General features: G+C 71.0%; 35 protein-coding genes (1 of these 35 running past the window's edge). 19 read left to right on the forward strand and 16 right to left on the reverse strand.

What is annotated here, in order from left to right; genetic code table 11:
* The 4 genes in view from ABIC53_RS14920 to ABIC53_RS14935 are tightly spaced (at most 57 nt apart) and all read right to left on the reverse strand, a layout consistent with a single transcriptional unit that may run on beyond the window.
* Positions 1-1,751, reverse strand: partial view of a glycoside hydrolase family 127 protein gene (locus ABIC53_RS14920; RefSeq protein WP_354452227.1) — the 5' portion only. Its footprint begins 214 nt before the window's first position; only the first 1,751 of its 1,965 coding nucleotides appear in the window; it begins with the start codon at positions 1,749-1,751; its stop codon lies off the left edge, out of view.
* A 2-nt stretch (positions 1,752-1,753) separates the two neighbouring features.
* Entirely contained in the window at positions 1,754-2,677 is a 924-nt protein-coding gene (locus ABIC53_RS14925; RefSeq protein WP_274179402.1) for a carbohydrate ABC transporter permease, read from the reverse strand.
* Between the two features lies 1 nt (position 2,678).
* The gene (locus ABIC53_RS14930; RefSeq protein ID WP_282501508.1) at positions 2,679-3,584 is read right to left on the reverse strand and encodes a carbohydrate ABC transporter permease; all 906 of its coding nucleotides are present in this window, start codon (positions 3,582-3,584) and stop codon (positions 2,679-2,681) included.
* Between the two features lie 57 nt (positions 3,585-3,641).
* Positions 3,642-4,943, reverse strand: coding sequence for an extracellular solute-binding protein (locus tag ABIC53_RS14935; protein ID WP_274179400.1), 1,302 nt, complete (start codon positions 4,941-4,943; stop codon positions 3,642-3,644).
* Between the two features lie 158 nt (positions 4,944-5,101).
* Here ABIC53_RS14935 and ABIC53_RS14940 point away from each other — a divergent pair, with 158 nt between their 5' ends.
* The 9 genes from ABIC53_RS14940 (at position 5,102) to ABIC53_RS14980 (ending at position 27,036) form a co-directional block, all read left to right on the forward strand.
* Positions 5,102-6,124, forward strand: coding sequence for a LacI family DNA-binding transcriptional regulator (locus ABIC53_RS14940; protein ID WP_269268067.1), 1,023 nt, complete (start codon positions 5,102-5,104; stop codon positions 6,122-6,124).
* 134 nt (positions 6,125-6,258) lie between these two features.
* Entirely contained in the window at positions 6,259-12,492 is a 6,234-nt protein-coding gene (locus ABIC53_RS14945; RefSeq protein WP_354452090.1) for an OmpL47-type beta-barrel domain-containing protein, read from the forward strand.
* Between the two features lie 118 nt (positions 12,493-12,610).
* On the forward strand, positions 12,611-13,624 hold the full coding sequence (locus ABIC53_RS14950; RefSeq protein WP_269268064.1) for a LacI family DNA-binding transcriptional regulator: 1,014 nt from the start codon (positions 12,611-12,613) through the stop codon (positions 13,622-13,624).
* Between the two features lie 65 nt (positions 13,625-13,689).
* Positions 13,690-17,811 (forward strand): LamG-like jellyroll fold domain-containing protein, encoded by a 4,122-nt coding sequence (locus tag ABIC53_RS14955; protein ID WP_354452093.1) that lies wholly within the window; start codon positions 13,690-13,692, stop codon positions 17,809-17,811.
* A gap of 254 nt (positions 17,812-18,065) precedes the next feature.
* Positions 18,066-21,695 (forward strand): OmpL47-type beta-barrel domain-containing protein, encoded by a 3,630-nt coding sequence (locus tag ABIC53_RS14960; protein ID WP_354452095.1) that lies wholly within the window; start codon positions 18,066-18,068, stop codon positions 21,693-21,695.
* Positions 21,692-23,656: a discoidin domain-containing protein gene (locus ABIC53_RS14965; protein WP_354452097.1), complete on the forward strand. Its 1,965-nt coding sequence runs from the start codon at positions 21,692-21,694 to the stop codon at positions 23,654-23,656. Before ABIC53_RS14960 ends, ABIC53_RS14965 begins: the two co-directional genes overlap by 4 nt.
* Before the next feature lie 21 nt (positions 23,657-23,677).
* On the forward strand, positions 23,678-25,390 hold the full coding sequence (locus ABIC53_RS14970) for a LuxR C-terminal-related transcriptional regulator (RefSeq protein ID WP_354452099.1): 1,713 nt from the start codon (positions 23,678-23,680) through the stop codon (positions 25,388-25,390).
* A gap of 171 nt (positions 25,391-25,561) precedes the next feature.
* Positions 25,562-25,915, forward strand: coding sequence for a PadR family transcriptional regulator (locus ABIC53_RS14975; protein WP_354452101.1), 354 nt, complete (start codon positions 25,562-25,564; stop codon positions 25,913-25,915).
* A complete protein-coding gene (locus tag ABIC53_RS14980) occupies positions 25,912-27,036 on the forward strand; it encodes a hypothetical protein (RefSeq protein WP_354452103.1) in 1,125 nt (374 codons plus the stop codon). Before ABIC53_RS14975 ends, ABIC53_RS14980 begins: the two co-directional genes overlap by 4 nt.
* 145 nt (positions 27,037-27,181) lie before the next feature.
* Here ABIC53_RS14980 and ABIC53_RS14985 read toward each other — a convergent pair whose 3' ends face one another.
* Positions 27,182-27,637, reverse strand: a complete 456-nt coding sequence (locus ABIC53_RS14985) for a MarR family winged helix-turn-helix transcriptional regulator (RefSeq protein ID WP_274179391.1) — start codon at positions 27,635-27,637, stop codon at positions 27,182-27,184.
* A 111-nt stretch (positions 27,638-27,748) separates the two neighbouring features.
* Positions 27,749-28,504 (reverse strand): SDR family NAD(P)-dependent oxidoreductase, encoded by a 756-nt coding sequence (locus ABIC53_RS14990; protein ID WP_354452105.1) that lies wholly within the window; start codon positions 28,502-28,504, stop codon positions 27,749-27,751.
* Between the two features lie 78 nt (positions 28,505-28,582).
* Between ABIC53_RS14990 and ABIC53_RS14995 the strand changes: the two genes are divergently transcribed.
* The gene (locus tag ABIC53_RS14995; protein WP_323986564.1) at positions 28,583-28,849 is read left to right on the forward strand and encodes a hypothetical protein; all 267 of its coding nucleotides are present in this window, start codon (positions 28,583-28,585) and stop codon (positions 28,847-28,849) included.
* A gap of 31 nt (positions 28,850-28,880) precedes the next feature.
* Here ABIC53_RS14995 and ABIC53_RS15000 read toward each other — a convergent pair whose 3' ends face one another.
* Positions 28,881-29,258 carry a MerR family transcriptional regulator gene (locus tag ABIC53_RS15000; RefSeq protein WP_269268053.1) on the reverse strand — a complete coding sequence of 126 codons (378 nt, stop codon included), beginning with the start codon at positions 29,256-29,258 and terminating at the stop codon, positions 28,881-28,883.
* 155 nt (positions 29,259-29,413) lie between these two features.
* Here ABIC53_RS15000 and ABIC53_RS15005 point away from each other — a divergent pair, with 155 nt between their 5' ends.
* Positions 29,414-30,943, forward strand: a complete 1,530-nt coding sequence (locus ABIC53_RS15005; RefSeq protein ID WP_354452108.1) for a SulP family inorganic anion transporter — start codon at positions 29,414-29,416, stop codon at positions 30,941-30,943.
* A gap of 30 nt (positions 30,944-30,973) precedes the next feature.
* On the opposite strand, the gene ABIC53_RS15010 is transcribed toward ABIC53_RS15005, so the two are convergent.
* On the reverse strand, positions 30,974-31,258 hold the full coding sequence (locus ABIC53_RS15010; protein WP_354452110.1) for a hypothetical protein: 285 nt from the start codon (positions 31,256-31,258) through the stop codon (positions 30,974-30,976).
* A 700-nt stretch (positions 31,259-31,958) separates the two neighbouring features.
* Between ABIC53_RS15010 and ABIC53_RS15015 the strand changes: the two genes are divergently transcribed.
* The 4 genes from ABIC53_RS15015 (at position 31,959) to ABIC53_RS15030 (ending at position 36,018) form a co-directional block, all read left to right on the forward strand.
* Positions 31,959-33,302 (forward strand): HNH endonuclease signature motif containing protein, encoded by a 1,344-nt coding sequence (locus tag ABIC53_RS15015; protein ID WP_354452112.1) that lies wholly within the window; start codon positions 31,959-31,961, stop codon positions 33,300-33,302.
* A 245-nt stretch (positions 33,303-33,547) separates the two neighbouring features.
* Positions 33,548-34,000 (forward strand): helix-turn-helix transcriptional regulator, encoded by a 453-nt coding sequence (locus ABIC53_RS15020; protein ID WP_274179384.1) that lies wholly within the window; start codon positions 33,548-33,550, stop codon positions 33,998-34,000.
* A gap of 52 nt (positions 34,001-34,052) precedes the next feature.
* A complete protein-coding gene (locus ABIC53_RS15025; protein ID WP_112617853.1) occupies positions 34,053-34,349 on the forward strand; it encodes a DUF7882 family protein in 297 nt (98 codons plus the stop codon).
* Between the two features lie 118 nt (positions 34,350-34,467).
* Positions 34,468-36,018 carry a UDP-N-acetylmuramoyl-L-alanyl-D-glutamate--2,6-diaminopimelate ligase gene (locus ABIC53_RS15030; RefSeq protein ID WP_323986558.1) on the forward strand — a complete coding sequence of 517 codons (1,551 nt, stop codon included), beginning with the start codon at positions 34,468-34,470 and terminating at the stop codon, positions 36,016-36,018.
* Here the strand turns inward: ABIC53_RS15030 and ABIC53_RS15035 are convergent.
* A complete protein-coding gene (locus tag ABIC53_RS15035; RefSeq protein ID WP_114587647.1) occupies positions 35,952-36,338 on the reverse strand; it encodes a hypothetical protein in 387 nt (128 codons plus the stop codon). The two genes, ABIC53_RS15030 and ABIC53_RS15035, sit on opposite strands and share 67 nt — an antisense overlap.
* Positions 36,339-36,501: 163 nt before the next feature.
* Between ABIC53_RS15035 and ABIC53_RS15040 the strand changes: the two genes are divergently transcribed.
* The 4 genes from ABIC53_RS15040 (at position 36,502) to ABIC53_RS15055 (ending at position 40,024) form a co-directional block, all read left to right on the forward strand.
* Positions 36,502-36,870, forward strand: coding sequence for a hypothetical protein (locus ABIC53_RS15040; protein WP_112617855.1), 369 nt, complete (start codon positions 36,502-36,504; stop codon positions 36,868-36,870).
* A 133-nt stretch (positions 36,871-37,003) separates the two neighbouring features.
* Complete coding sequence (locus ABIC53_RS15045; protein WP_354452116.1) at positions 37,004-38,026, forward strand: SDR family oxidoreductase; 1,023 nt, start codon at positions 37,004-37,006, stop codon at positions 38,024-38,026.
* Between the two features lie 25 nt (positions 38,027-38,051).
* The gene (locus ABIC53_RS15050) at positions 38,052-38,567 is read left to right on the forward strand and encodes an ASCH domain-containing protein (RefSeq protein ID WP_354452118.1); all 516 of its coding nucleotides are present in this window, start codon (positions 38,052-38,054) and stop codon (positions 38,565-38,567) included.
* Positions 38,568-38,719: 152 nt separating this feature from the next.
* Positions 38,720-40,024 (forward strand): alpha/beta hydrolase, encoded by a 1,305-nt coding sequence (locus tag ABIC53_RS15055; RefSeq protein ID WP_354452120.1) that lies wholly within the window; start codon positions 38,720-38,722, stop codon positions 40,022-40,024.
* A gap of 15 nt (positions 40,025-40,039) precedes the next feature.
* Here ABIC53_RS15055 and ABIC53_RS15060 read toward each other — a convergent pair whose 3' ends face one another.
* The 7 genes from ABIC53_RS15060 to ABIC53_RS15090 form a co-directional block, all read right to left on the reverse strand.
* Positions 40,040-42,550 (reverse strand): phosphatidylglycerol lysyltransferase domain-containing protein, encoded by a 2,511-nt coding sequence (locus tag ABIC53_RS15060; protein WP_354452122.1) that lies wholly within the window; start codon positions 42,548-42,550, stop codon positions 40,040-40,042.
* Positions 42,551-42,639: 89 nt separating this feature from the next.
* Complete coding sequence (locus tag ABIC53_RS15065; RefSeq protein ID WP_354452124.1) at positions 42,640-43,530, reverse strand: hypothetical protein; 891 nt, start codon at positions 43,528-43,530, stop codon at positions 42,640-42,642.
* Positions 43,531-43,577: 47 nt separating this feature from the next.
* Positions 43,578-44,591: a LacI family DNA-binding transcriptional regulator gene (locus ABIC53_RS15070; protein WP_274179377.1), complete on the reverse strand. Its 1,014-nt coding sequence runs from the start codon at positions 44,589-44,591 to the stop codon at positions 43,578-43,580.
* Entirely contained in the window at positions 44,584-46,128 is a 1,545-nt protein-coding gene (locus ABIC53_RS15075) for a sugar ABC transporter ATP-binding protein (RefSeq protein ID WP_502915550.1), read from the reverse strand. Before ABIC53_RS15075 ends, ABIC53_RS15070 begins: the two co-directional genes overlap by 8 nt.
* A 46-nt stretch (positions 46,129-46,174) precedes the next feature.
* Positions 46,175-47,194: an ABC transporter permease subunit gene (locus ABIC53_RS15080; RefSeq protein ID WP_274179375.1), complete on the reverse strand. Its 1,020-nt coding sequence runs from the start codon at positions 47,192-47,194 to the stop codon at positions 46,175-46,177.
* Positions 47,191-48,234 carry an ABC transporter permease gene (locus tag ABIC53_RS15085; protein ID WP_112617864.1) on the reverse strand — a complete coding sequence of 348 codons (1,044 nt, stop codon included), beginning with the start codon at positions 48,232-48,234 and terminating at the stop codon, positions 47,191-47,193. The genes ABIC53_RS15080 and ABIC53_RS15085 overlap by 4 nt, the downstream gene beginning before the upstream one ends.
* Positions 48,231-49,748, reverse strand: coding sequence for a sugar ABC transporter ATP-binding protein (locus ABIC53_RS15090; RefSeq protein WP_354452129.1), 1,518 nt, complete (start codon positions 49,746-49,748; stop codon positions 48,231-48,233). Before ABIC53_RS15090 ends, ABIC53_RS15085 begins: the two co-directional genes overlap by 4 nt.
* Between the last annotated feature and the right edge of the window lie 186 nt (positions 49,749-49,934).

The following is a 49,934-nucleotide window of genomic DNA, read 5'->3' on the forward strand; positions in this document are numbered from 1 at the left end:
GCCGCGCGCCCGACGTCGGCACCGCCGGGCAGATCGGTCGACTCGAGCGCGAGCACCTCGGGGCCGCGCTCGACCGCGACGCAACCGCGCACGGCGTCGATACGCGCATCGGGAGCGACAAGCCGCGGCGCCATCGGCAGCTCGAGCTCGACGACCTCGCCGGCGCGGAAGTCGCGGCGCACCTCGACGCGGCCCGGAGCCGTGGCGTCATCGTCGATGACCGCGCACGCGGCATCCCGAACGCGCAGGCGCGCGCCCTCGGCCCACTCGGGCACGCGCAGCGACAGAGTCCACGCGCCGCCGGCATCCTCACCGACCACCACCCGCACGACACCGTCGGCGGGGTAGGCCGTCTGCACGTCGAGCGACACAACCCGGCCGTCGGGGAGGGCCGTGCGGATCTCCGAGGGCGCGTACTGGTGCAGCTGCACGCCCTCGTCGTCGGCGGTCGCCACGTAGGCGTCGAGGCTCGCGAGCGTGCGCGCCACGTTGGGCGGGCAGCATGACACCTCGAACCACGGCGCTCGCAGCGAGGACGACGCGCGCGGCGACGTGCCCTCGGGGTCCGCCTCGACGCCGGGCACGCGCTGGTGCAGCGTGTTGGCGTAGAAGAAGCTGCGACCGTCGGCCGCGGGCGAGGTGGCTACAACGTTGTAAAGCGTGCGTTCGATGAGGTCGGCATACGCGGCATCCCCCTCGGCGAGCAGCAGCCGCCACGAGAACATGATCGACGCGATACCGGCGCACGTCTCGGAGTAGGCGCGGTCCGGCGGCAGCTCCCAGTCGTCGCCGAACGCCTCGTCCTGGTGGTGCGACCCCTGACCGCCGGTGATGTAGGTGCGGCGGCCGCGGGTGCGCTCCCACTGGCGGCGCAGGGCTGCGAGCAGCTCGTCGTCACCCGCGTCGACGGCGACGTCGACCGCCCCGGCGGCGAGATAGTTTGCGCGCACGGCGTGGCCGGCGAGGGCGTCGGCATCGCGCAGGGGCACGTCGTCCTGGAAGTACGTGCGCCCGAACTCGATGTCGTCGAGCGTCTCGTGGCCGCGGCGCTCGACGAACAGCTCCGCCTGGGCGCGATAGCGCTCGTCACCGGTCACGCGGGCGAGCTCGGCCAGCGCGGTCTCGACCTCGGGATGCCCGCAGAAGGCCGGGATGCCGGTCGGCCCGAAGACCTCGCACACGAGGTCGGCGGCACGTCGGGCGACGCCGAGCAGGCCGTCATCCGCTCCGGGGCGCGTGCGCTCGCGGGCGACGGCCGCCTGGAACAGGTGACCGAGGCAGTACAGCTCGTGCCCCCACTCGAGGTCGGACCAGCGCGGCTCCTGGCCGGGACGGCCGAACTTCGTGTTGAGGTAGCCGTCGGGCTCCTGCGCTGCGGCGACCCGGGCGACGACCGAGCGCAGCGTCGCCTCGAGCTCGGCGTCGTCGCTGCGACCGATCTCCCAGGCCACGGCCTCGAGGTACTTGTAGACCTCCGAGTCGGAGAACTCGCGCCCGCGGCGTCCGGCGGGAAGCGTGCCCGCGGCGGCGCGATCGAAGTTGGGCAGCCAGCCCTCGGACTCGAGGCGGCCGAGCACATGGCCGAGGGTGTGCGCCGCGTTGATGCGCTGGCGCTCACCCCAGAAGCCTCCGGTGATCCGCACCTCGTGCAGACCGAGCGGACGCAGCCGCGAACGCGCGGGCACGACGGGAGCGGCAGCGGCGGCGGATGCCGCAGAGCCGAGGGGGCGGGTGGGGAAGGTAGTCGACATGGTCATCCCTTGAATGCGCCCGACATGAAGCCGCGCACGTAGTGACGTTGAAGGATCAGGAACAGAACGATGCAGGGCAGCGCGAGCACGACGACACCGGCTTCGGTGACCCCGTAGTCGATGACGCCCATCGTTTGGCCGCGCAGGTTCGCCACCGCGAGGGGCAGCGTGATGCGCGAGGTGTCGTTGATGAGGATGAGCGGTGCGATGAAGTCGTTCCACGCGGTGAGGAACGCGAACAGACCCACCGTGATGAGGCCCGGCTTGACCGCGGGGAGCAGCACGCGCCACAGGGCGGTGAGGCTCGTGCATCCGTCGACCAGCGCCGCCTCGTCGAGCTCGCGCGGCACCGATTCGAACGAGATGCGCATCATGAACATCGAGAACGGCAGCTGGAACATCGTGAGCACGAGCGCGACCCCGACGAGCGAGTTCTGCAGGCCGACGGCATTGAGGATGACGTACAGCGGGATGAGCAGCGTCGCGTACGGGACCATGAGGATCGCCAGCACGAGCAGGAACAGCGCGTTCTTGCCGGGGAAGTTGAACCGCGCGAACGCGTACCCGCCGAGGAACGAGGTCAGCAGCGTCAGCGCCACCGTCAGCAGCGACACGAAGAGCGAGTTGCCGAGGTAGACCCAGATGCCCGACTGGAAGTTGGCGAGGGTGACGTAGTTGCCGAACCCCCACCCGTCCGACTGGCTCGTGCCGGCCTGCGGGCTCACCGAGGCGACACCGGTCCAGACGAGCGGGTACAGGAAGATGATCGCCAGCGCCCCCGTGAACACGGTCGAGGGGATGCCCCACAGCAGGCGACCGGTCGGCCGGCGCCGCGTGCGCGGCCGGGACTTCGGGATGACGATCGTGCGCGTGGTGTCGGGGGCGGCGGGCGGGACGGAGCCCGCCGGGGCGTCGGTCAGAGCCATGTCAGGCCTCCTCGGGGCGACGGAACGCGCGCAGCTGCACGACGTTGATGACGACCAGGGCGAGCAGGATGATGACCGACAGCGCCGCGGCGACGCCGAGGTTGTTCTGCCCCTGGAACGCGATGTTGTAGATGAGCTGCACGACGGTCATCGTGCTGTTGTCGGGTCCGCCCTTGGTCAGGATGTAGAACTGGTCGAACGCCAGCAGCGACCCGGTCACGCACATGACGGTCGTCAGTGCGAAGGTCGGACGCAGGAGCGGCACCGTGATGTCGCGGAAGATCTGCCAGCGCGAGGCGCCGTCGATGCGTGCGGCCTCGTAGACGTCTTCGGGGATGCCCTGCAGGCCCACGAGCAGCAGCAGCATGTAGAAGCCCGCGTATCGCCAGACGATGAGGAACACCGTCGACCACAGGGCGCCTTCGGGCGTTCCCAGGAAGGTGATGCCCCACGATTCCATCAACCCCGCGAACGGGCCGGCGATGGGGGAGTAGAGCACGTAGAAGAGGAGGGATGCCGACGCCAGGCCCAGAGCGCTCGGCAGCAGGAACGCCGTGCGGAGGAAGCCCTTCCAGGCGGTCGACTCCTGCACGAGCAGGGCGAGTCCGAGACCCAGGCCGATCAGCAGCACGGTCGTGATCGCGGTGTAGACCAGGGTGAATCGCACCGAGTCCCAGAACAGCCGGTGGTCGAGCGCCTCGGCGAAGTTCGTCGGGAAGTTCGGCCCCATGTTGCCGCGCAGCAGCGGCCAGTCCGAGCCCGACATCTGCAGCACCAGCACGAGCGGGATGAGGAACAGGGCGATGACGAAGAGGGCGGTCGGGGCGGCGTACAGCCAGCCCTGGACCGGTCCGCCGAGGGCGGTGCGCCGATATCGGGTGCGGCGCGGTGATGTGGTGAGTGCCACGTCATTCCTTTCGGAGGGTGGGGGCGCCGCCGCGCGGCGGCGACGCCCCCGGGTGTGTCACTGACCGAGGATCGCGGTGATCTCGTCGTTGTCGGCGTCGACCGTCGAGGTGCCTTCGAGCACGGCGTTGCGCACGAGGGTCAGCCAGGGGCTGCCCGGGGCGTTGAACGCCTGCTGGAAGTTCAGCGCGACGGGCGTCTGACCTTCGGCGGCGACCTGGTTGATCGTCACCTGGCGCGGGTCGGCCGAGGCGTAGGTGTTCTCAGCGAGGTCGCCGCGCGAGACGGCGTTGCCGTCCTTGGCGAGCACCTCGACCTGAGCGTCCTCCGACATCATCCACGAGAGGAAGTTCCACGCCTGCGCGGACTGCTTCGAGTCCTTCGAGATGCCGATGCCGTCGCCACCGACGAACGTCGAGGCGCCGCCGTCGACACCGGGGATGCCGGCGACCCCGGCCTCGAAGTCGAGGCCGGACAGCAGGGTGGCCGGGAACGGCATGACGCCGACCTTGCCTTCCTGGAAGCCCGCGACCCAGGTTGCACCGGTCTCGTCGGCCGAGCCGGGAGCGACAGCGCCGGCAGCCTCGAGGTCCTTCCAGGTGTTGTAGACCTCCTGCGCGGCGTCGCCGGCGAGAAGCGACTCGGTGCCGTCGTCGCTGAGAACCTGCTCACCGGATGCCCAGACCGAGGGGAACCACGTGAAGACGAGGCAGCCACCGCAGTTCAGGCCGGTCGAGGTGCCCGAGACGCCCGGCTTGCCGAGGTCCTGAACCGCCTTGGCCGCGTCGGCGAACTCCGACAGCGTCGCGGGAGCCTTCTCGGGGTCGAGGCCGGCTTCGGCGAAGAGCTCCTTGTTCCACATCAGCATCGACAGGTCGAGGACGAAGGGCAGTACGTGCTCCTTGCCGTCGACCGTGCCGGCCGACAGGTGGCCCTGGTTAATGTCGTCCTTGTAGTCGAGGCCGTCGACCTGCGCCGTGATGTCCTGGAACAGGCCCTGCTCGACCCAGTTCGGCACGTAGACGATGTCGGCGGCGAACAGGTCGGGGAGTCCTCCCGAACCGGCGGCGGCGCCGACCTTGGCGACGTAGTCGTCGTTGGGGACGACGGTCAGCTCGACCTGGTTCTCGTGGCTGGCGTTGTACGCCTCGACGAGCAGCTTCGCCTGACGCTCGAGCGGTGCGCGCGTCCACAGCGTCAGCGTCGTGCCGTCGTCGGTTCCTGCGGCGGGAATGTCGGCCGGGGCAGCGGTGTCGCCACCGCCGCTGGTCGAACACGCGGCGAGGCCGCCGACGAGGACGCCGGCGACGAGCGCGGCGGTCGCGGCCCGGAATGCCGGGCGGCGCCGGAATGGGGTCATTGCAGTCTCCTCTTGCTCTTCATTGAGCGGCTGCGCCGTTCGGGCGGGCACCGCGTGAGTCCGGGAATCCGAAAAAACCGAAATCCCTTTCGGGAAGGTAACCTAGGTTAGGACGGGCGTCAAGACGGCCGGATGTAACGATGAGGAAACGGATCAACATGGCACCGACCGATGGGCAACGCGCCACGACTCTCAGCGATGTGGCACGTCGCGCCGGTGTCTCGATCGCGACAGCATCCAAGGCTCTGAACGGTCGCGGCGACGTCGCCCCGGCCACCCGCAAGCGCGTGCTCGCCGCCGCCGACGAGCTGACCTTCACCCCGAACGCGGCGGCGCGCAGCCTCCTGGCGGGGCGCACCGGAACCGTGGGACTGCTCACGAGCGACCTCGAAGGCCGCTTCATGATTCCGATCCTCTCCGGCGCCGAAGACGCCTTCGGGGCCGGGCAGGTCAACGTCTTTTTGTGCGATGCGCGCGGTGACGCCATCCGTGAGCAGCACCATCTGCGGGCGCTCCTCAGCCGCCGCGTCGACGGGATCATCGTCGTGGGGCGGCAGACCGACCCGCGCCCCTCGCTCGGGCAGGAGATCCCGGTGCCCGTCGTCTACGCCTACTCGCCCTCGGACGACTCCCGCGATCTCTCGCTCACGCCCGACAACTATTCCGGCGGGCGCCTGGCGATCGAACACCTGCTCTCGTGCGGCCGCACCCGGATCGCCCACATCACCGGCGATCCGACCTACGCCGCCGCGCAGGACCGCCTCGCCGGTGCGCGCGCCGCGCTCGGCGCCGCCGGCCTCGACTTCGTCGCCGAGCCGATGTTCGCCGCGTGGACCGAGCATTGGGGTCGCGACGCCGCCGCGATGCTGCTCGAGCGGCATCCCGACGTCGACGCGGTCTTCTGCGGCTCGGACCAGATCGCGCGCGGGGTGCTCGACACGGCGCGCGACCTCGGGCGCGACGTGCCGGGAGACCTCGCGGTCATCGGCTACGACAACTGGGAGCTGCTCGCGGGCAATGCGCGACCGCCGCTGACCACCATCGACGCGAACCTGCAGCAGCTCGGCCGGCAGGCGGCGCAGCGCATCTTCGACGCGATCGACGGTGCCGACATCGGATCGGGCACCCACCAGCTTCCTGTCAAGCTCGTCATCCGCGGCTCGACGATCGCCCACCGCTGACGCTACCGGGGTCACAGTTTTTCGGGCCGTTTCGAAATTCCCGAAAAGCGTTGCGGAACCCGGCATCCTCTCTGTAGCGTCCGAGCACGCACGCGTCGCTCATGGACGAACGGCGCCGAGAGGAATCAATCACCGTGGACTGCACTCCGACGACCTCCGGTCGGCTCGGGCGAACCGCGATCGCTACCGCAGCGGTCACGGCCGTGCTGGCGACGACCTTCGCGGTCGCGCCCGCCTACGCCGCCAACACAGACATCGGCTATCCGACCTTCACGGGCAGCCCCAACCCCGTGCCGGACACGGGGGTGACCTACACTCCCGGCAACCAGCTCATGCGGATCTTCGACGCCGATGTCGCCGCAGGCGCGGGCAGCAACGCCCAGAACGACTTCTGGATGGACGAGATGCTCGCCCGCACCGGCACCGCCGGCAGCTTCGGCGACAACAACCAGTGGCTCTTCACGCGCGGCCGCGCCGCGTTCATGAAGGAGCACAACCCCGCCGTCCTCGGCTTCGCGGGGCAGCTGGCGTACTGGGAGTCGATCGACGGCCGGAACGCCTACACGATCACCGCTCGCGTCGGCGGCGCCGACATCGCCCTCACCGAGGACACGACCAAGCGCAAGCAGACCCCGAGCTACTGGCAGAGCGTGCACACCGACGCGGGCACCGGCATCGAGGTCGTGCAGACGAAGTTCATCACCGACGCGAACGTGCTCGTGACGAACCTCGACGTGCGCGCCACGGGCGGCGCCGTCGACGTCGAGCTCATCGTGAGTTCTCCCTACGCCGCGACGGCCGAGGGCGACGAGCTCGTCGGTCACGTCCAGGCGCTGAACGACCTGACGAAGCTCTCGCCGCGGCTGTCGGGTGACCAGTTCACCCCCGCCGGCGCGACCCTCGTGCGCACCCTCGCGGTGCCCGCGGGAGGGACGGCGTCGACGAAGGTGCAGCTCGGCCTCGTCACCGACGAGATCGCCGACTCGCGCGCCGACTACGACGCGATCCGCGAGGCCACCTCGGCGGCGGCGTACACCGCTCACGTCACGCTCTACAACCGGTGGTGGGCCGAGAACGTGCCCTACCTCGACACCCCGGAAGACAACATCGACAAGACGCTCTACTACCGCTGGTGGCTGATGCGTTACAACTTCCTCGACGCCGACATGCCGGGCAACACCTACCAGTTCCCGACCTCGATGGAGGGCGTGCTCGGCTACAACAACGCGATCGTGCTCACGACGGGCATGTTCATCGACGACCTGAAGTACTTCCGCGACCCGATCTACTCGTACGGCCCGTGGGTCTCGGCAGGCGAGACGAGCAAGAGCTACAAGTTCGTCGACAACCCCGGCGACCCCGCGAACTGGTCCAACAGCTACACGCAGTACATCTCCGAGGCGGCCTGGCGCGCCTACGAGCTGCACGGAGGCCCGACCCCGATCGCGCAGAACCTCGCCGAGTACGCCGAGTACGACGTCAAGGGACTCGTCGACGCCTACGACCACAACGGCAACGGCCTCATCGAGTACGACTGGGGCGCGATGACCGGCAACGACGCGGATGCGGTGTCGTTCCACTGGAAGGGCGGGTTCCAGGACCGCGCCGAGAACGCCTACCTGTACTCCAACGCGCTCGCCGCGGCGGAGGCCTACCGCGTCGCGGGCAACACCGCCAAGGCGGACGAGATGGAAGCCTTCGCGCAGAACATCAAGACCCAGGTCATGGACGTGCTGTGGAACCCCGATCGCAAGCTCCTCGAGCACGCGATGGCGAACAACGGCGAGCACGTGCCCTGGAAGGAGATCAACAACTACTACCCCTTCACCGTCGGGCTCGTCCCCAAGCCCGGTGACGCCGACTACGACGACGACTACGTCGAGGCGCTCCGACTGTTCGCCGACGACAAGCAGTACCCGATCTTCCCGTTCTTCACCGCCAACCAGGCCGACCAGGCCGCTTACAACGCGACCGGCGGCCAGGGCAGCAACAACTTCTCGGTGATCAACTCCACGGTGACGTTCCGCATGCTCTCCACCGTGCTGCGCGACTACCCCACCGATGCCATCAACGCGGAGTGGTACAAGAAGCTCCTCTACTGGAACGCCTGGGCCCACTACCAGAACGGCGGCGACAACCGCCTGCCGGACCAGAACGAGTTCTGGGCGAACGGATCGGCCGACCCGCAGAAGATCGACTACCGTTCGTGGATCCACCACACGATCCTCGGTGCGACGAACTTCACGATGATCGAGGATGCGATGGGCGTGCGCACCCGCAGCGACGCCAAGATCGAGCTCGACCCGATCGCGATCGGCTGGGATCACTTCACGGCCAACAACATCCGCTACCGCGACCGCGACCTCACCGTCACGTGGGACCAGCCGGGCGGCGAGCGCCACTACGGCGACGACGTCCCCGAGGGCTACTCGGTCTTCCTCGACGGCGAGCTCGCGTTCACGGTCGACGACCTCGCACACGTCGTCTACGACCCCGCCACCGGTGAGGTCGAGGTGCTGGGCGGCGACGCCGAGGTCGTGACGGCCACGGCATCCGCCGTGCAGACGCCGCAAGAGGTGCGATTCGCCGACGACGCCCGCATCGTCGACCTGTTCGCCAAGGCCGGTGCCGACATCCGCACCGCCAGCACGGGCAGCGCCAACCTCGCCGAGTCGGCGACCGCGACGTTCTCGGCTCCCGGGCGCGAGCCCGCGGGCGCCGTGAACGGCACGACGATCAACGAGCCCTTCTGGGGCACGGCAGGCTCGCCCAACGTCAAGGACGCGCTGACCGTCGAGCTCGGCGGAGAGCAGACCTTCGACGACGCACGGGTGTACTTCTACGACAGCTCGTCGTCGGCGACGGCGGCCGGCTATGCCGAGCCGTCGGTGTACACGCTCGAGGTGCGCCGGAACGGTCAGTGGACGCCGATCCCGCAGCAGGCACGCATGCCCGCCTACCCGCGCGCGAACTACAACCACGTGCAGTTCCCCGAGGTCACCGGCGACGCCGTGCGACTGACGGTCACCCACGCGGCCGGCGCCAAGACCGGTGTCAAGGAGCTGCAGGTGTTCCGCACCGGTCTCGCAGCGCCGGAGTCGACCAACCAGGCGCCGCTCGTGACGGCATGGGAGAACCCGCAGGCATCCGTCGGCGGAGCAGCCGCGCTCGTCGGCTCGGTGAAGGACGACGGACTGCCCAGCGGTGAGCTCAGCTCGCAGTGGACGGTGCAGAGCGCGCCCGACGGCGCCACGGTGCTGTTCGACGACGCCGCCTCGGCATCGACGACGGCCCGGTTCTCGGACGCCGGTGAGTACGTGCTGCGCCTGACCGCCACCGACGGCGAGAAGACGTCGCAGGCCGATGTCACCGTGCAGGGCGAGCCGGCCACCGCCGGAGCCAACGTCGCACCCGACGCGGTGCCGACGGCCGAGTACACCGCGTCGTGGAACAACGTGCGCGCGGTCAACGACGGCAAGGTGCTGTTCTCGGGTGGCAGCCAGAGCGACATCTGGGGCACCTGGTCGGGCAACCACCCGGCGACCCGCTGGCTGCAGTACGAATGGCAGTCGCCGCAGCGCATCGCCGGTGCCGAGATCAGTTTCTGGAGCGATCAGGCCGACCCGGCTTCGACGAGCGGCGTGAACGTTCCGAAGAGCTGGAAGGCGCAGTACTGGACCGGCTCGGCGTGGGCCGACGTGAGCGGCGCCTCGGCGTACGGCATCGACCGCACCTCTCCGAACAACGTCACCTTCGACGCCGTGACCACCACCCGCCTGCGGGTCGTGCTCGAGGCAGCCGGCACCGGGGCGGCACGCGCCGCCGTGGCCGTCAGCGAGCTGGAGGTGTACGCCGACGCCCCGACGGCGATCGAGCCGATCGACGTCCGGACGGCGGTGGGCACCATCCCGCAGCTGCCGACGACGGTCGACGCGACGTACTCCGACGGCAGCCACGCCGACCTCCCGGTCTCGTGGGCTCCCGTCACCGAGGACCAGGTCGCGGGCGAGGGCAGCTTCCCGCTCTCGGGCATCGTCCCGGGGTCGCCGCTGCCGGCGAAGGCGACGGTCTGGGTGCGTGCTACCGCCCCCGGCCAGATCAACCAGGTCGATACGGTCACCACCCGCACCCTCGTGGGTGTGGCGCCGGTGCTGCCGAAGAGTGTCGGCGTGCTGTTCAACGACGGCTCGCGGCAAGACCTCCCGGTGACCTGGAACGCCGTCGAGCCCGCCTCGTACGCTCAGGCCGGCGACTTCACCGTCGCCGGAACGGTGCAGAGCGATCTGCCGGGAACGAAGGCCGCCTCGGCCGCCGTGACCGTCGGAGCCGGTGGCGACGACACCACGGCGCCGACCGTCGCCTTCGAGGTCTCGCCCGCCGCGCCCGACTCGGGCTGGCACACGCAGGCGGTCACCGTGGCCGTCACTGCGACCGACGACCAGGACTCCGCTCCCCGCACCGAGGTGCGCGTGGACGAGGGGGCCTGGACGGCATACACCGCGGCCGTCTCGGTCGACGGTGACGGCAGCCACGTCGTGCAGGCACGGTCGACGGATGCCGCCGGCAACCAGTCGGCGGTGGCTGAACAGGTCGTGCGCATCGACACCACCGCCCCGGTGGTGGAGGTCACCGCCGACGCCGTCTCGCGGACCGTGAAGGCGACCGCCACAGATGCGGCATCCGGGGTCGTCTCGGTCGAGTACCGGCTGAACGACGACCAGGCCTGGACGCCGCTGACGGGCAGTGTGCTCGTCGGTCTCGACGAGACGCGGGTCGCGGTGCGGGCCACCGATACCGCGGGCAACGTCTCGCAGATCGTGGAGCGCACCGTTCCCCGGGCCGATGGTGAGCAGCGCCGCAACGTGGCGCTGCTGGCGACCCCGACCGCATCGGGGACGGCAGGCTGGAACACGGTCGACGGTCTGAACGACAACGTCCAGCCGACCTCATCGGGCGATGTCACCCCCAACGACAACGCCAACGTGTGGGGTGTGTGGCCTGAGGTCTCGCCGCAGTGGGTGCAGTACGAGTGGACCGAACCGGTGCGCGTCAGCTCGCTCGGAGTGTACTTCGTCTCGAACATCGACGCGCAGGGACTCGGCATCGACGTGCCGAAGGACTGGGCGGCGGAGTACTGGGATGCGGATGCCGAGGCCTGGGTCCCCGTCGAGGCGACCGGTGACTACGGCGTCGCGAAGGACGCCTACAACACGGTCGACTTCGCACCCGTCGAGACGACGCGTCTGCGCCTGAACCTCACTCCGGCGGGGACCGAGTCGGGCAAGGGCAGCGTCGGCATCAAGGAATGGCAGGTCTGGGAGCAGCCCGAGGTGGTCGTCCCCGACACGCAGGCCCCGGTGGTCGCGGCCGCCGTGTCGCCGGCGGCGCCGGCCAGCGGCTGGCACACCGGCACGGTGAGCGTCAGCGCGACGGCGATCGACGATCGCGACGACGCACCGGCGATCGAGGTCCGCGTCGGCGACGGTGCCTGGGCGGCGTACACCGCGCCCGTCGAGGTCGCCGCGGACGGAACCACGACCGTGTGGTTCCGTGCCACGGATGCCGCAGGCAACACCTCCGAGCCCGGCTCGGTCGAGGTGAAGCGCGACGCGGCGGCGCCCGAGGCGAGTGTCGGTTGGAATGCGGCATCCCGCACCATCACCCCCACGGGGACGGACACCCTCTCGGGAGTGGCGCTGGTCGAGTACCGGTTCGGCGAAGGCGCGTGGGCGACGGCGACGGGCGGGGCGATCCCGACCGGCGATGCCGCGACGACCGCGCAGGTGCGGGTGACGGATGTCGCCGGCAACGTCTCGGCCGTGGCCGAGGCAGCCGTCCCGGCCAAGACGACCGGCGGCACCGACCCGGGGACGGATCCCGGAACGGGTCCGGGCACCGACCCCGGGACGGGTCCGGGCACGGATCCCGGCGGCGAGCCGAGCGGTTCGCTGACGGGCGACGAGGTGCTGCGCCTCGGCGTCACGCAGGTCGCCCCCGGCGGTCAGCTGCCGGTGAGCGTCTCGGGCGCCAAGCCGGGCACGGTGTTCGCGGTGGAGTTCCGGTCGACCCCGGTCCGCCTGGGCACCCTGACCGTGGGCGCCGACGGGACGGCATCCGGTGTGTTCACCGTTCCCGCCTACGCCGAGGCCGGCGTGCACACCGTGGCACTGGTCGTGCCCGGCGGTGTGCTGACGGCGCAGGTGACGGTGGTCACGCCCGGCGCGACGTCTCCCACCGTGTCGGGTCTTCCCGCCACGGGTCAGGAGGCCGGCGTCGTCGCGAACACCATCGGAATCGGCGCGAGCGTGGTCCTGCTCGGACTCGCGCTGGTCGCCATCGGCATCATCCGCCGCCGCCGCGCGGCGTGACGCCGAGGGGCCGGGGGATCACACCCCCGGCCCCTTCCCCTCTCCTTCTTCCTCTCCCGAGAACTCCGACGGCGCGGTGAACCGGTTCACCGTTGAACCGGTTCACCCGAAAGGCATCATGGCCACTATCACCGACGTCGCCCTCGCGGCGGGCGTATCCCGGGCGACCGTCTCGTATGTGCTGTCGGGCAAACGAACGATCTCCGAGCCCGTCTGCCAGCGCGTCCGGGAGGCCGTCGAGTCGCTGGGCTACACCCCGAATGCCGGCGCACGCGCGCTGGCGACATCGCAGACCAAGGTGCTCGCCCTGATGGCGAGATTCCTCTCCGACGAGTTCGCGCCGGCCATGCTCGAGTTCATCAGAGCGGTGACCGACGGCGCTCGTGATCTGGGCTACGACACCCTGCTGGTGTCGGACGAAGACGGCGTCGCGGCGCTGCGGCGACTCGCGGCGTCTCGCATGGTCGACGGGATCGTGCTCCTCAACGTCGGCGAGAACGACGACCGGCTTCGCGTCCTGGCGGAGATCGATCAGCCCAGCGTCCTCATCGGGTCGCCGGGCGACCCCGCGGGTCTCCTGGTCTTCGATCTCGACTTCCGCTCGACGGGGCGACTGATGGTGCGTCACCTCCACGCCTTCGATCACCGCGAGGTCGTCCTCGTGTCGCAACCCCGCCACGTCGTCGACCGGGGCGGGGCCTACGTCTGGCGTCTGGCCGCCGGGGCGAAGGAGATGGCGGATCGGCTGGGCGTGACCCTGCACCGTCACCACGCTGCCGCATCGCAGCCGGACGTCGGCCGCCAGCTGCACGACATCCTCGACATGCACCCCGATGCGACCGGCATCCTGCTGAACAACGAGGCCGCCGCGGCGGCGCTGCCGTTCGTCCTGCGGGAACGCGGCCTGCGCGCGCCCGACGACGTCTCGGTCATCGGGCGGTACTCGGACGACTTCGCCCGCGCGTTCTCGCTGCCGTTCACCGCGATCGACAGTGCCGCCGGAGAGCTCGGGCGCCGCGCCGTGGCGCAGCTCGTCGGCGCCATCGAGGACGCCGCGCCCCGCGACGCCCACCTCCTGCTTCCGCCGGTCGTCATCGACCGCGGCTCGGTCGCGCAACCGCCGCAGCCGTGACGACCCGCTCCTGTTCCCACCCCCCGCACGACCCGAACTCCACCGTTCCGAAGAGAGGCAACGACATGACCCATCCACGATCGCGCCACCTGCGCAGACGCGTCACCGCCGTGACCACCGCATTCGCGGTCGGCGGCGGCCTCGCGCTGACCGGCGCCGCCCTGCCCGCCGCGGCCGCGGCCCCCGAACCCGACCTGCACTATTCGATGGACGGCGTCGCCGACGGCGTGGTTCCCGACTCGTCGGGCAACGGCTGGAACGGTGCACTCTCGGGCGCGGCAACCACGATCGCGGGACCCGATGGCGCCGCGCTCGACCTGAGCGGCGGATCCATCCGCATCCCGCGCGACCCCATCGCCGGGGCGACGGACCTCAGCGTCACGACGCGGGTTCGCTGGGACGGCGGCGCGAACTGGCAGTGGCTCTTCGGGATCGGCACCGACAACCAGAAGTACCTCTTCTTCACGCCGCAATCGGGTGACGGCAACCTGCGCACGGCCATCACCCGTGCCAGCGGCGGCGCTGCCGAGAAGCAGATCCTGGGTTCGAACCCCCTCCGCGTCGGCGACTGGGTAGACCTCGCGTTCACCCTCGACGCCGACGCCGACGAGCTGACCGCGTACATCAACGGCACGGAACTGGCCACCACCACGACCGACATCACCCCCGGCGAACTTGTCACGGCGACGTCGGAGTTCGGCGGCTCGATCGGCCGGTCGTTCTACCCTGATCCAGCCTTCGACGGAGCCGTCGACGACTTCCGCATCTACCGGGCGGCGCTCACCGCGTCCGACGTGGCGGAGATCAGCCGAACCGCGCAGCCCACGCTGCAGTCGCTGACGCAGCAGGTCTTCACCGCATCCACGCGGATCGGGGAAGCCCCCGCGCTTGCGCCGGCGGTTCGCGGAGCGTTCTCGGACGGCTACGCCCGAGACATCGCCATCGACTGGGAAGACGTCCCCGCCGAGCGCTACGCCGAACCCGGCACCTTCACCGTGTCGGGCGTCGCGGCGGGCCAGAGCGTCCGCACCGACGTGACCGTCGCCCGGGGCGAGCTCACGGTCGACCTGTCGGCGCGCACCGGCGAATTCCAGGGCGGCGCGTCGGGCCTGCTCTACGGCCTCTACGGCGACGGCATGCCGACCGACAACCTCATCGAGGGGATGAACGTCCGCTCGGTCGCGACCAAAGCGCAGGACGGCGGCCAACACCCCGGGTCGGACGCACTGGAGATCCTGCCGAACCTCGCCCGCGCGGGCGGCGACGTCTACCTCCGCATCACCGACTACTACCGCGGTTTCCCGTATCAGGTGCCGGGCAGCACGCCCGAAGAGCGGCGCGCCGACTACACCCAGCGCCTGAACGACCAGCTCGAGATGATCGAGCAGTTCGCCGCGGTCGACGACACCCAGCGCGGCTACGTCGCCGATCACCTCGTCATCGAGCCGTTCAACGAGCCCGAGGGCAACATGTTCAGCAACCGCAACGTGCCGTGGTCGCTGTCGGGCAACGTGTCGTGGCTCGATGACCCCACCGTCTACTTCGCGATGTGGGACGACACCTACCGCACCATCCGCGACTGGTCGGAGCGCACCGGCATCCCGCTGCGCATCGCCGGCCCGGGAACCGAGCACCTCTTCGCACAGGTCGAGGGGTTCCTCCGCCACACGGTGCAGGCCGACACCGTGCCCGACATCGTCACCTGGCACGAACTGTCGCACCCGCAGGCCATCCGCGAGTCGGTGGCGCGCTACCGCGGCTGGGAGGCCGCGGCATTCGCCGGCACCGCCTGGGAGGGCGAGCCCCGTCCGATCAACATCAACGAGTACGCGTTCAACTACCACACCTCGGTCCCGGGCCAGATGGTGCAGTGGATGTCGGCGATCGAAGACACCAAGGTCGAGGCGATGATCGCCTTCTGGAACATCAACGGCAACCTGTCGGACTCGGCGGTGCAGCAGAACCGCGGCAACGGGCAGTGGTGGCTGTACAACGCCTACGCGCAGATGAGCGGTCAGTCCGCCACCGTCACCCCGCCCTCACCCGGGGTGAACTACACGCTCCAGGGCGTGGCCTCCATCGACGACGACAAGCGCGTCGCGCGAGCGCTCGTCGGCGGTGCCAACGGCAGCGCGCCCGTCGACGTCACCGGCATCTCGAGCGAGACCTTCGGAACGTCGGTGCGCGTCCAGGTGCGCGAGATCGGGTGGACCGGGCAGATCGGCGACTCGTCGGAGCCGCGGCTCCTGAGCGACCGGGTGGTCGCCGTCGAGAACGGGACGATCACCGTGCCGTTCGGCCGTGACGGGCTGCCGGCGATGACGGACTCCGATGCCTACGAGATCGTCGTCACCCCCGGCGAGAACGCGCAGCCGATCGACGTCGCCGCCACCTGGCGGGGCTCGTACGAGGCGGAGGATGCCGCCCTGACCGGCGACGTGACGCGCAACGGTCCCGAGGGATCGCCGAACGCCGTGGGCAACTACTTCACCTCGGGGGCCTACAACATCGGCGGGTTCCGCACGGGCGCCGATTCGACCGCGGTCTTCACCGTCGAGGTGCCCGAGGACGGCTCGTACGACCTGTCGGTCTTCTCGAGCAGCCTCAACACCGACCCCGAGATCGCCGACAACGGCCCGACGAACGTGTTCCTCACCGTCGACGGCGGCAGCGAACAGGAGATCCACCTGCCCCTCAGCTACCGCTGGGTCGTGTGGGACCACGCTGACACCCGGGTCGAGCTGAGCGCCGGACGTCACGAGATCGCTCTCTCGACCTCGAGCGTGGACGGATCGCGTTCGACCCAGGGTGACGCCATCATCGATCGCATCACGCTGGAGACGACCGAGGCGGCCCCGAGCACCGTGTACGAGGCCGAGCACTCCGACCACAACGGCGAGGTGTCGGTGCAGAACCCCGGTTCCGTCGTCCTCGACGCCGCGGACTCGGCGACCTTCTGGGTCTACAGCGACACCGACGGCGAGGCCTACCTCGAGGTCGCGGGCGCGGGCGGCGGAACGGTCAGCCTCAACGGCGACGACATCCTCGACCTCTCCCGCGCGGGAGCGGCCGACGTCCAGCTGCAGGGCGGCGTGAACAGGATCGTCGTGCACGGTGCGGCATCCCTCGACAAGATCACCGTCTCGGGCTCACGCGACAAGATCGAACACCGCACCTACCAGGCCGAGGACGGAGCACTCGCCGGGACGGCGACGGTCGTCGAAGCCGACCTCGCCGACGGCGGCGCGGCGGTCGACGGCATCGGCGGCGAGCCGGGTAACGACAACACGCTCACGTTCACGGTGGATGCCGCCGAGGCGGGTCCGCACGCGGTCGTCGTGCGGTTCTCGAACCCCGAGCAGGTTCCGGCCACGCACTACAACCCGAACCCGATGGCCCGTCACGCCGACATCTCGGTCAACGACGGCGCCGCGCAACGAGTGCTGTTCGTGCCGACCTTCCACCGCAACAACTTCTGGGAGCGCACCCTGGTGCTCGACCTCGCCCAGGGGCAGAACCAGATCCGGTTCGCATCGTCGGAGCAGCCGAACTTCGATGGCGAGACCTTCGCCGAGGACAACTTCCCCGGCATCCCGTTGCGGGCGGAGCTGTCTCCGATCATCGACCGGATCGTCGTGTCGGCGCTCACGGCGTCCGCCGGCTCGACCCCGGACCCGGACCCGGAGCCGGAGCCGACGCCCGGGCCCTCGACCCCGCCGACCCCCGGCCCCACGGCGGGACCGACGCCGAGTTCGACGACGCAGCCGACGACCTCGAAGGCTCCGACGTCAGCGGAGCTGACGGAAGCGACGCGCGACGCGGTGTCGGGTCCGACGACGCTCGTGCGCGGTGAGACGGTGAGAATCACCGTCGGAACCGCCGCGGCCGGCCGAAACGTGTCGGGCTGGCTGCTCTCGACGCCGAGCGCGCTCGGATCGGGAACCGTCGCCGCGGACGGAACCGTCTCGCTCCGCGTGGCCAGCGACGCGCCGCTCGGCGAGCACCGTCTCGCGATCACCGGCGCGGACGGCCGCGTCATCGGGTGGTACGGAGTGACCGTCGTCGAGCCGGGATCGCTGGCGGCCACGGGCGGCACGTTCGCCCTCGGTGCCTGGGTGCTCGGCGGCGCCGCGCTCGTCGGCGCGGGTGCCGCGCTGGCGCGGTCTCGCCGACGTCGCCTGAGCTGACCCGGTCGTCGTCAGGGGGTGCGCACGCAGACCGCGCGCCCCCTGACGGCGCGCCTCGGCGCCGGCGCGCCGCCCCCGATTTCGAGCCGTTTCGAAATTACCGAAAAGCATTGCGGTCGCATGGGCGGGCTCGATAGCGTGCCATCCACGCACGTCTCCGGTCCACCTTTTCGGCGGGCCGGCCGGCGCTGTTTGACCCCGCCGCACCCCGTTTCTCTCCGCGGCACCCGTCGCTCCGGTCGAAGGAGACCGTCATGCCCCGCTCGCTTCCCCGCCGCGCATCGGCCGCCCTCATCGCAGGTGCCGTCGTCGCCGGTCTCGCCGTCGCCGTGCCGGCCCCCGCGGCCACCGCGCTCGACAACCCGATCCTCGGCGACGGCTCGGTGTACTCGGCCGATCCCGCCACGCTCGTCGTCGACGACACCCTCTACGTCTACGCGGGGCGCGACGAGGCGGGGCCGACCACGAACGACTTCATCATGAACGAGTGGCAGGCCTTCTCGACCGCGGACGTCGGCGGCGGAGAGTGGGAGCGGCATCCCGCGCTCATGCGTCCCGAGCAGGTCTTCGACTGGGCGACACCCGGGCGCGCGTACGCCGGACAGGTCGTCGAGGGCGCCGACGGCCGCTTCTACTGGTACGTGCCCGTGCACGAAGCCGGCAGCGACTCGCCCGACCCCTTCGGCATCGGCGTCGCGGTGTCGGACACCCCCCTCGGCCCCTGGACCGACGCGGTCGGGGCGCCGATCGTGTCGCAGGAGATCCTCGGCAACGACGCCCACAACATCGACCCGACCGTGTACGTCGCGAGCGACGGGCGCGTGTGGATGTACTGGGGCAGCTTCAGCCGGCTGTTCGCGATCGAGCTCGGCGCCGACATGACCAGCCTCATCGGCCAGCCCACCGCCATCACGAGCGGCGTCGACGGGTTCTTCGAGGCGGCGTGGCTGTTCGAGCGCGCCGGCACCTACTACCTCGCCTACGCCGCGAACACGGCCGGCCCCGACAGCTGGTGCACGCCCGCGGTCTACCACGCGTGCATCGCGTACTCGACGGCGCCCGGACCGCTGGGGCCATGGACGTCGCAGGGCCGCATCCTCGCGCCGGTCTCGTCGACGACCAGTCACCCGGCGATCACCGAGTTCCAGGGGGAGTGGTACATGGCGTACCACACGGCCGACGCCGAGGGCGGCAACCACTTCCGCCGCTCGGTCGCCGTCGATGCCCTGCGCTGGGACGACTCCGTCACCCCCGCCCGCATCCTGCCGGTCGTCCCGACGCTCGGTGCCGAGCAGGTCGAGACCCCGAGCGCGAACGTCGCGCCGCAGGCGACGGCCTCGGCATCGAACGAGCCGATCCCTGCGCAGTACTGGATCGCCGCGCTGAACGACGGAATCGTCCGCCCGAACCCGCTGCCGCCGGACATGTGGGGCTCGTACGACGGCGACCGTGCCGCGGCGGAGTGGATCCAGTACGACTGGACCGAGCCGGTGCGCATCGACCGGTCGACGATCCAGTTCTGGAGCGACCGTGAACCCGGCAGTGGCGACGGTGTCTCGGCCCCCCGCGCCTGGAAGCTGCAGTACTGGCAGAACGGCGGGTGGCGGGATGTCGAGGGAGCGAGCGGATACCCCACGACGACGCGCACGCCGATCGAGGTGACCTTCGCCCCCGTGACGACGACGCGCCTACGGGCTGTGCTCGACGCCGCGCCGGGAACGGGCGCGACGCCGCGCTACTCGGCCCTGGCGGTGGAGGAGTGGTCGGTCGATGCCGTGGCCGCCGACGGCTACGGCCCGGCGTCTACCCGCACCGCCGTCGGCGAGGCGCCCGAGCTGCCCGAGACCGTCGAGCTGCGCTACGGCGACGAGCGCGTGCCTGCTCCGGTGCGCTGGGATGCCGTCGACCCGGCGGCATACGCGCAGCCGGGCACGTTCACGGTGAGCGGCGTAGCCACGGGCTATGCGGCTGCGCGCGTCGAGGTCACGGTGACCGTGATCGACCCGAGCGACGCCGGCGAGCCCGACGTGACCGCGCCGGTGCTGCAGCTGACGGCCCGCGGCGCGGAAGGTGCCGACGGCTGGTTCGTCGGTGCCGTGACGGTCCGTGCCGAGGCGACCGATGACCGCGACGTGCGCTCGAGCATCGCGGTGTCGGTCGACGGCGGCGACTGGACGACGACGTCGGACGTTCGACGCGTCGACACCACGATCGAGACCGACGGTATGCACACGGTCTCGGCGCGGGCAACGGATGCCGCGGGCAACGTCTCGGCCGAACAGGCCGTCTCGGTGCGCGTCGACCGCACCGCCCCCGTGGCGACGGGTGTCGTCGACGCGCAGGCGCGCACGGTCGCCGCCGCCGCGACGGACGCGGGTTCGGGGCTCGCGAGCCTCGAGTACGCGGTGGACGAGCCGACGGGTTGGCAGCCGTACGGCGCCCCGATCGCCGCCCCCGACCTCGAGCGCCACGTCGTCTACCTCCGCGCGACCGACGCCGCAGGCAACGTGTCGATGCCGGTGCCGGTGACGATCCCGCGCTCGCCCGACGCTCCGCTGACGGGCAACGTCGCGCCGTTCGCCGCGGTGACCGCGTCGTACGCATCGCCGTGGGCGCCCGTCGACGCCGTCGTGGACGGTGCCCTCGGTGGCGCGTCGTGGGGCACGTGGCCGCGTGTCGGCGAGCAGTGGCTGCAGCTGGCCTGGGACCGCCCCGTCACCCTCGACCGTGCGGCCGTGGTGTTCGCGCGGGATGCCGCCGACGACCAGAACGCCGGTCTCATCCCCCCGCGCTCGTGGGTGCTGCAGTACCGCGATGCCGCCGGCGCGTGGCACGACGTCGAGACCGACGACGTCTACGAGCGGTCGACGACCGATCGCAACGAGGTGCGCTTCGCTGCGGTCGAGACCACGGCGCTGCGCGCGCTGATGCAGTCGTGGGGCGCGGCCGAGGCGGGAGGCTCCGTTGCGGCGCACGAGTTCGAGGCCTGGACCGCCGAGGTCACGGAGCCCGTCGACACCACCGCCCCCACCCTGAGCTTCGACACCGCCGACGTGGTGCCGGCCTCGGGCTGGTTCCGGCAGCCGGTGCGTTTCGCCGGCGCCGCCGAAGACGACGCGGATGCGGCACCGGCGGTGCGCGTTCGCATCGACGGCCAGGCCTGGCAGCCGTTGTCGGATGACGTCGTGGTGGCCGATGACGGCATCCATCTCGTCGAGGCCGAAGCCGTCGACGCGGCGGGCAACGTCTCGGACCGCGTCGCGGTGACGGTGCGGATCGACACGGTCGCCCCGGAGGTGCGGGGCTCGGTGAGCGAGGACGAGGAAGGCTTCCTGGTCGACCTGCAGGCCACCGATGACGGTTCGGGGGTCGGCGTCGTCGAGGTGCGCTCGGGCGATGCCTGGGTGCCGGTGCGCGGCGGCGAGCTGCGCGTGGCGAGAGACGGCACGGCGCGCGCACCCCTCGACGGCGTGCTGCGGTTGCCGCGCGGCGGGGGCGCCGTCGACGTGGTGTTCCGCGCGACCGATGTCGCGGGCAACGTCTCGCCGGACCGCTCGCTGCGGGTCGAGACCGGTTCCACCGGGACCGATGAGCCGGGCGTGCCCGGAGTCCCGGGAGGGCCCGGCACCCCCGGCGTGCCGAACGTCCCGGGCGGCGCCGGGGGCGGAGCCGGGACCGGTGTCGCCGGTCCGGGAACCGTGCGCGCAGACGCGAAGCCGAGCGGTCGCCTCGCGAACACCGGTGCCGAGGTGCCGACGGGGCTGGCGGCGGGGGCGCTGCTGCTGCTCCTGGCCGGCGGCGGTGTTCTCCTCCCGCGCATGCTCCGCACCGCCGACGGCGTCGGAGCACGGCCGCGGACCCGCACCGGACGCGCGGGATCATGACGGTCGGCGCCCGCCGCGCGACGGCCGCGAGCCGTCGCACGGCCGCTGTCCTCAGCGCGGTCCTCGCCATCAACGCCGCGGTGCTCGCGGGGGCCTCGCCCGCTGTGGCCTCGCCCGTGCGGGCCGAGGCCGGGCCGGGGTTCGTCGATGTCGACGTCCCGGCACGCGCCGACATCCGTGATCACCGGGTGACGATCGCGCTCCTCGCGCCGCAGGGCTCGGAGCCGTCGTTCGCGGCGGACGAGGCGCGGCGCTCGCTCGAGCTCGTCGACGAGTTCTACGACCGTGAGACGAACGGCGCGATCCGCTTCGAGCTCGAGCAGCTCCTCGACTGGCAGAGCGTCGACCAGCCGATCGGATGCAGCGACACGGCCGGTCTGCATCAGTGGCTGCGCGAATTGATCGGCTGGCAGGGCGGAGCGGCCCGGCACCTCGTCATCATGGTCCCGCCCGGTGACCCGTGCCCCACGTGGGCCAACGGTGAGCAGCCCGGTGATCCCGACGACGGCGGCGGGACGTTCCAGCCCGGGCCCGACCCGTATCTGCTCGCGCACGAGCTCGGTCACAACCTCTCACTGGCTCACGCGTCCAGCATCCGCTGCGACACGGGCTGGGACTATCCCGCCGGCGTGGAGTGCCCGCGCGACGAGTACGGCAACCGGACCGACATGATGGGCGGCGCCTGGTCGTTCCTGCCGCTGTCGAGCCCGACCCTGGCTCGCCTGGGCGTGCTCCCGAACGTTCGCGAGCCGGTGTGCGGCGATGCCCGCACGGCGGTGCTCGACAGCCTGGGAGCCGGGACCCCCGCATCCCGGACGCTCACCTGGACCGACCCCGAGAACCCCGACGCGCGGTACTGGGTGCAGTACAGCGACGCGTCCGACCCGGTGAGCGGCGACGGTGCCTGGCCGAGCCCGTGGCAGGCCGAACGGACCGTGTCGGGCGTTCAGATCCTCCGCTCGAACCCCGCGCAGCCGTACGGCGGTGACCTGCTGGAACGGCCGGGCGACACGACCGAGGCGAACGAGTTCGTCACGGCGGGCGAGACGGTCGCGCTCAACTCCGGGATGACCGTCCGCGTCGACGAGATCGATGAGATCGCGCACCGGGCCACGGTGACCGTCACCGTGCCGTGCGCCGACCCGACGACGGTGCGCGACATCACCGGTTCGGCCGTGGCGACCGCGTCGTACGTGCCTGAGTGGTCGAGCGCGGCTGCCGCCGTGGACGGCGACCCGGGCAGTGTGTGGAGCTCATGGCCGCGGGTGGGCGAGCAGTGGCTCGAGCTCACGTGGGGCGGCCCGGTCACCGTGGAGCGGGTGTCGGTCGCCCTCGCGCGGGATGCCGCAGACGACGAGGCGCGGGGGCTCATCCCGCCGCGCGCCTGGCGCGTCGAGCGGTGGGATGCGGCCACCGGCCGGTGGCTCGCGGTGGCGGGCGCCACGTTCACGCCGTCCCGCGACGAGCCGTCCCGCGACGAGTCGCCCGGCGAGGTGGCGTTCGAGCGTGTCACGACCTCGGCGATCCGGCTCGTCTTCGATGCCTGGGGTGAAGCCGAGTACACCGGATCGACGGGAGTCGCCGACATCGCCGTGTTCGGCGGGACGGCCCCGCCCGTGGTCGACCCCGAGCCGCCGGTCGTGGTGGACCCGGAGCCGCCGGTCGTCGTCGACCCAGAGCCGCCCGTGGTGGTGGAGCCGGAGCCGCCGGTCGTTGTGCCGGGCGGGTCGGCGGTGCCGGGCGGATCGGCGGTGCCGGGCGGATCGAGCGCCGGCACGGCCCGCGGCGCGGCATCCGGGGTTCGCTCTCTCGCGGCGACCGGGGGCGCTGCGCCGTCGGCGGCGATCGCCGTCGCGGCGCTGCTTACGGTGCTCGCCGGCGGCGGCGCGATGCTCGCGCGACATCGCACACCGTCACGCCCGCGAGTGCAGACGACGAGCCCGCCGCACCTGGCAGACTGAACGCCGACAGAAGGGCGGCGGATGCCACGACACCCGCTTCTCGACGAGGCCCGCACCGCGTGGCGACGCCGGGAGACCGAGACCGCGGTCCGCGCCGCACTCACCGCACATGCCGCCGGGGATGCCGACGGCCTCGCACTGGCCTGCTCGATCGGGATGCGCGGCTACCGCGCCGACCTGCTCGCCGCCCACCGGGACGACGTGGCTGCATTGCCGGAGGGGATTCTGCGCGAGGGCGTGCTCGCGATGCTGCAGATCGGCGACGGCGACCTCGACAGCGCGGTGACTCGCATGGTCGCGCTCGCCGAGGTGCCGCTCGCGTCGGTGCCGGGGCCCGTCGCCGGGGATCCGCTCGAGGGCGAGGGGATGCTGCTGCCGCTGCTGCTGTCCTACGTCGCGACCGGCTGCGTCGCATCGGCGTCGTGGGTGCCGGCGCGACGGTGCATCGACGCGGCCCGGGCGGTCATGGCCGCGGCATCCGCTGTCGAGGGCCGGGTCGCGGCCCCGGAGCACGTGGCCTTCGACCTGCTCGGTCTCGACGCGATGGTCGAGCAGCACACGGCAGCGGGGGATGCCGCGCGGCGTGCCCTCATCGAGACCCTGGCGCCGCTGCGGATGCGCAACAGCCTGTCGCCCGCGCATGCGCTCGCCCTCGTGAGCCTCGGCAGTGTCGAGCACCTGTCGGGCCGGCTGGGGGAGGCGGCGCTCAACCTCGCGCGCGGTGCGCGCCTCGCACCCGCGTGGCGGCCCGGGGTGCGCCTGCACGCCGAGGTCGAGCTCGCGTTCGTCCGCGTACGCCAGGGGCGGTGGCGCGAGGCGGCCGAGGCGGTGCGCGCGACGACTCCGCCGACCGGGTCGATCGAGCACGACTGGCTCGAGCCCCAGGCGCTCGCGGTACACGGGCTCTTCCTCGCCCTCCGCGGCGACATGGACGCGAGCCGGCCCGTGCTCGACCGAGCCGCACTGCTGTGCCGCGACACCCCGTCGTTCCTCGCGCAGATCGTGATCACGCACGCCCGCATCATGATGGCGATCTCGCTCAGCGACTGGTCGGCGCTGCGGCGGGCCCTGGAGGATGCCGCCGAGCCCGGGTACCGGCATCCGTACCGGGTCGACGAATGGCGGATGCTGAACCTGCTCGCCTCGTGGCACCTCGGCCGGGTCGACGAGGTACGACGCGGCGTGGCCCTGTGGACCGCCCAGCCCGGAGCCGACCAGAGTGCGTACGCCTGGGCCTTCGTGTCGATCCTGGCGGAGCACGACGAACGGTACGCCGAGGCGACGAAGGCGGTCGACCGGGCCCTCGCGCTGCTGACCCTCGACCACGACCCGCTCGGGCGGGCCTGGGTGCGCGTCGTCGCCGGCATCCACTACAGCCTCTTCGGTGCGCACGGCCGGCCGGATCCGCGGCGCGCGCTCGTCGTCTACGAAGACGCCAGTGCCGAGCTGCAGGAGCTCGGCGCGGGCGGGCTGGCGCGGCGGTACGACGAGGCGGTCGCCGCGACGACGACGGAGATGCAGCGCGGATCGCGCGGCGGCGACCCGACGGCGCGACTGACCGAGCAGCAGCGGAAGGTCGCCGACGCCGTCGGGCAGGGCTACACGAGCGGCGAGATCGCGGGCCTGCTGCACCTCTCGAAGCGGACCGTCGACTACCACGTCGCCAACATCATGCGACGCCTGGGGGTGTCGAGCCGCCGCGAGATCGCCCGTGTGCTCGGCGGGCGGCGCTGAGCTCTGGTCGGTGCGCGGATGCGCGGGTGCGCGGATACAAGGGATCGTGTGCGACGCGCCGGGGATGCGGCATCCGGGTCGGGGTGTCGGATCGGATGCCTTGCATCGCGGCACGGGCGGCGGACCAAGGCGAAGGGGCTATCTCTAGGTATATAGAGATAGCATGCGGTCATGCAGCCGCTCACACGCATCACCCCGGCGACCGTCGATGTGCTCGAGGCCCTGATCAGCGAGTCCGAACCGGTGTGGGGGCTGCGCATCGTCAACCGCACCGGCCGGCCCGCGGGCAGCGTGTATCCGATCCTCGAGCGCCTCGAGTCGATGGAGTGGGTGACCTCCGAGTGGGAGGTCGACCCGAACCGCAGCGGGCCCCGGCGGAGGCTGTACCGCCTGACGCCCGACGGCCTCGTCGCAGCCCGCGCCGCCGTCGACGCTCACGCGGTGCGGATGCAGCGCCGCCGAGCGCGTCGGCACGAGCCCGAGCCCGGACGCGGCCGGGGCGACGCGAGGGGAGTGATCGCATGAGCCTCGATCTCGTCCTTCGGGCGGTGAGCCGGACGATGCCGGTCGCGTCGCGGGCACGTCATCTCGAGCAGTGGCGGGCGGATGTCGCCGGGGCTCCCGAAGCCGGGGTGCGCCGGGGGGATGTCGTGCGCGGTGCGATCGCGGTCGCCCTCACCGCGGACCGTGACTCTCCGGTGCTGACCGGCGAGCCCCGGGGTACCGCCTCGCGCCGGCTGAGTCGGCGGGGTGTCACGCTGCTCACCGCGGTCGGGGCGACGTCGGCCGCGCTGTGGCTGACCGGGGATCTCACCTCCCCGGAGGTCGCCATACCGGCTGTGGTCGAGATCGCGCTCGCCGTCGGCCGTTCCGCGCTCAGCGTGCTCCTGTTCGGGGGAGCGCTGCTCGCCATCGCCCTCTTCATCGGCGCGGCCGCGCTGTCGCGGTCGGCGGTCGTGAGGTTCGCGTTCGCCGCCACCGCGCTCGGCATCCCCGTGCTCGCGCTCGCCGCGGTGCGCCCCGTGGCGGCTGGGGTGAGCGCGGCGGGCGTCGGCCTCACCGTCGGCGGTGCCGCGATCGGGCTGGCCGGCGCCTGGCGATCGACGCCGCTCGCCCTGGAGGACCGCTCCGCATCGCTGGCTCGACGGCGGCCGGTCGCGATCGCGGGGCTCGTGTCCGTCACGGCGTTGCTCGTGCTCGGCGCCCTCGATCTGCTGGTGTGGAATCCGCTCGCCAAGGTGCCCGGCTACGAGTTGGACGCCATCTACGCCGCGATGATCGCGGCCGACGGGTTCGACCCGGCGTTCGCTGCGGGGGCGGTGGCTGTGTGGGTCGGGGTGTGGCTGGTGGCGGCGGCCGGTGTGACTGTCGGCGCGCTGACGAGGGGCGGGGCGTGGCTGACGCCCCGCCGGCTCGGCATCCTGTACCTCTCGATCATCGGGGCCGCGCTGTTCCTGCGACTGTTCGCCGGATTCTCGATCGGGATGTCGATCGCCGACACCTTCGCCACCTCGGGCGGTGACGTCTCAGCGCTGTCTCAGGTCTTCCACCTGATCGGGCCGCTCAGTTTCGCCGCGGCGCTTCTCCTCTTCGGCTGGGCCCCGGCCGGGCGTCGGACGACGGGCGTGCCGGTCGCCGCGACCTGAGCCCGGGCGCCCCGGTGCGCGGTTGCAGGGGATCGCGGGCGACTCGCCGGGGCAGCGGCATCCGGACCGGGGCGTCGGATCGGATGCCTTGCATCGCGGCACGTCGCGGCACGCGGCACGGGCGCGGGCCGGCATGCGTGGGAGGTCAGGCCGCTTCGGCGGCGATCCGCATGCGCGAGAGGAAGTCGACGAGCACGGCGGCGGAGCCGGCGGGCATGTCGGCGATGACATCCTCGACGCGGTGCTGCACGTCCGTACCCGACTGGCGCAGGCTCTCGACCGGGCGGTCACCGAGCGTCACGAAGACCTTGCGGCGGTCGGAGGGATGCGGCTGCCGCCGCAGGTACCCGGAACGCTCGAGGCGATCGAGCATCGCGGTCGTGCTCGCGGACGAGATCCCGAGTTCCTGGGTGATGTTCGACGGGGTCAGCGTGACGTCGCGATCGTGCGCCTCGATGAGCGTCTCGAGCGCGATCAGGTCGTTCTCGCACACGAGCATCGAGTCGCGCAGCCGCAGCCGGATGGCGCCCTCCGCGGCCTCGTACGCCCACAGCGCGTCGAGGACTGCCGATGCCGACGATGTCTCACCCTGCACTGCCATGACGACTCCCCGTATTGATCGACCTAGCGGCTCAGTCTGTCCGAGCATCCGGCCGAAGGGGAGCCCTTCCCGTGGGAGCGCTCACCTGGTATGGGCGAAGGAAGGTGAGCCTCAGTGGACCGAGAAACCGCCGTCCACGGCGATCGACTGGCCGGTCACATAGGCCGAGCCCGGGCCGGCCAGGAAGATCGCCGCGGCGGCGAAGTCGTCCGGCACGCCGTTGCGCCCGACGAAGGTGCGAGCGGCCAGCGCGTCGACGACGTCGGGGTTGCTCGCGAGGCGCTCGTTGAGGCGAGTGAGGACGAAGCCCGGGACCAGCACGTTCGAGGTCACCCCGGATGCCGACCACGCCTCCGCCTGCGAGCGGGCGAGGCCCTCGAGGGCGGCCTTCGACGCGCCGTAGGCGCCGCTCGAGGCGAAGGCGCGGCTCGCCTGCTGCGAGCTGATGGAGATGATGCGGCCGTACCCGCGCTCGATCATCGCGGGGGCGAATCGCTGGCCGAGGATGAAGGGCGCGTCGAGGTTGACCGCCATCGTGGCGTCCCAGGCGGGCTCGTCGAGGTCGAGGAGGGGAGGGCGGATGTTGATGCCCGCCGAGTTCACGAGGATGTCGATGTCGCCGGCCTGGTCGGCGAGCTCGTGACAGCCCGCGCGGGAGGACAGGTCGGCGACGATCCCCGACGCGAGCCCGCCCTCCGATCGGATCTGCCCGACGGTCTCGTCGATCAGGTCGCGACCGCGGGCGGCGACGATGACCTCCGCCCCCGCGGCGGCCAGCGCCTCGGCGATTCCCCGGCCGATGCCGGAGCTCCCGCCGGTCACGAGGGCGCGTCGGCCGGAGAGCCCGAAGAGGGAGAGCAGGTCCATCCGTTCAGCGTACGGAGCGAAGCTGTGTTCGGATGATGCTCTGGCGAGTGTCGAAGATGTGTTCTATCCTCGGTTGTCATGACCGACACGACGAGCGCCCACGATGTCACCCTCTGGCTCGTCGACGACGTCCCGGCGCGGATGTTCTACGCGGGCAGGCGATGGAGCGTGAGCGACATCCCGACCCGCCTCCGCGACTCGGTCTGGTCCCTCGCCGCCGACGACGATCGGCGACGGGGGCTCTACGGATGGCGCTTCCAGGCCACCGACCCCGGCGGTGAGGCGTTCGTGTTCGACGTGTACTGCGGCGAGGGCGGGTGGCACGTGCACCGGGCCTACGCGTGAGCTCGGGCCGCGATCCGCGGCCGCGCGTCGGTCAGATGTCGCTCAGCTGCTCGAGGAACTCGTCGGCCATCGCGACCTGCCGGGTCAGCTTCTCGCGCCGCTCGGTCGCGCCCGCCCGGATCGTCTCGAGGCGAGCGCGCAGTTCCTCGTCGGCGGGGGCGGCCGTGAGGGCGTCGACGACGTCGAGCAGCTCGCGCATCTCGTCGAGGCTGTACCCGAGCGGCTTCATGCGGCGAATGAGCAGGATGCGGGCCACGTCGTCCTCCGTGTAGAGGCGGAAGCCCCCATCGGTGCGCGCGGACGGCGTGACGAGGCCGATCTCGTCGTAATGGCGGAGCGTGCGGAACGACAGCTCGGTCCGCTCGGTCACCTCTCCGATGCGCATGGTCACCTCATCGCGATTCGACATCAAACCTCACGTTACGTTAGATTCTTGTCGGCGCCGATCTGCGCCGCCCCCTCATTCTTCCTGCGTCCGACAGCCGGCGCTGCGCGGGCTGCGCGACCACCCCGCCCGCGCGATCACTCCGCCCGCGTCGTCGGGCGCCGACCGAAAGGCACCGAGTGACCGCCGTCACCCCCGCCCGCGACAGCGCCGCGCGCTATCGCATCGAACCGACCGTCCTGCAGGCTCTGCGCAGCCCTCGGCTGCTGACCCGCGAGGTGCTGGCGGGGCTCGTCGTCGCCCTCGCGCTCATCCCCGAGGCGATCGCGTTCTCGATCATCGCCGGAGTGGATCCCCGCGTGGGGCTCTTCTCATCGTTCATCATGGCGGTCGCGATCGCCTTCCTCGGCGGCCGCCCGGCGATGATCACGGCTGCGACGGGGGCGATCGCGCTCGTCATCGCGCCCGTCGTGCGCGAGTACGGCATGGACTACTTCATCGCCACCGTGCTTCTCGGGGGCGTGATCCAGATCGTGCTGGCGGTGCTCGGCGTCGCGAAGCTCATGCGGTTCATCCCGCGGTCGGTGATGGTGGGCTTCGTCAACGCGCTCGCGATCCTCATCTTCCTCGCGCAGATGCCGCAGCTCTTCGGTGACGGCATCCCGTGGCTCGTCTGGCCGCTCGTCGCCGCGGGGCTCATCATCCTCGTCGCGCTGCCGCGGCTGACGAAGGTGATCCCGGCCCCGCTCGTCACGATCGTGCTGCTCACGGCGGCGGTCGTGGCGTTCGGCTGGCAGGTGCCGACGGTCGGCGATCAGGGCGAGCTGCCCTCGAGCCTGCCCGAACTGTTCGTGCCCGACGTGCCGCTCACCCTCGAGACACTGCGCATCATCGCGCCGTACGCGCTCGCCATGGCGGTCGTGGGTCTGCTCGAATCGCTCATGACCGCCAAGCTCGTCGATGACATCACCGACACTCACTCGCGCAAGACGCGCGAGGCTCTCGGCCAGGGCGCAGCCAACATCCTGTCGGGCGCGTTCGGCGGCATGGGCGGGTGCGCCATGATCGGGCAGACCATGATCAACGTGAAGGCGTCGGGGGCGCGCACGCGCATCTCGACGTTCCTCGCCGGGGTCTTCCTGCTGATCCTCGTGCTCGCGCTCGGCGACGTCGTCGCGATCATTCCGATGGCGGCACTCGTGGCCGTCATGATCATGGTCACCGTGGCGACCTTCGACTGGCACAGCATCCGTCCGGCGACCCTCCGGCGGATGCCGAAGAGCGAGACGGCCGTCATGCTCATCACCGTCGTGGCGACGGTGTGGACCCACAACCTCGCGATCGGCGTCATCCTCGGAGTCATCGCCGCGATGGTGATGTTCGCTCGTCGCGTCGCCCATTTCGTCACCGTCACGCGAACCCTCGACGCCGTCGGCGACGAGCCGGTCGCCCGGTACGAGGTCGACGGCGAGCTCTTCTTCGCCTCGAGCAACGACCTCACCACGCAGTTCGCGTACGCCGACGATCCCGCCCGCGTCGTCATCGACATGACCCGCTCGCACGTCTGGGACGCCTCGACGGTGGCCGCGCTCGACGCCGTCGTGAACAAGTACGAGCGGCACGGCAAGATCGTCGCGATCGAGGGACTCAACGCGACCGCATCCGCTCTGCACGGCCGCCTGAGCGGCAACGTCGTCGGCGGGCACTGACCCCCGGCGGCGCGGCCGCGCGCGGTCCGTTCAGTGCGCGGTGAACGTCACGAAGGATGCCGGACCGAATCGTCCGGTGGCGGGGTCGAGGTAACGCAGCCCCAACGTCACCGGTCCGGCGGTCGGCACCGAGAACCGCGAGGTGTACCGGCCGTCGGCATCGAGCGCCATCGGCTGATCGCGCCACGGCACCGCCTCGCCCACGCGGGCACGCTGCATCTGGAGGTTCGGCTGTCCCGTCGCGGCCAGATCGAAACCCGCTGCGGTCGCGGGAGGCGGCGTGGTAGTGGGGCTCGGAGCGGGCGTGGGTCGCATACGCCTCGTACGGGAAGGCGTCGCAGACGATGGTCGCCGTGACGACCTCACCGTGCGACTTGTCGGCGACGAGGATGGGGCGGGCGGGCGCCCCCCTCGCGGCTGGTCGCGCCCGACGAGCACACGGAGCCGACGTCGCCGCGCTGCCATGACCGCTTGCGGGCGTTCGGGCAGCCCCATGCGGCCGTGAGAGTTGCGCCGTCGATCTCGATCCAGGACGGACGGATGGCTCCCGAGCGGCCTGCTGACCTCGTGCCCGCGTGCGACCGAGCGGCCACGCGTGGGAGCGGAACCTGATCGTGCCGACCCGGGTGGGCGGCTCGGCGGACGCGGGGGTGAGGCTGGTGGCGCGAGTGCGGGCGCGGTCGCGGTCGCGGCTGCGGGTGCGGGCTCCGGCGCGCGGTCGGTCGCGACGGAGGGAAGCGCGGGTCCGGGTGCCCGTTTCGGAGGGAGCCGGACGGGCGTTCGTCGCAGGGTGCATGTTGATGAGACGTTCGAGGCGACGGATCGTGACGCGGAAACCCGAAGAAAGTTGCGGGGGGAGCCTCGTCGGATGAGATTCGGACCGAGACTGATGGCCTGGCTCGGGGATGCTGGATTGTGGTTTCGTCGATTCCTCCCCAATCGGTCGAGCGAACCGCGTTCTCGCATCGAAGATAAGTTCGACCCGAATGTCGTAACCCGCTGCGACAATGGGAACATGACATCGAATAGCGGTCGCAGGCTCGGAGGCGAAGGCGCCTCGGGTGGGTCGTCGCACGCCGCGGCTTTCGCGGGGTTCGCTGAGGCCCTCGACCTCTTCCATGTCGGGGATGTCGCGCGAATGCGGGCGTTGGCGGCGCTGGGCAGGTCGGCTCTGCGTGAGGCGCGTCGCGACGGGGTACGAGGGATGGCGTCGGACATGGAGCTGCGGTCGGTCGCAGCCGAAGCCGCCGGGATGGCGCGACTCACCGACCGCAGGTTGCAGGGCGAGATCGACCACGCGATGACCGTCATCGACGACTACCCGGCCGTGTTCGAGGCGTGGGTTCAGCGGCGGATCGAACGCGGCCACGTGGATGTGGTCGTGCGGGTCGGCGCGGGAGTGCCCGCCGAGGTGCGCGATTCGTTCGCGGAGGCGGCGATCGCGGTGTGTGAGCGGGATGTGCCCTCCCGGGTGCGGGCAGCGTTGGATGCATTGGCGGCCCGGTTGCATACACAGAACTTCACGGAGCGACACAAGGCCGCGGCGGCGGAGCGGTGCGTGCGGGTCTTCCACGGCACGGACGGGATGTCGAACCTCGTCGCCAACGTCCCGACGGTCATCGCCGCCGGGATGCTCGACCGACTCACCCAGATGGGACAGTCGGTGAAGGATGCCCGGGCGGAGAGTGATGCCGCCGACACGCGGACGATGGATCAGCTCCGCGCAGACATTCTGGGCGACCTCGTCCTCGGCGGGGCGCCGGTGGTGGACCCGACGTATGGGATCGATCGGGCCGGTGGGCTGGGGGCGATCCGGGCACGCGTGCAGGTCGCCGTCACCGCCGAGACGCTGATGGGGCGTGACGAGAACCCCGCCGAAGCGGTGGGCGCTGCGCTGATCGATGCTGATACGGCGCGCGAGCTCGCGGGGCAGGTCGGCGAGTGGGACCGGTTGTTCGTCGACCCGGTCACCCGAACCCCGATGGAGATCGACACCTACCGACCCACGGCTTCGATGAAGAAGCTCCTGATGGCACGGGATCAGCACTGCCGATTCCCCGGATGCCGCCGGGCCGCGATCCGCTGCGAGATCGACCACACGATCGACTACGCCCTCGGCGGGCACACCCACATCTTCAACCTCGCCCACCTCTGCCAAAGACACCACTCCATGAAGCAATTCACGAAATGGGAAGTCAGACAGATCGGCGGCGGCGTTCTGGAATGGACCTCACCCCTCGGCCGGGTCTACCGCGAAGACGTCCCCATACCGGCGGTGTGCTTCACGATAGACACCGCGGATCCGCCACCGGATGCCGCACCCGGCGGACGGCCGCCGGACGAACCGCCACCGTTCTGAGCCTGCCCCCGGACTCCGCGCACGAATGTTGGGAAGTCGCGTCACGATTCGGGCTTCGGGCATCCCCTCCATGAGCGCATCGCGTGTGCTCGGGCTCGACTCGCTGGGGTCGCTGTTCGCTGCGGTGGCCGAGACCTACGCGGTGGCCGGACGTCCGCGTGACGCTGGGCTGTACTCCTCGAGGCCCTCGCCGTCGCCGACATCCTGCTGGGAGCCGGAACTCTCGACGCGACCGTACGCGCAGCATGCCGCAGCCACGGCGGAAGCGATCGCGCTCGTCCTCCGCGGCGACCCCGCCGAGGCGACCCTCGCGCAAGGATCGGCTCGGCGTCCGCCTGGCTCATCACGCCGGCGACGTCATCGCGCCATTCATCAGCGTGCCGCGAGAGCAGCTGGCCCCGCTACGAGAACGCCTCCGCGAGCGCCGTCCCGACCTCGCCGCCGCGGTTGCCGACGCGACGGAGGAATTCCACCGGCGGGAACCACGCGCGTCACAGGCGCTGCCTGCCCTGACACCCCGCGAGCGATCCGTCGCCTCGGTGATGCGAGGCGGCAAGACCTATGGCGAGATCGCCGGGGAGTTCACGGTCTCCATCAACACGATCAAGTCGCAGATGCGGTCGCTGTTCGCCAAGCTCGGCGTATCGACGCGCGATGAGGCCGTCGTCGTCCTCGAGCGTCACGGCTTCTATCTGTGAGCGGATGATACGCCCCGGCCCCGCGTTGCCCGCAGCCGCCTAGGCTGTGCCGGTGGGCAGATTCTTCTACGACAACGCGGCCAACTTCGTCGAGATCGACGACCGTGCGCTCGCGCATCTCCGGCTGGTCCTGATGACGAAGCTGCGGCGCGGCGAACCGCTGATGTTCGAGACGACCTCGCCGCACGGCACGAGCCGTCGCGATTTCTGGCTGCACCCCACGATCTCGGTCCAGTTCCAGTTCGCCGGCAGCCGCCAGCCGCAGATCAACCCGAAATGGATCGACGCCCTCATGGAATCGGCCAACAGCGCCGACGGTCTGCGGATGGTGCCCGAGCCCCAGAGCTGACGTTCTCCGTCTTAAGCGGCGCTTACGTTACGGTGCCAATCTCAGGCTCCGACGTGTTCTTCCCGCGGGTGACCGCCCGTTCATGGAACTGTCGAGTCAGAGATCGATGGGGCGGTACATGCAAGACGCTGGGGAGGGTCGGAAACTCGACCCTGATTGGTGGGCGACGGGGGTCGCCGGGGGGAACGTACCCGGCGGTCGCCTGCGCGGCGACAGCCGCACCGTGCAAGCCGGCGACGTCTTCGTCGCGCTCGGCCGAGACGAACGGGTCCGCGAGCACATCACGCAGGCGCTCGAGCGCGACGCGGCTCTCGTCCTGACCGACGCGAGCGTCACGCACGTCGATGCGCGGGTGCGCGGCATCCCGAACCTGGCCGCCGTGATCGGGCGGCTGGCCGACCAGTACACCGGTCGTCCGTCGGCCGACATGACATTGGTGGGCGTGACCGGCACGAACGGCAAGACCTCGACGGTGCAGCTCCTCGCGCAGAGCTGGGAGCTCCTCGGACGCCGCGCCGCCACCATCGGCACACTCGGAGCCGGCCTGTTCGGCGCTCTGGCGAAGACGTCGCTCACAACCCCGTCGGTGGTCGACATGCACGAGCTCCTCGCCGACATCCGGCGGGCCGGCGCCGACGTGGTCGCGATCGAGCTGAGCTCGCACGCCCTCACGCAGGGAAGGGTCGAGGGATGCCACTTCGACATCGCCGCGTTCACGAACCTCACCCGCGACCACCTCGACTACCACGAGTCGATGGAAGCGTACGGCCAGGCGAAGCAGGGCGTCTTCCGCCTTCCGGGTGTGCGCGCCGCGGTGCGGAACATCGACGACCCCTATGTCGCGGGCATCGCGCTCCCCGCGGGACTCGACGACGTCACCGTCTCGACGTCCGGCGCAGCGGCGGCGACGGTCCGCGCCGACGACATCCGGATGCGCGCTGACGGCGCCGACTTCACTCTCGCGATCCAGGACGACCGCTTCGAGGTAGCATCACCCCTCATCGGCCGGTTCAACATCGACAACCTCGCGATGACGGCGGGCATCCTCCGCGCACAGGGCGTCGCCCCCGGCGCCATCGCGCGGGCAGTGGGGGAGATCCGCCGGGTACCCGGACGCATGCAGGTCGTGTCGCCCGGCGCCGGCCCGCAGGTCGTCGTCGACTACGCCCACACGCCCGACGCCCTGCGGCAGGCCCTCATCGCCCTGTCAGGCGGCGCCGGCCAGCTGACCGTCGTGTTCGGCTGCACCGGCGACCGCGACCGTGGCAAGCGACCCGAGATGGCCGTGATCGCCGAAGAGCTCGCACAGACGATCATCGTCACCGACGACGATCTGCATCACGAAGACGGCGACGCGATCGTGGCCGACATCCTGGCCGGTTTCCGCTCGGTCGAGAACGTCCGCGTCATCCGCGATCGAGCGGCCGCGATCACGATGGCCGTCGCCCCCGCCGGTCCCGACGACATCGTCCTCATCGCAGGCAAGGGCCACGAGTCGGTGCAGATCATCGGCGACGACGCCGTCGCCTCCGACGATGTGTCGATCGCCACGGCCGCCCTCCGGGAATGGCGCGAGAAGCACGCCGCCGGAAGCGGCGACTCTCAGTTGCCGAGGGTCGAGGGCTCGCCCGCGTCGTCCTCCGCGGTGCTCTCCGACGGCTCGAAATGACCGAGTGACTTCTCCTGCAGGAAGGCGCAGAGCTCTGCAGCGATCTGGAGCTCGTGAGTCAGTGCGTTGAGCTCGTGACTGGTCAGGACGAGAGTGTCGGGCGCGCCCTCGATGGAGACGCACCAGTCGAGGTCGTCGCCCGCCGGCCGCGGCTCGATGTACACGGCGTTCGGCGCGTTCGTGAGCGGGACGAGGACGAGGCCCGTGTCGGCCCCGTCGGAACCGTCCTGCACCGCCACGCGCACCTCTTCGCCGGCGCCGCGAGCGTCGATGAACTCAGCGACCCAGTGCTCGAGGGTCTGCTTGCTGTGAAAAGGCACGTTCTCTCCCGGCCGTCGGCGCTCGTCAAACCGCCCGAGCGTAACACCTCCTCGGCCGGGAGAATCCCGGGCAGACCCGGATGCGACGGGTAGTTCGATTCATCGTCGTATCCAACCCGAAATGACGGGCGATCTCGTTCGATATATGACAAAATCCCACGTGATGAGCGATGACATCCCGCGGGTCCCCGTGCGGACCAAGACCCTCCTGGAGGAATGGGTCGCCGAGTTCCTCGAACAGGGGAAAGTTCCCGGCGTCTCGGTCAAGGTCGCCATCCAGGACGGGTCGGACGGGCTCGACACCGGACTCGTCATCGTGCACCTCGAGAATGCGCCCGCCGACGTCTACATGCAGCCGCGGGCGATCGACGACCCCGAGTGGGAGGCGACCCTCACCGCGCGGTCCGACGACCTCACCCTGACGCCCTATCAGATGGCCGGTCTTGCCGCCGAGGTCGCCTTCGCCGGCAACCTGTGCACGTTCCTGCAGTTCAAGTCGATCGAGTGGGACCGGATGTCGGGCATGCGCTGATCGCGCACGCCGAGACCTTTCCCTAGACCATCGCACCCTGCCTGGCAACAGGTGCGTTCCCGCGCGCTCGCGTGCCGACAATGGTCGCGATCGCGAGCTTCCACCGTGGATGCCTCGGTGGAAGGAGATCGTCATGGCTGCAGCGAGCGGGCGCGGAGTCGCCGTCGTCACCGGGGGAAGCGCGGGCCTCGGCCGAGCCATCGTCCGTGAGCTCGCGCACCGCGGCTGGGACGTCGCGGTCCTCGCGCGCGGACGTGACGGCCTCGACGGCGCTGTCGCCGACATCGAGGCGGCGGGCCGGCGCGCGCACGCGGTGTCGGTCGACGTGGCCGACGCGGATGCCGTCGACCGGGCCGCCGCCGACGTCGAGAACACCCTCGGCCCGATCGACCTCTGGGTCAACAACGTCATGTCGGGGGCGATCGCCACGTTCCTCGACACCTCGGCCGATGACTTCGACCGCGCCACGGCCGTCACCTATCTCGGCACCGTCAACGGCACCCGCGCGGCGCTCCGGCGGATGCGCGACCGGGGCCACGGACACATCATCCAGATCGGGTCGGCGCTCGCCCACCGCGGCATCCCGCTGCAGGCGGCCTACTGCGGCGCGAAGCACGCGATCCACGGCTTCACCGATTCCGTCGTGTCCGAGCTCACGCACGAGAAGAGCCGCGTCGCCGTCTCCATCGTCGACATGCCCGCGCTCAATACGACCCAGTTCGGATGGGTGAAGTCGAACTTCCCGCAGCATCCGCAGCCGGTGCCGCCCATCTTCCAGCCCGAGGTCGGCGCCCGGGCCGTCGCCGACGTCGCCGACAAGCCGCGCCGGCGCACGTGGGTGGGCGAATCGACCGTCGGCCTCATCCTCGGCACTCGCGTCGCCGGGCGCTTCCTGGACTGGTACCTCGCGAAGAACGCGTGGGAGGGTCAGTTCGCGCCGGGATCGGCTGCGTCCGGGACGGCTCCGAACCTGTACGAGCCGGTGCCGGGCGACCACGGCGCCCATGGTGCGTTCGACGACCGCGCGCGGGGCGGGAGCGTGCAGACCTGGGCCATCCGTCACCGCGCCCCGCTGTACACCGCGGCGTCGGCGGCGGCATCCGCGGCGCTCGTCGGCCTGATCGCCGGCGCGAGGGCGGTGACGCGGCGGCGCTGAGACCGGCGGGTGCGAGGATCGAGGGATGAGCGAATACAGCGGATCATCCCGTGCCCTGCCCCTCGATGAAGCCGCCGCGGCCGAGATGTGGGAGCAGTACCGGACGGCGCACCCCGAGGCCGTGCTCGCTGCACCCGAGTACACCGTCGAGCACTTCGGCGACAATGCGCGCCTGGCCGATGAGCTGCTCGGCATCGTTCTCGCCGGCGGCAAGCGCGCCACCGCCGAGCTCGTCGCCGACTTCGTCGCCCGCGGCGATCTGATCCCGCGGATCGGATCGCACTGGATCGCCTGCGACAGCACCGGCGCTCCGCGCATCATCATCCGCACGACCGAGCTGCGCCTGGGGCCGTTCACGAGCGCGGATGCCGCGTTCGCCGCCGACGAGGGCGAGGACGACCTGTCGCTCGAGAGCTGGCAGCGCGAGCACCGGCGCTACTGGACGCGCGTCGCCGCCGCCCGCGGGGCGGAGTGGTCGGAGGGCGAGGACATCGTCTTCGAGCGGTTCTCGGTCGTCTGGCCGCCCGAGCACGCCGACTGAGCCCGCCCGGCTGGCGGCCATCCCCGACCTGATGAAACCGCCGCGAAAACCGGACCGCGCGCGGGGTCGAGCACGCGGTCCGGTTTACGCTGTGGACGGGTCGGTGAGCCCGCCGCGCCATCCCGGCTCGACGCGACCCTCGGGAGGTCGATGTGAACTGGCTGCTCGACATCAACATCCTCTCCGGACCGGCCGTGGTGATCACGTGCGTCCTCGCCGCCCTCGCGTTCGTGTCGCTCGTCGTGCTGCGACCCAGCCGGCGCTGGCAGCGTCGCCGGTGGACGCTGACCGCCGCGGCGGCGGCCGTCGCCGCGGGCCTCTTGGGGATGGCGCTGACGTGGCTGCTGGCCGATCACTACAACCTGTTCGGCGTCGTCCTGACCGCCGACTCGCGCATGTGGATCGCGCTGGGGTTCGCCGCCATCGGGGTCGCCCTCGCCTCGCTGTGGCGGCCGACGTGGCGCCGTGCTGTCGCGGCGCCGCTCGCGATCGTGCTCTTCGCGACGACCGCCGCCATGGGCGTGAACATCGCGTTCGGCCAGTACCCGACCGTCCGTCTCGCGCTCGGGCTGCCCGCGTTCGGTGCTGCCGAGCTGCCCTCTCTCGACAGCGGCGCCGACCGTCCGACGATCGCGGACTGGACCGCCCCCGACGGAATGCCGTCCGCGGGCGAGGTCGGCACCGTCACGATCCCCGCCACGGCCTCTGGGTTTCCCGCCCGCCCGGCCGTGGTCTATCGCCCGCCCGCAGCGCTCACCGACAACCCGCCGCTGCTGCCGGTGCTCATCGTGCTCTCGGGGCAGCCGGGGCAGCCCCAGGACCCGCTGATCGCGGCGCACCTGCAGCAATCGCTCGACGCCTACGCCGCGGCTCACGACGGCCTCGCGCCGATCGTCGTCTCGCCCGACCAGCTGGGCTCACCCGACGCCAACCCGATGTGCATCGACTCGCCGCTCGGGAAGTCCGCCACCTACCTCACCGTCGATGTGCCGACGTGGATCAAGGCAAACCTGCCCGTCCTGGACGCCCCGGACTTCTGGGGGATCGGCGGGCTTTCGCAGGGCGGTACGTGCTCGATCCAGCTCGGGTCCGCCCACCCCGAGCTCTTCAGCGCGATCCTCGACGCCTCGGGTGAAGAGTTCCCCTCGCTCGGCGACGAGGCGACCACCATCGCGCAGGGCTTCGGCGGTGACCGGGCCGCGTACGAGGCGGCCAAGCCCGCCGCGATCATGGCCGCCCACGCCCCGTACCGCAACATGACGGCGGTGTTCGGGGTGGGAAGCAACGACGCCGGCTTCCTCCCGGGTGTGCAGCGGATCTACCAGGCGGCGCAGGCCGCCGGAATGGATGCCACCTACGTCGAGGCCCAGGGGAGCGCCCACGACGCGACATCGTGGTCGTACGTCTTCCAGCAGGGGCTGCCCATCATCGCGGACCACTGGGGCCTGGGCCGCTGAACCGCTGAGCCGCCGCTAGCGCAGCGCGCCCGCCATGCGCACCGCCTGCGACAGGGTCAGCGTGGGCAGGTAGCAGCGGGTGAGCGCGACCCCCAGCGCGGGGAGCATCGCCGGGTCGGGGTACACGGCCCACAGCGGCACGAACTCGGGCTGGAACTTGCGCTTGAAGTTCAGCAGCGACCGGAACCCGTAGGCCGGCTCGAGCAGCCCGCCCAGCAGGTCGAGCAGTCGCGCGACATTGGTGCGGGCGGCGTCGTCACCGAGCTGCGTCGAGGCGAGCGGCGACCCGGACAGGCTGAGGAGCGTCAGCCCGTCGCCCTTCATCCGGTCGGCGGCGGCGCCGATCACGAACTCCATGATCCCGTTCATCGCATCGCCCCGCCGGCGCATGAAGTCGAGGGTGTATCCGGTCACCGTGCCGTGCTCGAACATCGGCAGCCAGCTCGTGACCGCTTCGATCCGGCCGCTCTCGTGGACCGCCATCATGATGCGCACCGCCGGGTCGTCGAGCTCGTCGACGCCGCCGAGGGTGAACTCCATCTCGGGCAGCGACCGGTCGGCGACCCAGCCCTCGGAGATCTCGCGGATCTGGGCGTGCTGGCCCGCGCTGAGCTCGCGCCATGAGGTCCACACCGCGGTGATGCCCGAGCGGGATGCGCGGTTGGTGGCGGTGCGGATGTCCTGGCGCTTCTTACCAGCCGTGTTCCAGTCGGGCAGGTGAAGCACGGCTTCCTCGGCCACCGGCATCCGCTGCCAGCCGAGATGATCGAAGATGCTGCCCTCGCGTGCGTCGACGCTGTAGAACACCGCCGTCCAGCCGTGGGCTCCGCAGAACTCCACGAAGTTCGACACGACGTCGGGGCGGTCGTGATCGGGGCCGAAGGGGCCGCCGAGGGTCACCGCGATGGTGCCGCGCACGCGGTAGGCGATCGCAGCGTCAGCGTCGGGAGCGAACCAGTACGAGTTGCCGCGCCAGGTCGACATGAACGACAGCGTGTCGCCCCCGCCCCGCTCGAGCACGCCCCGGGCGCGCAGGCGGTCGGGTGCGTCGAGCACGGTGCGCGGATTCAGGAGCACCCGAGCGACCGCCACGATCAGCAGCATCCAGAACACCAGCGACGGCAGGTACCACAGTGCCTGCGCGGCGGCCGACTCGGGCACGAACTCGACGATGTCGGAGGGGATGAGGGTCGGCGGCACGAGGCGCAGCGGCAGCGCCCGCAGCACCATCACGGCGTCGATCCCCGGACGGAAACCGTCGGCGAGGAGGAGCGTCCCGGCGAAGGAGGCAGCGAGCGTCAGAGCGGTGCCGATCGCCACGGTGAGGGCGAACGTGCGCTTGGCCGCCGCAGCGGTCGAGACGCGCGCCGCCCCGCGGAACGCGATCAGCACGACCGCCACGGCCAGCGGCACGATCGCCCCGACGATGACGCCCGTGAGCGTCTGCCAGACGAAGTCGGCGGTCTCGGGGTCGACGGCGGCGCCGATCGCGGCGACCGTGTCGGGCTCGATCACGAGGAAGGTGTAGACCATCCCCGCGAAGATCGCGAGATTGATGGCGACCGCGACCGCGAGCGCGATGCGCCGCCCGCCCCGGATGCCCCAGGCCGCGAGCAGCAGGACGATCAGCGGCAGCAGCGCCACGACACTCGACCAGCCCTGCAGGTCGGCGATGGAGGAGAAGTCGTCGGGGCAGGGCGCGCCGGGGGAACCGAAGGCGCACACCTGGCCGTCCACCACGCTCAGCGGATCGATGGAGAGGTACCCGTAGATCGACAGCAGCCCGGCGCCCGAGCCCGACGCGGTCGCCACGACCGGGCCGATCGCGGTGATCGCGGTGATCGCGGCCAGCAGGACGCGCTTCTCGTAGTACGAGCTGCGCACCAACCGGAAGCCGCGGACGCGGCCCCCCAGTGCGAAGCCGAGCGCGAAGCCGACGGGAACCGCGAGGAGCGAGAACAGATCGTTCGCGCCGCCGGAGTAGAGGTAGAGCGTGATGGCGGAGAAGAGCGCCAGCAGTCTCGTGCGGCGGCGCCAGATCGTCCCGAAGAAGGCGCTCGCCGCCATCGCCGTCGCCAGCAGCGGGGCGGTGGGGGAGAAGACGTCGACGGCGGGTGCGTTCAACGGGATGCCGGCGAGGTAGGTCTGCTCGAACAGATCGATCGCGAACCCGAGGAACGACGCCGCGACCCCGCCGACGACGTACGCGATCGCGGTCCGCAGGCTTCCCATCGCGCGCTCCGCCGCGCCGACGACGAGGATCGCGAGGACGACGAACGCGACGAGCGCCGGTACCGTCTCCACGACGAAGAGCGAGGTGAGCGAGCTCCACCAGTGACGCACCGCGGTTCCCGCCGGGTCGGCGTCGTCGACGGGGATGAAGCCCCAGTCGATCGGCTGGAAGATCATCCCCGCGACGCTGAGTCCGATCGTCAAGGCCGCGATCAGCAGCGTCACCGGTCGATGGCGCAGCCACGAGCGCGCGCTCGTGGCGAAGGTACGCAGGTCGCGCAGGGGTGACGTCACCTGACGCACGATAGTGGCTCCGCCTGTGGGCACAGAGTCCACGCACAGCTCACGCTTATCCAGCTCGAACCCTCACCCGGCTCGAACCCTCACCCGGCTCGGACAGAGCCGAACCACAGCGCGAAGTAGTAAGCGAAGTTGCGGTTGCCGTACGACGAGCACGGGCCGCCCGAGCCCCACCCCGCCGACATCGCCGCCGGGTCGGGCTGATAGGGCGTGTAGTTGTACAGCGCCGCCGTCGCGTCGTTCTCGATCGCGACATCCGTTCCCCCGCAGGCGGGGTCGGGGTGGAAGGCGATGAAGTGCGTGCCGGGCTGGCGCATGAAGCCGGATGCGCGGTACGAGGCCAGGTCGGTCGCCCCCGCGACGATCTGCGCGCCCACGCCCTCGTACTCCGGGTCGCAGGGAGCGGTGTCGGGACAACTCGCCCCCATCGCCGCCCGCAACCGTCCCTCCGTGGGCGCTCGGGCGGCGCGGCCCTCGACCAGCGACTGCTCCTTCTGCAGGGTGACGAGGATGACGCGGGCCGAGATCCCGCAGGCCTCCTGCACCCGGTGGATGATCTCCGCGACCGGCAGCTCACCCCCCTCGATCGCGCGGCAGATGACGTCGCCGGTGCGTTGCGAGACCCGAGCCTCACGCGACGAGATCCCCGCGGTGGCGACGTTCAGACACGCGTCATTGGCGCACTCGCCGATCCGATCGTCGAGGAACGCCTGGATCTCGGCGGCGGAGAGCGCGTCGTGATCGAAGAACAGGGCGTCGTCGATGAGGTTCCCGGGATCGATGTCACCGACGTTCGGCGGGAGCTCCCGCGGCTCCTCGGCCGGCTGCGGCTGCGCGCCGGGGAGCGCCGAGAGATTCGACGCCGTCACCCCGATCGCGACGATGACGGTGACGAGCAGTGCGGGGACGAGAACGAGCACAGCCGCGATCCCGATCCGGCGACGGCGCCGCCGCATCCGGGATCGAGAGGCCATGGGAACGATCGTGCCGCACCCGGTCACGAGAACGCTGGGAGCGGCGCTCAGCCGTCCGACACCGACGACTGCCGGACGATGAGGCGGGTCGGCAGCGGGGTGGCCTCGGTGACGACATCGGGCTGCTCCACCACGAGCAGGACCTTCTGCATGATCAGGGCCCCCAGGGCCGGGAAGTCCTGCTCGACCGTCGTGAGCGCGGGATGGAGGAACGCCGCTTCGGGCACGTTGTCGAATCCGACGATGCCGACGTCCTCGGGCACCCGCAGACCGCGTTCGCGCAGCGCCGACAGTACTCCGATCGCCATGTGGTCGTTGCTCACGAAGATGCCGTCACCCGCGGCGATGTCGCTCTCGATCGCGATGCCGAACCCGCTCGCAGCCGACCAGTCGCCGTAGGTGAGCGGCGGGATGTCGAGCCGCCTCGCGACGAGCTCGTCGCGCCACCCGCGCACGCGCTCGGCGGCGTCGGGATTGCGGGCGGGGCCCGCGATGTGGTGGATGCGGCGGTGACCGCTCTCGGCGAGGTGGCGCACGGCGCTCCGCGCCCCCCGGTACTGGTCGATCGACACGAGCTGCGGATGCGGCCGGCTGGTGGCGGCGACGGCGACCAGCGGGATGTCGAGCTCGAGCCCCTGGATGGCCGCGAGCACGTCGAGGTCGACCACGATGAGGACGATCGCGTCGACACGCTGGCGCAGCAGGCCGTCGATCGCCGACCGCACGGCGGCGACGTCGCTCTCCGGTGAGCTGATCGCGTCGACGTTGTAGCGTTCCGAGCGCGCCGCGAAGTTGAAGTGGGTCGCGACCGAGGTCGGCCCGAACTGCACCGTCCCCGGCGTGATCAGACCGATGGTCCGGGTGCGGCGGGTCACGAGCGCCCGCGCCGCGGGGGAGGGGCTGTAGCGCAGCTGCGCGATCGCCTTCTCGACCCGCTCGCGTGTGGCGGGCCGGACGTTCGGCATGTCGTTGAGCACCCGCGACACCGTCTGGTGAGAGACGCCGGCGAGTCTCGCGACGTCGAAGATGTTCGCTGCCCGGGGCGTGCGCGCGTCAGTCATCGGCCTCTTCGGTCTTGTCGTCGGCGCGCGCCACGAGGGCGATCAGCAGGTCGGAGCTGAGATCCGCGGCCGGTACGACGTGGGCGATGCGGCCGTCGCGGACGACCGCGATGGTGTGCGAGACCCGCAGCACCTCGTCGAGCTCGGCCGAGATGTAGACCACCGAGACGCCGTTGTCGGCGAGCTCTCCGACCAGGCGCTGCACCTCGGCCTTCGCGCCCACGTCGATGCCCCGCGTGGGCTCGTCGAGCACGACCACGCGGGGAGACAGGGCCAGCAGCCGCGCGAGCAGGACCTTCTGCTGGTTGCCGCCGGAGAGCTCCCGGACCGGGCGGTCGATGTCGGCGGGTCGGATGTTGAGGGCCTCGATCCAGCTGCGGGCGAGCTCGCGCGCGCGGGCGGCGCCCACGGGGCGCAGGATGCCGCGCTGCGCCTGCAGGGCGAGCGTGATGTTCTCGAGCACGCTGAGGTCGCCCAGCACACCGTCGGTGCGGCGGTTCTCCGACGAGTAGACGACACCCCGCCCGATCGCCGACCGCGGGCCGTGGCCCCCGAGCGGGGTGCCGTCGAGGAGCACCGTGCCCTCGTCGAGGCCGTCCACGCCCGTCAGCGCGCGGGCGAACTCCGTGCGTCCGGAACCCAGCAGGCCGGCGAACCCGATGACTTCGCCCTCGGCGAGCTCGAGGTCGAACGCATGTCGCGTGCGGCTCGACCGTGCTCCCCGGACCGACAGCACGACCGGCCCGTCGCTCAGCGGCGCGATGTCGTCGTCGATCGCGGCGAGGCGGGCTGCGGAGTCGCCGAGCATCTTCTCGACGAGCTCGACGCGCAGGAGCTCGGTGGTGGAGTACTCGCCGACGAAGCGGCCGCCGCGCAGCACGGTGACCCGGTCGCACAACTCGTAGACCTGGTCGAGGAAGTGAGACACGAACAGCACCGCGATCCCGCGAGCGGTCAGCTCGCGGACGACGCGGAACAGCTCGGCGACCTCGTCGGCGTCGAGGCTCGAGGTCGGCTCGTCGAGCACGAGCACCCGCAGGTTCGATCCCGAGACCGCGCGCGCGATTGCCACCAGCTGCTGCACGGCGAGCGAGTGCGACGACAGCAGCGAACCCGGGTCGATCGAGACCCCGAGGGACTCGAGCGCCGAAGCGGCGCGGCGCCGCATCTCGGCATGGTCGATCAGCCCGAACCGGCGCGGTTCGCGTCCGAGCGAGACGTTCTCGGCGACCGTGAGGTTCGGCAGCAGGTCGATCTCCTGGTAGACGGTCGAGATGCCCGCCGCGAGCGCGTCCGCGGGGCGAGCGAGGTGCACCGGTGCGCCGTCGAGCAGGATCTCGCCGGCGTCCAGGCGGAGCGCGCCGGTGATCGCCTTGATGAGCGTCGACTTCCCGGCGCCGTTCTCGCCCATCAGCGAGTGCACCTCGCCCGCGAACAGCCGCAGATCGACGTTCGCGAGCGCCTGCTCGGGGCCGAAGCGCACGTCGGCGCCGCGCACCTCGAGCGTCGGCGCCGCCTCGGGATCCATGCGCACCATCATGCCGCCCCGATGCCCCGCCGCGCTGCCGCGGCGCGGCGGGCCGTCACCGCCGCGTCGCGGATCGGCTGACGATCACCCGCTGCACCACGACGAACACGAGCAGCAGCGCGCCCACCGTGATCCGCGTCCACGACTGCTCGGCGCCCAGGAACGAGATGATCGTGCGGATGAGCCCGTAGACGAAGACGCCGATGAGCGACCCGACGACGAACCCGCTGCCTCCCGTGAGGAGGGTGCCGCCGATCACGACCGCGGCGATCGTGTCGAGCTCGGTGCCGACGCCGTTGAGGGGATAGCCCGCGCCGGAGTAGGCCGTGAGCACGATGCCCGCGATCCCCGCGCACACGCCGCTGATGACGTACACCAGCAGGCGGGTGCGCACGACCGGCAGGCCCATGAGGCGCGCCGACTGCTCGCTGCCGCCGATCGCGTACACGGTGCGACCGAAGCGCGTGTAGCGCAGCACGAGCGCGGCCAGCACGACCGTGAGCAGGGCCAGGATGCCGGTGGGGGTGATGTACCAGCCGCCGACCGAGAGGCGGGTCGACTGCAGCCACAGCAGGCCCTCGTCGGCGACCTTGATCGACTCCAGGCTCACGACGAAGGCGAGGCCGCGCGCGAGGAACATCCCGATGAGCGAGGCGATGAAGGGCTGGACGTCGAAGAACTGCACCAGCACGCCGATCAGCAGGCCGATCGCGCCGCCGATCACGATCATCGCCGGCACTGCGACGGCGACGGGCACTCCCTCCGACAGCAGCCTCGCGCACAGGATGCCGGTGAAAGCCATCACGGCGCCGACCGACAGATCGATGCCGCCGGTGAGGATCACGAAGGTCATGCCGACAGCGAGCACCAGGAGGTAGGCGTTGTCGAGCAGGATCGACGACAGGATGCGGGGCAGCTGGAAGTTCGGGAAGTTGATCATGGCGCCCGCGATCATCACGACGAGGATCACGGCGGCGGCGAACACCGGCACGAGGGCGATGTGGCGGCTGAGGAAGCGGCGCCACGGAGTCAGGGCGCGCTCGTGCGCGCGGGGGGCAGCGGTGAGCGATGTCATGACAGCACCTTCGCGTCGGAGCGGGCGGAGACGGCGCGGGCCGCGGGGCGGGCACCGGAGGTGAACCAGCCGCGCACACGGCGCGACTGCAGCAGGACGACAACCAGCACGGCGCCGGCCATGAACACCGGGCTCACGGCGGGCGGGACCCCGAGGAAGGTGATCGTGGTCTTGAGGGTCTGGATCGTGAAGACGCCGATGACGGTTCCGGCGATGCTGAACTTGCCGCCCGCGAGCGACGTGCCGCCGAGCACGACGGCGAGGATCGCGTCGAGCTCGATGTACATCCCCGCCGCGTTCGCGTCGGCGGCCATGATGTTCGAGCTGTAGAGAATGCCCGCGATACCCGCGAGGGTGCCGCTGGCGATGTAGGTGCCCCAGATGATCCCGCGCGAGCGGACGCCCGCCAGGCGGCTCGCTTCGGGGTTGATGCCGACGGCCTCGGTCAGCATCCCGAGGGCGGTGCGCCGCTGGACGACGGCGACGACGATGATCGCGGCGACCGAGACGCACAGGGCGAAGGGCAGGCCGAACACGTATCCCTGCGCCATGAACTGGTACGGCTCGCTGTTGATCGTCGTGATGAATCCGCGCGTGATGAGCAGAGCGACACCGCGTCCGGCGAGCATGAGGACGAGCGTGGCGATGATCGGCTGGATGCCGAGCACCGCGACCAGGAAACCGTTCCACGCGCCCAGGACGAGAGAGGTGCCGACACCCGCCGCGATCGCGATCGCGACGACGCCGAGATTCCCCGGCTCGGGCGATGCCTCGATGATCGTGAGGGCGACGGCGCCCGACACGGCCATGATCGCGCCCACGGACAGGTCGATCCCGCGGGTGGCGATCACGAGCGTCATCCCGAGGGCGACGAGCATGAGCGGAGCGCTGTTGCGGAGGATGTCGATGAGCGAGCCGTACAGCTGACCGTTCTGCACCGTCACGCTGAGGAACGAGGGCCGTGACACGGTGTTCACCGCGATCAGGGCCACGAGGGCGAGCGCCGGCCAGACGAGCCGGTGCGTGATGAGCTTCTTCACGCGATCTTCTCCTTATCCGAGGGGTTCTCGGCGTCGCCTTCGGCGATGAAGGCGACCAGTGTGTCGACGTCCACATCCTGGGTCATGAGTTCGCCGATCTTGCGGCGATCGCGCAGAACGGCGACGCGTTGCGCGATGCGCAGCACCTCCTCGAGCTCCGACGAGATGAAGACGACGGCGAGGCCCTGAGCCGCGAGTTCGGCGACCTTGCGCTGGATGTCGGCCTTGGCGCCGACGTCGATCCCGCGGGTGGGCTCGTCGAGGATGAGCAGTTCGGGCGCGGTGGCCAGCCATCGCGCCAGCAGCACCTTCTGCTGGTTGCCTCCCGAGAGGTTGCGCACGAGGGCGTTCGGGTCGGCGGGGCGGACGCCGAGGGCCTCGAGGTACTCGGCCACGAGTGCGTCGCGTTCGCTCTGCGGGACCCGGCGCAGCGCACCGCGTCGCGCCTGCACGCCGAGCACGATGTTCTCGGCGACGGTGAGGTCCGCGATGATGCCCTCGGATCGGCGGTCCTCCGAGGAGAACGCGATGCCGTGATCGAGTGCGTGACGCGGGGTGGTCAGACGGGTCGGGACGCCGTCGACCTCGACGGAGCCGGCATCCGATCGATCTGCGCCGGCGAGCAGGCGCGCCAGTTCGGTGCGGCCCGAGCCGAGCAGGCCCGCGATCCCGACGACCTCTCCGCGGTGCACATCGAGATCGGACGCCTCGATGACGCCGCGGCGTCCGACGCCGCGGGCACGCAGAACCGGGACGGCGTCGCGGTCGATCTCGCGTTCAGCGGTCGACGACAGGGCGTCGAGGGCGCTCAGCTCGCGTCCGATCATGCGCGCCACGAGGGCCTCGCGTCCGAGCTCGGCGATGGGGTACTCCCCGACGAGCCCGCCGTTGCGCAGCACCGTGAGACGGTCGGAGATCTCGTAGATCTGGTCGAGGAAGTGCGAGACGAACAGGATGGCGACGCCGCGGTCGCGGAGGCGCCGCATGACGGCGAACAGCTGCTCGACCTCGCCGCGGTCGAGGCTCGACGTGGGCTCGTCCAGGATGAGGACCCGCGTGTCGATGACCATCGACCGGCTGATCGCGACGAGCTGCTGCACCGCGATCGAGTGGCTGGCCAGCACGGAGTGGGTGTCGACGTCGAGACCGAGCTCCGCGAGGTGTCCGGCGGCCGCCTCGTGCGTTGCGCGCCAGTCGATGCGTCCGGCGCGGCGCACCTCGTTGCCGAGCATCACGTTCTCGGCGACCGAGAGGTTGGCGCAGAGGTTCACCTCTTGATAGACCGTCGAGATCCCCGCGGCCTGCGCGTCGGCGGTGCTGCGGAACGAGCGCTCTCGTCCGTCGACGACGATGCTGCCGCCGTCGATCGCGTAGACGCCCGTGAGTGCCTTGATGAGCGTGGACTTGCCGGCGCCGTTCTCTCCCATGAGGGAGTGGATCTCGCCGCCGTAGAGCGTGAGATCGACGGCATCGAGTGCCTTCACGCCGGGGAACTGGATGGTGATTCCGCGCATGGCGACTGCGACGGGGCGTTCCGTGGTCATCATCGACCCGCTTTCTGGAAGGGGTGGCGGGCGGGCCCCGGCGGGGGGCCCCCCCGTGGGGGGACAAAATGTGCGTGGATAACCGGGAATAATAGCCATGGGAATTGTGTAACGAATAGGCCGCCACGAAGTTCTGGAATTACAACGACCACAACG

The organism is Microbacterium sp. 1262 (assembly GCF_040544895.1).
GTDB lineage: Bacteria > Actinomycetota > Actinomycetes > Actinomycetales > Microbacteriaceae > Microbacterium > Microbacterium plantarum.

Bases quoted from the DNA above. Each gene is read 5' to 3' on its own strand.
- ABIC53_RS14925 (WP_274179402.1), bottom strand. From the start codon at position 2,677: ATGGCTCTGACCGACGCCCCGGCGGGCTCCGTCCCGCCCGCCGCCCCC.
- ABIC53_RS14935 (WP_274179400.1), bottom strand. From the start codon at position 4,943: ATGACCCCATTCCGGCGCCGCCCGGCATTCCGGGCCGCGACCGCCGCG.
- ABIC53_RS14940 (WP_269268067.1), top strand. From the start codon at position 5,102: ATGGCACCGACCGATGGGCAACGCGCCACGACTCTCAGCGATGTGGCA.
- ABIC53_RS14950 (WP_269268064.1), top strand. From the start codon at position 12,611: ATGGCCACTATCACCGACGTCGCCCTCGCGGCGGGCGTATCCCGGGCG.
- ABIC53_RS14955 (WP_354452093.1), top strand. From the start codon at position 13,690: ATGACCCATCCACGATCGCGCCACCTGCGCAGACGCGTCACCGCCGTG.
- ABIC53_RS14960 (WP_354452095.1), top strand. From the start codon at position 18,066: ATGCCCCGCTCGCTTCCCCGCCGCGCATCGGCCGCCCTCATCGCAGGT.
- ABIC53_RS14965 (WP_354452097.1), top strand. From the start codon at position 21,692: ATGACGGTCGGCGCCCGCCGCGCGACGGCCGCGAGCCGTCGCACGGCC.
- ABIC53_RS14970 (WP_354452099.1), top strand. From the start codon at position 23,678: ATGCCACGACACCCGCTTCTCGACGAGGCCCGCACCGCGTGGCGACGC.
- ABIC53_RS14975 (WP_354452101.1), top strand. From the start codon at position 25,562: ATGCAGCCGCTCACACGCATCACCCCGGCGACCGTCGATGTGCTCGAG.
- ABIC53_RS14980 (WP_354452103.1), top strand. From the start codon at position 25,912: ATGAGCCTCGATCTCGTCCTTCGGGCGGTGAGCCGGACGATGCCGGTC.
- ABIC53_RS14985 (WP_274179391.1), bottom strand. From the start codon at position 27,637: ATGGCAGTGCAGGGTGAGACATCGTCGGCATCGGCAGTCCTCGACGCG.
- ABIC53_RS14990 (WP_354452105.1), bottom strand. From the start codon at position 28,504: ATGGACCTGCTCTCCCTCTTCGGGCTCTCCGGCCGACGCGCCCTCGTG.
- ABIC53_RS14995 (WP_323986564.1), top strand. From the start codon at position 28,583: ATGACCGACACGACGAGCGCCCACGATGTCACCCTCTGGCTCGTCGAC.
- ABIC53_RS15000 (WP_269268053.1), bottom strand. From the start codon at position 29,258: ATGTCGAATCGCGATGAGGTGACCATGCGCATCGGAGAGGTGACCGAG.
- ABIC53_RS15010 (WP_354452110.1), bottom strand. From the start codon at position 31,258: ATGCGACCCACGCCCGCTCCGAGCCCCACTACCACGCCGCCTCCCGCG.
- ABIC53_RS15015 (WP_354452112.1), top strand. From the start codon at position 31,959: ATGACATCGAATAGCGGTCGCAGGCTCGGAGGCGAAGGCGCCTCGGGT.
- ABIC53_RS15020 (WP_274179384.1), top strand. From the start codon at position 33,548: ATGCCGCAGCCACGGCGGAAGCGATCGCGCTCGTCCTCCGCGGCGACC.
- ABIC53_RS15030 (WP_323986558.1), top strand. From the start codon at position 34,468: ATGCAAGACGCTGGGGAGGGTCGGAAACTCGACCCTGATTGGTGGGCG.
- ABIC53_RS15040 (WP_112617855.1), top strand. From the start codon at position 36,502: ATGAGCGATGACATCCCGCGGGTCCCCGTGCGGACCAAGACCCTCCTG.
- ABIC53_RS15045 (WP_354452116.1), top strand. From the start codon at position 37,004: ATGGCTGCAGCGAGCGGGCGCGGAGTCGCCGTCGTCACCGGGGGAAGC.
- ABIC53_RS15050 (WP_354452118.1), top strand. From the start codon at position 38,052: ATGAGCGAATACAGCGGATCATCCCGTGCCCTGCCCCTCGATGAAGCC.
- ABIC53_RS15065 (WP_354452124.1), bottom strand. From the start codon at position 43,530: ATGGCCTCTCGATCCCGGATGCGGCGGCGCCGTCGCCGGATCGGGATC.
- ABIC53_RS15070 (WP_274179377.1), bottom strand. From the start codon at position 44,591: ATGACTGACGCGCGCACGCCCCGGGCAGCGAACATCTTCGACGTCGCG.
- ABIC53_RS15075 (WP_502915550.1), bottom strand. From the start codon at position 46,128: ATGGTGCGCATGGATCCCGAGGCGGCGCCGACGCTCGAGGTGCGCGGC.
- ABIC53_RS15080 (WP_274179375.1), bottom strand. From the start codon at position 47,194: ATGACATCGCTCACCGCTGCCCCCCGCGCGCACGAGCGCGCCCTGACT.
- ABIC53_RS15090 (WP_354452129.1), bottom strand. From the start codon at position 49,748: ATGCGCGGAATCACCATCCAGTTCCCCGGCGTGAAGGCACTCGATGCC.